Here is a 54,322-nt window from a genome sequence, read left to right on the forward strand (position 1 = left end):
CCGCCGATTCTGTGGAAAAACACCCGTTCGCGATTGCAGAAATTGGAAGCTTTCGTGATGTGCGACTGCCTTTCCTATAAGGCTTTTCGCGGTTGCTGCGGTGCGGGAAGGATCTTTGCCAGCTTCCTGAGGTTCTGGGCGGTTGCGGCGAGGAGAAATTCGTCATTTGCGCCGCACGGGCCACGTAGTCGGAGGCGTCCGAGGCCAAGGATGCGTTTGAGGTGCGCGAAGAGCATCTCGACCTTCTTCCGGAGATTCATCGAGATCTCGTATTGCCTGGTCTTTGCGATGTCCCTGGCGACCTGGCGGGCGTCTTCGTGTTCCTCGCGGGTGATGGACCGGAAGTCCATGTTCGGGCAGCAGCGCTGCTTCGAAGGGCAGGCCTGACAGATGTGCTTCAAGCCGCGGTATTTGGCGACGCCCTTGCCGGTCGGTCCTCTGTTCGGGTCGGAATAGTTCCGGCGGAACTGCTTCAGCGTCTGGCCCTCTGGGCAGATGTATTGATTGTTTTCGGCGTCCCACTCGAAGTCGGCCCGGGTCCAGGTGCCATCGTTACGGCCCGACTTGTCCAAGACGGGGATGTGCGGCGCGATCTTGCGCTCTACCAGCCAACCCAGCATCGGCCCGGTGCCATAGGCGGTATCCGCGATCAGGCGTTCGGGATGCAAATCGAACTTGGCCTTCACCCGGTCCAGCATGGTGCGTGTCGAGCCGACCTCCGCCTGCCGGACCGACCGCGTCGCCTCGACATCCACAATGACGCCGTGATCCGTGTCGATCAGGTAGTTGTCTGAATAGCTAAAGAATGCCGGACCCTTGCGCGCTGCCGTCCACTGGCTGGCCGGGTCGGAATGCGAGGTGAACTTGGGCTGGACCTCGCTGGCGGCACCGAAGGCGGCCTCGTCCAGCGTCTCAAGATACTCGCGAACGGCGCGGGGCGCATCCGTCGGATCGATTTGCGAGGCGTCCCACTCTTCCTTCGGCGTCGAGTTCTGCTTGTTCGCCTCCGCCTCGATCAGGCTGGCATCGACCGCCATGCGCTGCCCGCTCACCAGGCCTTCCTCGATGCAGCGTGCGACCGTCATCTCGAACAGGTGGCGTAGCAGCTCGCTGTCACGAAACCGGCCATGGCGGTTCTTCGAAAAGGTGGAGTGATCCGGCACCCGGTCAGCAAGGTCGAGGCGGCAGAACCAGCGATACGCCAAGTTCAGATGCACCTCTTCGCAGAGGCGCCGCTCGGACCGGATGCCGGAGCAATAGCCGACCAGGAGCATGCGGATCAGCAGTTCGGGGTCGACAGACGGACGGCCCGTGTGGCTGTAGAAATCCGCAAGATGAGCACGGATGCCGCTCAGGTCGACGAACCGGTCGATGGATCGAAGCAGGTGATCTTGCGGAACATGATCCTCCAGCGAAAACTCGTAGAACAGCGCTGGCTGAGCTTCCTGCTTCGGTCCCATCATCGCCAATCCTCCCACCTGATGTCGGAATTGAATCAGCGCCACGCCCAGCAATCAAGCGCGAGTTTTTCAACGGAATACGCCCATCGCCGTCAGAGCGTCGCAGTTGGCCCTTCGCTGTCATTCATGTCCCGCGAGACCGATGTCCGCATTCAATTTTTTCTTTAACGATTGCCAGAAATCGCTTCACCCGAACATCGAATCGGGGATCAGCGTCGCAATCTGCGGGAAGATGATGATCAGCAGAAGTGCCAGGATCATCGCGAAGAGGAAGGGCAGCACGCCTTTGAAGACAGTCGTCATCGGCACGTCCTGCGCGACCCCTTTCACCACGAAGACGTTGAGCCCGACAGGCGGGGTGATCATCCCCATCTCGATCACGATCACCGCAACGACGCCGAACCAGATCGGGTCGAAGCCCAACTCCTGGATCACCGGGAAGACGATCGGGATCGTCACCACCAGCATCGACAGCCCGTCGAGGAACATGCCTAGCACCACATAGGCCGCGATGATCATGACGAGCGTCCCATAGGGCCCGAGGCCGAGCCCCACCATCGCATTGCCCAGCGTTTCCGGAATATGCGTGACCGCGAGGAAGGGGTTCAGCACATTCGCCCCGATCACGATCATATAGAGCATGGCCGAGGTCTTCAGCGTCTCCAGCACGGCGGATTTGAACCCCGTCCAGTCGATCGCACGCATCGCAATCGCCAGCAGCAGCACGAGACCCGCGCCGATGGCCGAGGCTTCGACCGGGGTGAAGACGCCTGCGTAGATACCGCCGATCGAGACCGCGATGATCCCCATCAGCGGGCCTGCGCGCCCCAGCAGACGAAATTTCTCGCCCGCGGATACCGGCTCGCCGCGCGGGCCGGCCTTGGGGTTCAGCGTCGCGATCAGCCAGATCGTCCCCATGAACAGCCCCATCAGCAGGAGCCCCGGCAGAATGCCCGCCATGAACAGCCGCCCGATCGATTCCTCGGTGAGGATCGCGTAGAGGACAAAGCCGGTCGAGGGCGGGATCAGGAAGCCCAAAGTGCCGCCTGCCGCGATCGCGCCGGTGGACAGCGCATCGCCGTAGCCCAGACGCTTCATCTCGGGCAAGGCGACCTTGCCGATGGTGACGGCGGTCGCGACCGACGAGCCCGACACCGCGGAGAACACCGCGCAGCCCAGCACCGAGGAGGAGGCGAGCCCGCCCTTGAACCGTCCGACCCATGCGAAGGCCGCGTCGTAAAGCGCGCGCGAGAACCCCGCGACCGAGGCGATATTGCCCAGCAGGATGAACATCGGCACGACGATCAGGTTGTAATTGGACACCGCCGAATAGCTCTCGGTCAGCATCACGGCGCCTGCCGCGCGGGTCCCTTCCAGAATCCACAGCCCGAAATAGCCCACCAGCAGCATGGCAAAGGCGACGGGCGTGCGCAGGATCATCAGCACGAAGAGCGCGCCGATCCCGGTCAAACCGGCTTCCAGAGGCGTCATGGACGGCCCTTTCCGATAGCGATGATGAGGAATTGCACTGCAAGCACGATCACGCAGAGGGTCATGCCGGCGGCGATGAAGGCGTAGAACGGCCAGAGCGGGATTCCGAGCATGTTGGTGGTGTCGCCGAATTCGCGCGCATCGAGCATCTTGAGCCACGCCCGCTGCACCAGCACGCTCAGCACCCAGGCCGATAGCGCGCGCGACATCAGGTCGCCGAGAAAGCGGCCCCAGCGGCCGATCACCCCGTCGAGCACATCGACCCGGACATGGCCCTCATAGGAGGTGCAATAGGGCAGAGCGAGCATCACCACACCCACCGAGGCCAGCTGCACCACCTCGTTGATCCCGAGGATCGGCATGGCAAGCGCATAGCGCGTGAAGACCCCGACAAAGACCAACCCCAGCACAAGCATCAGGAACATTCCCGACAGCGTGGCCAGCAGGAGGTTGGCCCGGTTGAACCATATCAACCAGGCCGGGAGCTTCGTATATTCGGAAGTGGCGCTCACTTGTCCGCCTTCAGCGTGTCGACGATTTTCTGTGCGTCGCCGCCGGTCTTTTCGACGACGTCGGAGACGATACCGGCCGAGAGCTCGTCAAAGGCTTTTGCCTCATCCGCACTCAGCTCGATAACTACTTTGCCCTCGGTATTCTTGAAGCCCTCGATGCCCTTCTGCGCAACGGCGAGCTGGCTTTGCTGACCGTGCATCGCGGTATCCTTGCCGGCGGCGTCGATCGCGGCCTTGTCTTCGTCGGAGAGCGAGGCGTAGGCGTCACGGTTCATCAGGATGAAGAAGGGCGAGTTCGTCGTCTTCATGCCCATCGTGATGTAATTGGCGACTTCGCCCAGCTTGAAAGCGTTGATGCCGGTGCCGTCGATCATCGCGCCGTCGATCACGCCGGTCTGCATCGCGTTGTAGATTTCCGAGACCGGCATCGAAACCGGCGTGCCACCCCAGGCTTCGACCAGCAGGCCGGTGTTGCGCGAGGGCACGCGGATCTTCATCCCCTTGAGGTCGTCGGGGCTGCGCACGGCCTTGTCGCGGGTGAACAGCAGGTTCTCCGCGCTCGACCACAGCGCCACCAGATGGGTGCGACGATATTCGGAGCTGAAGAGATCAAGATGCTTGTCGAGATCCGCAGTGCCGGTCTGTTCGTCCAGAACGCCCGGAAGCTCTGCCAGCAGCGTGAGCGGGAATTGCGACGCGGTATAGCCCGGCAGGGACACCGCGAATTCCGCGACGCCATCGACGACACGGCTATATTGCTCGACCGGGCCCGCGCCCAGCTCGCCGCCATTGTAGAGCTTCACCGTGACATCGCCATCGGTCTTGGCCGCGACCTCATCCGCGAAGGGCTGGAAGGTCGAGCCTACATAGGGATGCCCCGCCGGCATAAAGTTGGCGAATTTCATTTCCTCGGCCGATGCGCTGCCCGCAACGAGTGCTGCGCCCAGGGCCAAAGCCGCGACTTTGCTGCGAATGGTCATAATTTCCTCCCGGTGGATGGACGTGGCGAGGCTCTCCTCCACCCGTCACGTTTCATGCCTCTTCCATCGCGCGAGCGGGCCGGCATGACCAATAGAAACGATCCGATCAGGCATAAGGGGAGGCTATAGCCGCCTCAGGTCGAGCGGACCGCCATCAGCATCTGCGCCTGCGCGGGCGTAGGTTCCCAGCCGTCGCGAAGGGTCAGCCCGATGGGGCGGCGAGTGCCGCTGAAGTTGTCGGTAAGGACTTCGACGAGCCCGCGTTCGATCTCGCCCTCGGCTTGCGCGCGCGAGACGCAAGCGAGGTGGCGGCCGTCCTGCACCATTTCGCGCATCAAGATCACCGAGCCGGTCTCGATCAGCCCGTGCGGCAGGCTCGCCCCGGCATCGGCAAAGACGGCTTCGAACTGTGCGCGGGTCGGCGTGCCTTCGCGGGTCACGAGCCAGGGCCAATTGGCGAGTTCGTCCGCCGAGGGAAGCGGTTGGCCGAGAAGCGGATGATCGCGCCCCGCCAGGACGACCAGCGTGTCGTCGAAGAGTTTTTCCTGCACGATATCCCCGATCGGGGCCGGATCGCGCAGCGCGCCGATCAGGAAGTCGATCTCGCCGCGGCGCAGACCGCCGAGCAGCTCGTCATAGCTCCCTTCAAGCACCTTCACCGCCATGTTCGGGCGCGTCTTCCGGAAGGCCACGATGGCCTTCGGCAGGACATGACTGCGCGAAAGCGGCATGGCCCCGATCACGATCTGGCCGACCTCGCGTCCACTCAAATCTCCCAGTTCCGCGCGGGCCTGCTCCAGTTCGACAAAGGCCAGCCGCGCGATGCGCGCAAGATTGGCGCAGCCGCGCGTCGGCACGATCCCGAAGGGGCTGCGCTGAAACAGCGCGCGTCCCGCTTCTTTCTCGAGCTGGGTGATCGCGCGATGGACGGTGGGTTGGGAGACGCCCAAGCGTCGCGCGGCGAGCGAGAAGTTCTGCGCCTCCGCCGCCGCGATGAGCGCCTGCAATTGCGCGCGGGTCGCGGTGAGCTTCAGACGCGGCGCGAACTCGGTCAGTTGCGTATCGAGCGCGTCGAGCGCGCGCGAGGTCCGGTGGCGTAGCACCTCGCCCGCCTCGGTTGCGAACAGCCCGTGCGTCGTGCGGGTGAAGAGCGCGGTGCCCGCTTCCGCCTCGAGCTTGGCGATGGCCTGCGTGACGGCGGGCTGCGAGACGTGACAGAGCTCCGCCGCGCGGGTGATCGAGCCGCCTTCCGCAACCGCGAGGAACACCCGAAGGTGGCGAAGGTTGGCGTCGATCATAGTCGCTCCAAGATCTCCCGCGCGCGGGTATCGAGGTCACCGTCGCGCCCTTTCAGCCCCATCTCGCCGATCCGATCATGCCATTCGGATACCGCCGCGGTCAGGTCTGAGGGAAGCCCCAGCCCGTCGAGTGTGCGCACCACTTCGCGCATCTCCGCTGCACGGCGAATGCCATGCTCCATCATCCGCTCGAGGTTATAGGCGGCGCGGCTGTCCCAGCTCATTTCAGGGTTGGATGCCATGAGCGACCCAAGCACTTCGTCCGCGACACCCGCCTTACGTGCAGCGAGAAAGCACTCCGCCGTCAGCGCCTCCAACCCCTTGATCATCACCGAGCGGATCATCTTGATCGAGGAGGCGGATCCGACCTGATCGTCGATCCATCGCGCTTCCATGTCGAGCCTGTCGAGCCAGGAAAGTGCTTCCGTGGCACCCGGGCCAGAGAGCAAAAGCGGTGTGCGATGCAGCTTCGGATGAACAGGCGACATGACCGCGACATCGACATATATGCCGCCGGCCTCGGCAATCACCTCCGCCGCCGCGCGCTTGCTTTCGGGCGCGCAGGAATTGCAGTCGAGCCAAAGCGCCCCGTTCGGCAGGTGGGGGGCGCATTCCCGCGCCGCCGTCACCGCCTGATCCGCCGTGACGAGGCAAAACACCGCTTTCGCATGGGTCAACGCCTCTGCCCGGTTCGCCGCCGGATGCAGGCCGAGCGCCGTGGCGGCCTCCCGGATCGGTGCGGCGGTCTCGGGCGTATCGAGCTTGAGGTCATAGCAGGTTGCACGCGCGCAGGTTTCGCGCCCCCAACCCGTGGCGAAGGCGCGCCCCGCCTCGCCGAAGCCGATCACCGCGATTTCCTGCATCGAATTTTCCTTCATGCGCAAAGCCCTCCCTGCTTGGGGGATATCTCGCGCAAACGGGTCCGAATTCAAAGTCAGTATAGCCTTAGCTTATACCCGGGCAAGGCTTTCCAATTTGCGATTTTCGCGCCGTCGCGCCTTATCTCGGGCCAACGCATTTCTCGAGAGGTTCCCATGTCGGAGAAGAAAACCGCCCTCGTCATTTCCGCCCATGCCGCCGATTTCGTCTGGCGTTGCGGCGGTGCAATCGCGCTGCATGCCGAGATGGGTTACAAGGTGACGGTCGCCTGCCTGTCCTTTGGTGAGCGCGGCGAGAGCGCGCGGCTCTGGAAGGAAGGTAAATCGCTTCAGGAGGTCAAGGACATCCGCCACGCGGAGGCCGATGCCGCGGCCAAGGCGCTTGGCGTGCATGAGCTGCTGACCTTCGATCTGGGCGACTATCCCCTGCATCTGAGCCAAGACGACAAGATGAAGCTGGTGGACGTGATCCGGAAGGTTCAGCCGCGCTTCATGCTGAGCCATTCGCAATACGACCCCTATAACACCGACCACATGTATACGATGCAGATCGCGCTTGAGGCGCGGATGATCGCGCAGGCCTGGGGGCACAATCCGGGCGAGAAGGTGCTCGGCGCGCCGCAGCTTTACCTGTTTGAGCCGCACCAGACCGAGCAGATGGGCTGGAAGCCCGACACCTTCCTCGACATCACCCCCGTCTGGGACAAGAAGCGCGCCGCGATGGAATGCATGAACGGGCAGGTCCACCTGTGGGAGTATTACACCCGGGTCGCCCAGCAGCGCGCGAACCACTTCAAGCGGAATTCCGGCGGCCAGTCGGGCGGGCGCGATTGCAAATATGCCGAAGGGTTCCAGTCGATCTTCCCGCGCCCGGTCGACGAGTTGTGAGGTTTTTGCCCCGGCCCGGGCACACGGGCCGACACGGTATCAATGCCACGCGCTGCCAATGCCTTGCCGGGCGGGCGTGAGAGGAGGAAGACGATGAGCCAACCCCAAGAGCCCTGTTACGACATCGCCCATCTGGGCCATGTCGAGATGCTGACCGACAAGTTCGAAGAGAGCCTCGATTTCTTCACCCGGGTTTACGGGCTGACCGTCTCGGGACAGGACGAGACCTCGGCCTATCTGCGCGCTTGGGACGATTACGAATTCGCCACCCTCAAACTCACCCGCTCCGACACGACCGGCGTCGGCCATATCGGCTATCGCGCCAGTTCGCAGGCCGCGCTGGAACGCCGTGTCGCCGCGATCGAGGGGTCTGATTTCAAGGTGATCGGCTGGAACGACGGCGATCTGAGCCACGGACGCGCTTTCCGCTTCGAAGACCCGTTCGGCCATGTCTTCGAGATCTATTTCGACACGGTGAAATACCAGCATGGCGAAGCAGACAAGCCCGCGCTGAAGAACAACGCTTCGCGCTTCCACCATACCGGCGCGGCCCCTCGCAGACTCGATCACCTGAACCTGCTGTCCGAGGACGTGACCGAATTCCGGCGCTTCATGGAGACCTGTCTCGGCTCGCGCGTGACCGAGATGATCCAACTCGACAACGGGCGACTGGGCGGCTGCTGGTTCACCGTGAACAACAAGGGTTACGACCTCGCCTGCACCGAGGAGCATGGCGGCGGTAAGGGCCGATTCCACCATGTCACCTACGCCGCCGATCAGCGCGAGGACATCCTGCGCGCCGCCGACATCTTCCTCGAGAACGGCGTCCATATCGAGACCGGCCCGCATAAGCACGCGATCCAGAACACGTTCTTCCTCTATGTCTGGGAGCCCGCCGGGAACCGTGTCGAGATCGCAAATGCCGGCGCGCGGCTGATCCTCGATCCTGACTGGGAGCCAATCGTCTGGACCGAAGCCGACCGCAAGAAGGGGCAGGCCTGGGGCCTCAAGACGATCGAGACCTTCCACACCCACGGCACCCCGCCGGTCAAGAAATAAGGAGAGGCGAATGCCCGTTGTTGTTCAGAACATCGCCCGCGCCGATCAGGCGGTCATCGACGCGCTCGGCGAGGCTGGCGTGGCTACCGTTCACGAAGCGCAGGGCCGCATCGGCTGCTTGCACAGCTACATGCGCCCGATCTATCCGGGCGCGCGCATCGCGGGCTCGGCAGTCACCATCTCCGCACCGCCGGGTGACAATTGGATGATCCATGTCGCGATCGAGCAGTTGCAGGCAGGCGATGTGCTGGTGCTGGCACCGACCTCGCCCTGCGATAACGGCTATTTCGGCGATCTTCTGGCCACTTCGGCGCAAGCGCGCGGCTGTCGCGGGCTGATCATCGACGGTGGCGTGCGAGACGTGCGCGATCTCAAGGAAATGGATTTCCCGGTCTGGTCGAAGGCGATCTCCGCGCAAGGCACCGTCAAGGAGACGCTCGGATCGGTCAACGTCCCGATCGTCTGCGCCGGACAAACGATCGAGGCAGGCGATATCGTCGTGGCCGATGATGATGGCGTCTGCGTCGTCAAACGTGTCGATGCCGAGGTCGTCCTTGCCGCAACGCAAAAGCGTCTCGACGCGGAAGAGGCCAAGCGCAAGCGTCTTGCGGCGGGCGAGCTCGGGCTCGACATTTACGACATGCGCCCGCGGCTCGAGGCGAAGGGGCTGAAATACGTCTGAGCGGGGCCGGGGGCGCTGCCCCCTCTTCGCGTTCCGCGAATTCACCCCCGGGATATTTGGACCAAGTCGAAGGGAGACCGATATGAGCGACGAGGGTATTCCCTGCCTGTGGATGCGGGGCGGCACGTCGAAAGGCGCGTATTTCCTCGCCGCCGATCTGCCTTCTGATCCTGCGGCCCGCGACGATCTCTTGCTGCGGATCATGGGCTCTCCCGATCCCAACCAGATCGACGGGATCGGCGGTGCCGATCCGCTGACCTCGAAGGTTGCGGTGCTCTCACCGTCCACGCGCAACGATGCCGATGTCGATTACCTTTTCCTGCAGGTCTTTGTCGATCGTGCGCTGGTGTCGGATGCTCAGGCCTGCGGCAACATCCTCGCCGGGGTCGGGCCGGCGGCGATAGAGCGCGGATTGGTTGCGGCGACAGAGGGCGAGACGCAGGTGCGCATCCACATGGTGAACACCGGAGAAGTGGCGGTCGCGACGATCCAGACGCCGGTCGGTCGCGTGCGCTACGAAGGTGATGCGGCGATCGACGGCGTGCCCGGCACGGCCGCTCCAGTGCCGCTGATGTTCGAAGGGCTCGCGGGCTCGATGTGCGGTGCGCTGTTGCCGACGGGGCGCACATGTGACACGGTGCGGGGCATCGACTGCACGCTGATTGATAACGGAATGCCCGTCGTGGTGATGCGCGCCTCCGATTTCGGTCTGACGGGCGAGGAAAGCCGCGACGAGATCGAGGCTATGGAAGAGGTTAAAGTGCGGATCGAGGCGATCCGCCGAGAAGTTGGCCCGATGATGAACCTTGGTGATGTCACCGAGAAATCCGTGCCGAAGATGACGCTGGTTTCGACTCCCCGAAAAGGAGGCGCGATTTCGACCCGCAGCCTCATCCCGCATCGCGTCCACGCGACGATCGGGGTTTTCGCGGCCGTGTCGGTCGCGACCGCTTGCACGTTGGAGGGCTCGCCAGCCGCGGAGCTCGCAATATTGCCTGCCGGTGGCAGCTTCAGAATCGAACACCCTACAGGCGCGGCAGAGGTTTTGATTGCACAGGATGAGACCGGACGCGTTACCAATGCAGGCACATTGCGCACGGCGCGCAAGTTGATGGACGGTCGGGTCTTTCCGAGGTTTTAGCCGCACAAACTTTTACGCGCATAAGTGCGCCGAAATCTTGCTTTGGTCTGAATGATCTCTGAACAGGGGCCGAGTTTCATGCACCGGCGCCAAAACCCCGGTGCATGTTCTCAGCTTGAGTCTAAGCTCTCTCTGCCGTCGCACGGTTCGCCAACGCGAAGGCCAAAGGGGTGGTGACTTGCGTGAAGATGAAGGCGATTGGCCACGCGATGAGCGCCTGCCGCGGCCAGTTCGCGAGCCATTCCGCAGTCGGCCCAATGGCGATGAGGGACATGGTGCCAGACATCAGGAAAGCCATCATGAAGGTGATCAGTAATTGCGCAAGAATGAGAGTCTTTCGTTTCATTTCCGTCTTTTCCAAGTTGTGGTCGGACGGGGCAGACGCAACTCCCCCGACACCGACCAATGATAGGTCGATGCCGCGGGTTCGCAGACTGGTGCGACTGGATCTCTGTTTGACAGAGGGCCGGAATAACCACACCGGCCTCGAAATCTTCTCGGCTCATGTGAGATACTACTGCAGATCACGCCCCGCAAGCCCAGCGAGAGTTCTTCTCGAAGCGATCAATACTCTTTATGTATCTGATCCAAGACGTTGCTGCGTTCTGGAATACGGCGAAAGACTCTCGTCCAGCGCGCAACGCGTATCGGCTGGCCGCACTTATAGTTTGACTATCAGCTGACAGCCCGAACCGGACGGCAGTGCCAAGCGCAACGAATGTCCGCTTCCCGTCATGGAAACTGATGGGGAGTGTCAGCCTTCACGGTCATCCTCGAGGCTTTCGAAACGCGCGCACTCTAAACCAAAGCGACCCCTGCGAAAAATTCATGCAGATGCAGCAGCGCCATGTAAGCCACGAGGCCCAGCCCAGCCCGGCCGAGATCGGCCAGCGTGAGCCCTGCAAAGGCGGGAGCCGCTTTCGTCCGGCGCAGCGTTTGGGTCCAGACCTCCGGCCCCATCTCCCGGCGGCGCTTGCGGTCGATCAGTCGCATCCCGAGCAGGGCGAAGCCGCCAAGTGCGCCGAACAGCAGCACATGCGCCAGATCGCCGTTCGGCAGAAGGTGCAACCCGGCCCAGCTCGCGAGGCCCAGCAGCATCGGGTGGCGCGTGAGGCGCACGGGGCCGGGGCGCACGGGGTCGAAGCTCTTGCGACGACTGCCGCCGAAGGAGAACGGGTTCGGGTGGCCGAGCGCGACGGCGAACCATATGCAGACCAGCGCCATCCCGGCCCGGGTCGCCTCCATCGCCCAAAGGGTGGGCGGCCAGAGGTAGATCGGGTCCGGCCATGCGGCGGCGCGGATCAGGATCAGCAGCATCGCCGCGGAGAGAGCCGAATAGCCAAGGGTGAAACCGGACGCGCCGAGCGCCGCCACCAGCCGCGCCTTCACCGACGGACGCGTCGGGATCGAATGCGTCGCGAGGAAGGCCGCGAACACCCCGCCATAAGCCAGCCACATCATTGCGCCCTCCGTCTGGGTTGCCACAGCACCGGAGCATAGAGGATAGCGAAGCCGAGGAAAGCCGCGCACCAAGCCACGCCGGAGACCGAATAAAGCGCGCTCAGGCCAAGCCATCCCGCGAGGAGCCGCGCGACCATTCCGACGAAAAGGGCGGCATAGACCGCGACGGTTCCGGGGCTGGCCTCCAACGGGCGGCCGGTATGGCCAAGCGAGGCACGGCTCATCACCGCCAGCGTCATTCCGCCAAGTGCGCCCGCCGTCCACAGATGCAGCGCCGTGGCCGGAGTGAGGGCGGCGGGGAACAGGATCGCAAAGCCAAGCGCCAGCGCACCGAGCGGCAGGCAGATATAGGCCAGATGCAGCACGAACAGGATCGGCGCGCGCAGCGTCAGCCCGCCTTTCCAGCGCCAGAGCCGCGCGAGATGCAGCAGCCCGGTCGCGAGCAGCAGCGCCGCGGTCAGTTGCGCCTCGGGCAGCGCAACCCAAGCCAGCAGTGCCGCGCCCGCAGTGACCATCGCGATTTTGTCGAAGCGTTGCATCGGCGGGGCAGGGCGCGCCGGATGGTTCTCCTTGACCAGCCAGTTGCGCGTGAAGGACGGAATGATCCGCCCCCCGATCAGCGCGACCATCATCAGCACCGCGGCAAGGCCGAGCCGCATCCCGATACCTGCTGCTGCATAGCCGCCCTGCGCGGCTTCTATCAGGAACAGAAGGTCCGCGAGGGTGAAGACGCTCAGCAATCCCAGCACCGGCAGGTTGCGCCAGTTCTTCCCTGCCACGATCTCACGCAGCACGACGCCGCCAAGCGCGAGCGGGAAGGCGAGATCGACGCTCGCGACCAATGCGAAGGGCAGATGCGCCGAGGCGAGCAGCCCCAGCCGCCCGAGCGCCCAGAGCGTGAAGAGGCCAAGGAGCGGCCAGCCCACGACCGGCAGCCGCCCGGTCCAGTTCGGCACCGCCGTCAGCAGAAAGCCCGCAATCGCCGCGCCAAGATAGCCGAAGAGAAAGGCATGGGCGTGCCAGCTGACCGGGTCGAGCCGCGTCGGCAGCGCGATCAGCCCAGTCAGTGCCGGCACCCAGAGCGCCATCGCCAGTGCGGCCCAGACGGCCCCGAAAAAGAAGAACGGGCGAAACCCGCCCGACAGCAGCGCCGGGCCCTGCCAGCGGCGCATCTGCTCTGCGGAAGATAGGGCCATGATCGGCTCCTTTCAGCTTTCGGCGGCGTCCATCAGCCGCCGGATGTGACATGCGAAGGCGTAGGTCGCAGGCACGGCGACCACCGCACCCAGACCCAGCGAGACGACCGGAGTCGCAACCGGCAGCCCGACCCACGATCCGATGAGCGAGGCGAAGAACACGTTGACCGCGAAGGCGCCCCAGCCGAATGGGTAGAGCAGCAGCGCGATCCGGGCGGGGGACCAGCGCGCGCTCATCGCCGGGCGACCACCCGCGCCACCACCGCCAGTGCCGCGACGAGCGCGAGCGCTGCCAGCGCGAACCAGAACTCGGCTGTGGCCGATTGCGCTTGCGGGATCGGGCGCTCGAAGCTTGCGGCTTGTGCAGCGGCCGGGGCGAGGGCGAGAAGAAGGGTCAGTTTGCGCATGTCAGGTCTCCTGTGTGAGCGAGCGGTAAATGTCGGGCAGGGCGCGCAGCAGCCGCTCGGGCCGGGGCAGCAGGGTGAAGCCGCCGCGCCCGAAGATCCGTGCGAACCAGTCCTGCCCGTCCTCGTCGATGATGACGCCGTGCAGGCTCTGGCCCGCGCGGCGGGCTTCGCGCACGGCCATGTGGCTGTCCTCGATGCCGTGCTGGCCTTCGTAGTGGTCCAGATCGTTGGGCTTGCCGTCGGTCAGCACGATCAGCAGCTTGCGGCTCGCGCTCTCCTGCGCGAGCTGCGCCGAGACGTGGCGGATCGCGGTGCCGAGGCGCGTGTAATGGCCCGGGCGCAGCGCCGCGATATTGCTGTGGATCGGCGGCGCCATCGGCGCCTCGAAGCCTTTCACCCGTGTCAGAAAAACCCGGTCGCGCTTCAGTGAAGAGAAACCCCAGATCGCGAAGCGATCGCCTGCCGCATCCAGCCCCTCGGCCAGCGCGGACATCGCCTCGCGTGCGATGTCGATCACGCAGCTTTCGCCGATCGCGGCCTCGGTGGAGCGCGAGGTGTCGATCAGGAAGGCGACGGCGAGGTCGCGCTCGACCTTGCGCAGGCTCTGCCAGATCCGGTCGCTGCCCCGCCCGGTCGCGGCGAGATCGGCGCGACTGGCGATGACTGCGTCGAGATCCAGCTCGGTCCCGTCGATCTGGCGCGGGCGCAGGATGCGGCGCGGTTGCAGCGCCTCGAACTGGCGGCGCACGGCGCGGATATAGCGCGGATCGGCGCGGAAGGTTTGCTTGGCCTCGGGCCGGGCGGGCGCATCGAGCACCCGGCAATGGCCCTCCATATAGGCGCGGCTACGGTGGTTCCATTCGGGGTAGACATGCTCGCCTGCCAGCGCCTCGTGCTCCGCCTCGGCGGGCGAGAGGTCGAGATGCAGCCGCAGCCGCGTCGCGGCTTTGCGGTCGTGGCGGGTCAGGGTGATCTGGTCCTGATCCTCGGCGGCCTTGGCGGCGTTCTCCTCGTCATCGTCGTCGACCGAGCGATTGACGTTGAGCGCTTCGACCCAGGACAGGATCGACTCGAAGCGGTGGATGATGAAGCTGTCGCGGCGGCGCGCCTGATCGAGATCGCGGCGTTCGCCATGCTTGCGCTGCGTGCTGGCCAGCGCGGTCGGGGCGGAGGCCGGGGCATCGGCCTCTTCCGAGGCGGCGCTGCGGCCTGCGGTATTCGGAGCAAATCGCAGCCAGATCGGCACCGGGGCGAGCGGCATGTAACCGCGCGCGCTCTCCGCCGTCTCGGGCAGCGGGGCGCGGGTGCCGTCGGCCGAGAGCTGGTCGCAAAGCGCCGCTTCCAGCGCGGCCTCTGCCGCCGGGCGCGACAATCGGCGTCGACCTGCGAGGGTGAGCGCCGCCATCTCGCGGTAGGGCGCGCGCAGCCCGATGCAGCGGCGATAGGTCAGATCGCAGGCCCGCGCATTGGCGCGGATCTGCGCGCAATCCATCGCCGGGCCGTCGGTCTCTGGAAGCTCGGGCATCGCGTCGCGGCTGAGCGCCGCCAGCGCCGTCAGCCAGAAATAGGCGGCACGGTTGAGATCAGACCGGGGGAAGACATCCATCACCGGCGGCAGGCGCAGCCGCGCGCCGTCGAAGCGCGCGACGCGCTCTGTCTCGCGCCCGGCGCCAAGGCGGCGCCGGGCGGGTTGGCGGTGACGGACCGGCGTGACCGGGGCCTCGACGATCTCGACATCCGCGCCACCACCAAGCGCGCGCAGCAGCAGCGCGAGCGAGGGGCGCAGCGCAGCCAGCTCCACCGCGGCGTCGGGATGGCGATCGTCCTGCCCGATATCCTTGGCCAGATCGTGCCAGATCTCGCCCACGGTTTCCTCGGGCTCCATCAGGTCCATCAGTCTCATGACGTGCTCCTCAGCCGTAGATCGTGGCGATCAGGTCGCGCAGCGCCTGCTGCACATCCGGCTCGTCGCTGAGCGCCTGAACCACGGCGGTCTCCAGCGCCTCTTCGATCGCGATGCCCGCGCCGATCAGCCGCGCGGCATAGACCAGAAGCCGGGTCGAGACGCCTTCCTCCAGATCCATGCCCGAGAGCTTGCGGATATGCCCGGCGAGGCGCACCAGCGGCACCACCTGCGCGACCGGCAGGCCGGTCTCGGCGGTGATCACGCGGGTCTCCGCCTCGGGTTCGGGGAAGTCGAAGGCGATCGAGAGGAACCGCTGTCGGGTCGAGGGTTTGAGCCGTTTGAGCACGCTCTGATAGCCTGGGTTGTAGGAGGCCACGAGCATGAAGCCTTCGGGGGCCACCAGCTCCTCGCCGGTGCGGTCGATGATCAGACGGCGGCGCGAGTCGGTGAGCGGGTGCAGCACCACGGTGACGTCCTTGCGCGCCTCCACCACCTCGTCGAGATAGCAGATCGCCCCTTCGCGCACCGCGCGGGTGAGCGGCCCGTCGACCCATTCGGTCTCGCCGCCCTTGAGCAGGTAACGCCCGATCAGGTCCGCTGCCGAGAGGTCGTCATGGCAGGCGACGGTGTAGACCGGCTTGTTCAGCCGCGCCGCCATATGCTCGACGAAGCGGGTTTTGCCGCAGCCGGTCGGCCCCTTCAGAAGAAGGGGCAAACCGTTGTCATGGGCGCGCTCGAACAGGGCGCATTCGCGACCGGTGGGGTGGTAGTAGGGGATGCGGTCGTTGGTCATGTCGAGGGACATCGTCATTCTCCTGCCACGGGGGTTGCGGGACCGGGTGCGATGACTTCACGCCGACGCACCACGACGAGGGAGTAGATGAACAGAAGCGCCCCGAGCACGACCGCCGCCCCTGCGCCGAAGCGCATCAGGTAGAAGATCGACAGGCTGTCTTGCACATCCATGTAGTAGTCGCCCACAACCCGCTGCATGTGGGTCTGGATCGTGCCTGCGAAGGTCAGCACGAAGGTCATGAAGGCCATGCCCCCGGTCATCAGCCAGAACGCCCCCATGTTGAGCACTTGGTTGTAGGGATCGCGCCCGCGCAGCATCGGCATCGCATAGGTGAAGACCGCGAGGTTGAGCGCGACATAGGCCCCGTAGAAGGCGAGGTGGCCGTGCGCGGCGGTGATCTGCGTGCCGTGGGAGTAGAAGTTCACCCCGTGAAGCGTGTGCAGGAAGCCCCAGACGCCTGCGCCGAAGAAGGCCACGGTCGATGAGCCCAGCGACCACAGGAGTGCTGCCTTGTTGGGGTGGTTCTTGCGGCCCTTCCAGACCATCACGAAGGCGAAGGACATCATCAGGAAGAACGGGATCACCTCGAAGGTCGAGAAGATGGAGCCCACCCATTGCCAGTAGCCCGGCGTGCCGATCCAGTAGAAGTGGTGCCCGGTGCCGAGGATGCCGGAGAACAGCGCGGTGGCGACGATGACATAGAGCCATTTCTCGACCACCTCGCGGTCGACGCCGGTCAGCTTGAGCATCAGGAAGCCGAGGATCGCGGCCATTACCAGCTCCCACGTCGCCTCGACCCAGAGGTGCACGACCATCCACCAGTACATCTTGTCGAGTGATAGGTTGTCGGGATTGATGAAGGCGAAAATCCACAGCAGGCACAGCAGCCAAAGGCCCATCAGCAGCACATTGGTGATCGCGGTCTTGCGTCCCGCCAGCACCGTCAGCGAGATGTTGATCAGGAAGATCACGGCGGCGACGAGGATGCCGAACTTCACCCAGAGGGGCTGTTCGAGGAACTCGCGCCCACCATGGATCCCGACGAGATAGGAGCCGACCGCGCCCAGCGTCCCGATCATCAGGATCGCGAGTTGCAGATAGGCGAGCTTGACCGAGAAGATCTCGCGCTCGCTTTCCTCGGGCACGAGAAAATAGGCCGCACCGAAGAAGCCCAGCAACAGCCAGACGATCAGCGCATTGGTGTGGATCATCCGGATCACGTTGAAGGGCAGGACCTCGGACAGCGTGTTGGGCGAGACGTAGATCCAGCCGGCCAGAAGACCGCCCAGAACCTGCACGCCGAACAGCAGCATCGCGCAGTAGAAATAGGCTTTCGCCACAGATTGGGATTGGTATTTCATCGGTCTCTCTCCTCAGCCCGCATCATTGGGCGGCCAGCCCTGCGTGTCGGTGTGATCGGCCCAGCGGAGGAATTCCGCGAGCGCGCGCATGTCCTCTTCGTTGATGTCGAAATGCGGCATCTGGCGGCGGCCCTCGATGCCGGAGGGCTGCGCCGCGATCCAGGCGTCGAGCGTCTCGTAAGCGCCCTGCGGGTCGTCCGCGACGCCCCAGCGGGTCATCACGTTGCCGACCTCGGGCGCGAAATAGGCGCCTTCGCCATGCAGGGTGTGGCAGTTGATGCAGGAATTGCGTTCCCAGACGCCCTTGCCGCGCGCGACCTGTTCGGTCAGCGGGGCGGAGGCGGTGGAGTGGTTCACGATATAGAAGTGGCTCTGCGCGGTCAGTGCGATGAACACCAGCACGAAGAAAATGGATCCTCCGTAAAAGATGTTTCGCGCCCGCGACTTGGTCAGGATTTCAGCCATTTGGGCCTCCCTTGGGGGTCAATCGATGGCCCGAGGGATAGCGGCGTTCGCAGTTGGGAAGTTTGCGCCAGCACAACGTTTGACTGGATTGCCGGGATTAGCTTGGTCGGCAGAGAGGTCCCGCCATGTCAAAAGCCAGCTGGAAAAACCCCGATGCCACGCTCGACGCGCTGATGCGCGACTGGCCTGCCACGATCGAGGTATTCATGCGTCACAAGATGCTCTGCGTGGGCTGCCTCGTGAACCCGTTCCACACGATCGACGATGCCTGCACCGAGTATCGGCTGGATCTCGACGACTTCATCGCCGAACTGGACGCGGCTATCGCGGCATCTATCGAGACGGCGGAGCCTCGCCCCGGCAAATCAGCACCAGACGGTGTGGATCGGTGACGGTGATCCGCTTGCGGCGGCTGGCGACCACACCCTGCTTTTCCCACGCGCTCATCAGCCGCGAGACCGTGTGCAGCGTGGTCGCGGTCGTTTCCGAGAGATCCTGCCGGGTGATCGGGAAGTCGATCTCGATCCCGGTCTCCACCTTGCGCCCGGTCTGATTGATCAGGCGCAGGAGCGAATTGGCCACCCGCTGCTCGACCTGCTGGGTCGCCATCTCGACGATGCGATTGTTCATCTCGCCGATGCGCTGGCCGACGGTCTTGTAGGTCTCGGAAGCGAAGCCGTCATATTGCGCCACGAACTGATCCCAGAGCCGCATCGGCCAGCCGAGCACGATCGCCTCCGAGGAGGTGACTGAGGTCGCGGGATAGGTCGTGCGCCCAAGCGCCTGCGCGATCCCGAAGAGCTGCCCCGAAGGGATATGCAGCGCGATCACCTGCTCGCCCGTGGGCGTGATCCGCATCACCCGGATATAGCCGTCGAGCAGCATGTAGAACCGCTCTGCCGGAGCGCCTTCCTCGAAGACCGCCACGCCCTCGTCGAAGCGGCGCACGCTGGCGAGGTCGAGAATCTCGCGGATCTGCCGCTTCTCCAGTCGGGAGAAAGGCGGCATCGGCGTCAGCAGGCTCTCATCGAGCCTGGGCATCGTCTTGCGGGGAATAGGCGCGCTCATGCCCTCTCTAAGCATAGGCCTCCCGACGCGTTCAATATCAAACATCACGCGGTCGCGAGCGCGCCGTCAAAAATTCTCGCGACGTTGTGAGAAAGCGCCAAGAAGTTTGCGCCAGAACAAAAAGCCGCGGGCCGAACCTCGTTAGACAGGGTGCAATCCAAGGATCCACGAAAGGACGAAAAGATGATCCGCACCCTGATTTCCGCCCTCGCGATGACCGCCCTTCTGGGCGGGGTGGCGAGCGCCGAGACCCACGAAGTCCACATGCTCAACAAGGGCGAGAAGGGCGTAATGGTCTTCGAACCCGCCCTCGTGAAAGCCGCTCCCGGCGATACGATCCGCTTCATCCCGACCGACAAGGGGCACAACGCCGAAAGCATCGACGGGATGATCCCGGACGGGGCCGAGGGCTTCGCCGGCAAGGTCAACAAAGAGGTCGAAGTGACGCTCGACACCGAGGGGCTCTACGCCGTGCGCTGCAAGCCGCATTACGCGATGGGCATGGTGATGGTGATCGCGGTGGGCGACGCAACCACCCCCGACAATTTCTTCGAAGGCCGCGTGCCGAAGAAAGCCAAGGAACGCTTTGAAGAGGAATTGGGCGCGCTGTGAGCGTCCGCGGCAGGAAACGCGCGACAACTTCCTGCTACGTTTAACCAGTGGAGGCTAAAATGCCGAAATATGTCAATCCAGCTCTCGTGAAAACCAACCGCCGCAACGTGCTGCGCGGCTCTCTTCTGGCAGGCGCCGCGGCGATGACCGCGGGGGCCGGGATGGCCGGAACCGCGTCGAAGCGTATGGCACCCCATGTCGCGCCGCGCCCTGCCGCGCCGAAATTCATCCTCGCCGAAGCCGAGGCGCAGGTGGCCGCGCCCAAGGTGGACCTGTCTGGCTATACCCGCGTCCGGCAGGAGCTTGTCGCACCGCCCTTCGCGCCCAAGCACGAGCAGGTCGCGACCGGTGGCCCGAAGATCGTCGAGATCCGGATGGAGACCCGCGAGGTCCTGCTGACGGTGGACGAGGATACCGGCGCCAGCATCTGGGCGCTGACCTATAACGGCTCGGTCCCCGGCCCGCTGATCATCGTGCATCAGGACGACTATGTCGAACTGACCCTGAGCAACCCCGCCGCCTCGCAGATGGAGCACAATATCGACTTCCACGCCTCCTCGGGCGCTCTTGGCGGCGGCGGTCTGACCCACGTCTATCCCGGCGAGGAAACGGTGCTGCGCTTCAAGGCGACGCGACCGGGCGTGTTCACCTATCACTGCGCGCCGGGTGGGGCGATGATCCCCTACCACGTCACCCACGGCATGAACGGCACGCTGATGGTGCTGCCGCGTGACGGGCTCAAGGATGCCGAGGGCAATCCGCTGCGCTACGACACGATCGCCTATATCGGCGAGCAGGACTTCTACCTGCCGATGGACGAGAACGGCGATTACAAGACCTACGAGGTCGCCGGCGAGGACTTCGCCGACAGCGTCGAGGCGATGCGGACGCTCACGCCGACCCACTCGGTCTTCAACGGTTCGGTCGGCGCGCTGACGGGCGAGAACGCCTTCAAGGCCAAGGTCGGCGACACGGTTCTGATGGTTCACAATCAGGCCAACCGCGACAGCCGTCCGCACCTGATCGGCGGTCATGGCGACCATGTCTGGGAGAACGGCAAATTCGCCAACCCTCCGCAGAAGGATCAGGAGACCTGGTTCATCCGCGGCGGCAGCGCGGGGGCCGCGATGTATACCTTCCTGCAGCCGGGCGTCTACGCCTACGTCAACCACAACCTGATCGAGGCGGCCCTACTGGGTGCCACGGCCCACTTCGTGGTGGACGGCGCATGGGACAACGCCCTGATGGAGCAGGTGACGCCGCCCCATGTGGTGGAAACCTGAGGCAGGGAGACCGGAGATGATCGCCAGACTCGCTTTCCTCGCGCCCCGTCTTTCCCTTCGGAAGGTGCTTGCGGCGGGGGCGGCGATCATCGCCCTCGGGGTCGCGTGGGGTTTCCTGCGCGGCCCCGATTTCAATTACGTGCCGCAGATGGCCGAGCGAGCGGTTAGCTTGCCTGACGGCCACGCAATCTACGTTCAGAAATACGAAGTGACGGTTGCGGAGTGGAATCGTTGCCACGCGGACGGCGCCTGCGAGCTTGCCTTGCGCGCTCCGCCCGGAAGCGAGACGGAGGCCACCCCTGCGACCGGGCTGAGCCATGTCGATGTCGAGCAATATCTCGGCTGGATCAATCGCAAGGCGCGCCACGACTTCCGTCTGCCGACGATTGCCGAATGGCAGTTCATGGCCAAGGACGTGCTGCCCGAGAAGGAGGATCAGATCTTCACCGATCCCGATCTGACTTGGGCTTCGACCTACCTCACGAGCGGTCTCGCGCCGCGCAAGCTCTCGCCGCGGGGCAGCTTCTCGACCAGCGCCGAGGGGATCGTGGATCTCGACGGCTCGGTCTGGGAATGGACGCAGGATTGTTATGGCGGGGAGGGCGGCGGCCCCGTCGATCCGAAGAAATGCGCGGCCTTCTTCGCAGGTGGCGAGCATGTCGCAGCGATCCCGTTCCTCGTCCGCGACCCCGCGCGCGGCGGCTGCGCTGTCGGAAGCCCGCCCGCGCATCTGGGCCTGCGTCTGGTCAGTGAAACCCGGATATGATGAGTGTCGGCGACAGTTCTGCGGAGCCTGGCCGTATGGCCGTTCCCAGTTGGCCAAAGTCGACACTCGCTCTCCAGTCAATCTCGCATGCCTGGACCTTGGGCTCTTGCGCAGCGAACGACCGCTTCCCGCCGATTCTGTGGAAAAACACCCGTTCGCGATTGCAGAAATTGGAAGCTTTCGTGATGTGCGACTGCCTTTCCTATAAGGCTTTTCGCGGTTGCTGCGGTGCGGGAAGGATCTTTGCCAGCTTCCTGAGGTTCTGGGCGGTTGCGGCGAGGAGAAATTCGTCATTTGCGCCGCACGGGCCACGTAGTCGGAGGCGTCCGAGGCCAAGGATGCGTTTGAGGTGCGCGAAGAGCATCTCGACCTTCTTCCGGAGATTCATCGAGATCTCGTATTGCCTGGTCTTTGCGATGTCCCTGGCGACCTGGCGGGCGTCTTCGTGTTCCTCGCGGGTGATGGACCGGAAGTCCATGTTCGGGCAGCAGCGCTGCTTCGAAGGGCAGGCCTGACAGATGTGCTTCAAGCCGCGGTATTTGGCGACGCCCTTGCCGGTCGGTCCTCTGTTCGGGTCGGAATAGTTCCGGCGGAACTGCTTCAGCGTCTGGCCCTCTGGGCAGATGTATTGATTGTTTTCGGCGTCCCACTCGAAGTCGGCCCGGGTCCAGGTGCCATCGTTACGGCCCGACTTGTCCAAGACGGGGATGTGCGGCGCGATCTTGCGCTCTACCAGCCAACCCAGCATCGGCCCGGTGCCATAGGCGGTATCCGCGATCAGGCGTTCGGGATGCAAATCGAACTTGGCCTTCACCCGGTCCAGCATGGTGCGTGTCGAGCCGACCTCCGCCTGCCGGACCGACCGCGTCGCCTCGACATCCACAATGACGCCGTGATCCGTGTCGATCAGGTAGTTGTCTGAATAGCTAAAGAATGCCGGACCCTTGCGCGCTGCCGTCCACTGGCTGGCCGGGTCGGAATGCGAGGTGAACTTGGGCTGGACCTCGCTGGCGGCACCGAAGGCGGCCTCGTCCAGCGTCTCAAGATACTCGCGAACGGCGCGGGGCGCATCCGTCGGATCGATTTGCGAGGCGTCCCACTCTTCCTTCGGCGTCGAGTTCTGCTTGTTCGCCTCCGCCTCGATCAGGCTGGCATCGACCGCCATGCGCTGCCCGCTCACCAGGCCTTCCTCGATGCAGCGTGCGACCGTCATCTCGAACAGGTGGCGTAGCAGCTCGCTGTCACGAAACCGGCCATGGCGGTTCTTCGAAAAGGTGGAGTGATCCGGCACCCGGTCAGCAAGGTCGAGGCGGCAGAACCAGCGATACGCCAAGTTCAGATGCACCTCTTCGCAGAGGCGCCGCTCGGACCGGATGCCGGAGCAATAGCCGACCAGGAGCATGCGGATCAGCAGTTCGGGGTCGACAGACGGACGGCCCGTGTGGCTGTAGAAATCCGCAAGATGAGCACGGATGCCGCTCAGGTCGACGAACCGGTCGATGGATCGAAGCAGGTGATCTTGCGGAACATGATCCTCCAGCGAAAACTCGTAGAACAGCGCTGGCTGAGCTTCCTGCTTCGGTCCCATCATCGCCAATCCTCCCACCTGATGTCGGAATTGAATCAGCGCCACGCCCAGCAATCAAGCGCGAGTTTTTCAACGGAATACGCCCTTTGTCGCGCCGAGATCAATAACTGCCGATCGAATCTCTTACAGAGTAAGCGCCAAACAGAGTGTCCTCCCAGGGTGAAGCCAACCTGTTGCTCAGGAACCGAAACTGGGCCTGAAATCCTTCAAAAGAGACTGATCAGAAGACGAGAATCTCTCGTGCCCGCCTTGTAGGCCGAAATGCCAGAAACGAAGCCTAATGGGCGTTTCGCGAAAACTTATGGGCAGCGCGAAGCATTATGCGCTGCCCTACAGCAGAGCCTCAGAAGTCGAGGTTTTCCACCGTGAGGGCGTTTTGCTGGATGAACTCGCGGCGGGGTTCGACGACGTCGCCCATCAGCTTCGAGAAGATGTCCTCGGCCTCGGCCACGTCTTCGATGCGGACCTGCAGGAGCGTGCGTGCGGACGGGTCGAGCGTGGTTTCCCAAAGCTGCTCGGGGTTCATCTCGCCCAGACCCTTGTAGCGCTGCAGGCTCAGGCCCTTTTCGCCCTCCTTGAGGATCGCGTCGAGCAGTTCGAGCGGGCCGTGGATGAGGATTTCGCGCTCTTTGCGCACCAGTTTCGCCGGGCGGTCATAGACCTCCTTGAGCTGGTCCGTCTGGCTGCCGAGACGACGTGCCTCGCCCGACCGCAGCACCGCGCCGTCGAGCGTGCGGACCTCTTCCACGCCGCGCAGAACGCGGGCGAGGCGGATGCCGTGATCCTGCGTCGGGCGGCCCTGCCAGCCGCGCTCGTATTCCAGCGCGACGAGGTCGAGACGCTCGGCCACCGAGTTCGCGACGCCCTGCGCATCGCCGTCGATCTTGCCCGGCACCATTGCGCCCGCGATCGCCGCCTGCTCGAGGATGTGATGCGGGTAATGGGTCGGGAAAGTCGCGAGGATGCGCTTGATCAGGCGGGCCTCTTCAACGACGCGCTTGAGATCCTGGCCGGAGATTTCCTCGCCGGTGTTGAGACGCAGAATCGCCCCTTCGACACCCATGTCGATCAGGTAATCCTCCAGCGCGGTCTGGTCCTTCAGATAAACCTCGGACTTGCCGCGCGCGACTTTGTAGAGCGGCGGCTGCGCGATGTAGAGATAGCCGTGCTCGATGATCTCGGGCATCTGGCGGAAGAAGAAGGTCAGCAGCAGCGTCCGGATGTGCGCACCGTCGACGTCCGCATCGGTCATGATGACGATCTTGTGGTAGCGCAGTTTGTCGATGTTGAACTCGTCGCGGCCGATCCCGGTGCCGAGCGCGGTGATCAGCGTGCCGATCTGATCCGAGCCGAGCATCCGGTCGAAGCGCGCACGCTCGACGTTGAGGATCTTACCGCGCAGCGGCAGCACCGCCTGGTTCTTACGTTCGCGGCCCTGCTTGGCCGAACCGCCTGCGGAGTCACCCTCGACGAGGAAGACTTCCGACAGCGACGGGTCTTTCTCCTGACAGTCGGCGAGCTTGCCGGGCAGGGAGGCCACATCCATCACCGTCTTGCGGCGCGTGAGTTCGCGCGCCTTGCGGGCAGCCTCACGCGCCAGTGCAGCCTCGATGATCTTGCCGACGATCTGCTTGGCCTCGTTCGGGTTCTCCTCGAACCATTCGGCGAGCTTCTCGTTCACGAGGTTCTCGACCGCCGGGCGGACCTCGGAGGAGACCAGCTTGTCCTTGGTCTGGCTGGAGAATTTCGGATCGGGCACTTTCACCGAGAGCACGCAGGTCAGGCCTTCGCGCGCGTCGTCACCGGTGAAGTCGACCTTCTCGCGCTTGGCGATACCGCTTTCCTGCGCGTATTTGGTGATCGTGCGGGTGAGCGCGCCGCGCAGGCCCGCCATATGGGTGCCGCCGTCGCGCTGCGGGATGTTGTTGGTGAAGGGCAGCACCGTCTCATGGTAGCTGTCGTTCCACCACATCGCGCATTCGACGCCGATGCCGCGGACCTCGCCGACCATGTAGATCGGATCCTCCATCACGGCGTTTTTCGAGCGATCCAGATATTTCACAAATTCCCGAACGCCGCCTTCGTAGTGCAGTTCGGTCTTGATCGGCTCGGCAGGGCGCTCGTCTTCGATGATGATGCGGACGCCGGAGTTCAGGAAGGCCAGTTCGCGAAGACGCTTTTCCAGCGTGGCGAAGACGAACTCACGGTTCGAGAACGTGCCCTCGGGATCGTCTTCCTTGCTCGACGCGAGGAAGCGCACCTCGGTGCCGCTCTCGTTCGGGGCGTCGCCCACGACATGCACATGCTCGACGCATTCGCCATGCTCGAAGCGCGCCTTGTGAATCTTGCCGTCGCGCCAGACCGTCAGTTCCAGCCAGTCCGACAGCGCGTTCACCACCGAGACGCCCACGCCGTGCAGACCGCCCGACACCTTATAGGCGTTGCCGTCGTCGTCGGTGTTGTTGAACTTCCCGCCCGCGTGCAGCTGGGTCATGATGACCTCGGCCGCGGAGACGCCTTCCTCGGCGTGAATATCGACCGGAATCCCGCGCCCGTTGTCGCGCACGGAGACCGAAGAATCCGCGTGAATTTTCACGGCAACGTAGTCCGCGTGACCCGCCAAGGCCTCGTCGATCCCGTTGTCGACGACCTCATAGACCATGTGGTGCAGGCCCGAGCCGTCATCGGTATCGCCGATATACATGCCGGGCCGTTTTCTCACGGCTTCCAAGCCTTTGAGAACTTTGATGGAATCGGCGCCGTATGCGTTCTTCTTCGGGGTGTCGTCGGTCATGCCTGCCCGTCCTTTATCTGTTGCCGGTTTTATATCGGCTGGGCAGAGGAATGTCACGTGTCAGACACAAGATTTAGGGGGTCACGTCACGGCGATAAGAAGGCCTACAAGGATCATCAGCCCGCCCGCGATCCGGTTCAGCTTTGCCAGCTTGCCGCGGCTTTGAACGAAGTTGCGGATGCGGTCGACGAAGGCGGCGAGGATCAGGTTGCCGGTCAGCGGCACGATGGCCGAGATCAGGCTCACGAGGGCGATGTCGATCCAGGTCATCGTGGCGATCGGGAAGAAGCCCGGCAGGATGCCCATGTAGAACAGGATCGCCTTGGGATTGCCGATGATCACGATGAGCCCGGCGACGAAGCCCGCCCACATGCCGGGGCGCGTCAGGCGGCTGTCGGAGCTGATCTGATGGTCGGCATGGCGGATCAGGAGCGCGCCCATCCCGACGAACATCGCGACCGCGACCCAGCGCAGGGCGTCGAGGAACCAACTGAATTCGCCCACCAGCCACGACACGCCGAGGATGGCGAGCGCGGGCCAGATCATATCGCCCACGGTGACCCCGAAGGCGAGCGGCCAGGCGGCGGCAAACCCGCCCGACATGGCGCGGGCGAGAAGGGCGAGCCAGACCGGCCCAGGGGTGAGGAAGAGAACCAGAAGCGCGCCGGAATAGAGCGCAATCTGCGAGAGCGTGAGGGTCATGGCAGGGTGAGGCTTCCGTCGTCGGCCAGCGGCCAGAAAGGATTATGGGCGAGTTCCCAGACGTGGTGGTCGGGATCGGCGTAATAGCCCGCATAGCCACCCCAGAAGGTCTTTTCCGGAGCTTTCAACGCGGATGCGCCCGCTTCGAGCGCGGCGGCGAAGGCGGCGTCCACCGCCTCGGGGCTGTCGAAGTTCTGCGCCAGCGTCATCGCTCCGGTGCCCAGCCGCGCGCGGGTGCGTCCCTGATCGGCGGCGAGCGCGGGCAGAGAGAACAGGCTCAGCGCCATCCCGTGGAGCTGGTAGAAGGCGACGTCGTCCTGCTCGGCATGGGGCTCCCAGCCGAGGGCTGCGTAGAAGGCCTTGGATTGGTCGAGATCGGCCACGCCCAGCGTGATCAGCGTCACGCGTTGCTGCGGATAGCTCATGGCGTCACCTCCCTCACCTCGGAGCCCTGCGGCCCCTCGATCACTTCAAGATATTGACCGCGAGATCCAAGCGCCTCGAACAGTTCCGCGCCGGTCCCGGTCATCATCACCTGCGCGCCCATTGCGCAGATTTCGTCATAAAGCGCCGCGCGCCGGCCGGAGTCCAGATGGGCCGCGACCTCGTCGAGCAAAAGCACCACATCCTCGCCCGCAAGCGCCCGCGCATTCGCGAGGATCAGCGAGATCAGAAGCGCCTTCTGCTCCCCGGTGGAGCATTGCGCGGCGGGGGCGTCCTTTTCGACGTAAGTGGCCAGCAGATCGGCACGGTGCGGTCCCTCCAGCGTGCGGCCCGCCGACATGTCGCGGGGGCGGTTGGCGTCGAGCGCTGCGGCCAAATTCTCGGGGCCTTCATTCTCGAGCACCAGATGCGCAGCGGGAAACGCGGTCGCCGCATCGGCCTGCGCCTGCATGATCCGCGTTAGGGCCTCGGCCCGGTTCGCCCGGATCGCAGCGCCAGCCTCGGCAATCTGCGCCTCCAGCGCGTGATACCAGTTCGGGTCGCGCACCATGTCTTTCAGCAAGCGGTTACGCTCGCGCATCGCCTTTTCATAGGCCAGCGTCACCTCGGCATGGGCGGGGGTGAAGCTCATCACCATCCGGTCGAGAAACCGCCTGCGCCCTTCGGCGCCCTCGATCCAGAGCCGGTCCATCGAGGGCACCAGCCAGAGCACGCGCAGGATCTGCGCCAGCGCCACCTGCGGCGCCGCCTTGCCGTCGATCTCGACGCGGCGGGACTCGCCGGGCAGGGCGGAGGTCTCGATTTCATGGGTGTCGGTGACGGCGCGCAGCTTCCAGCCCACGGCCTCGGCGCGGCGCATCAACTCATCGGCCTGCGCCCGGCGCAACCCGCGCCCGGGCGAGAGCAGGGAGACTGCCTCGAGGATATTCGTTTTGCCCGCGCCGTTCGGCCCGTAGATCGCCACGGGCCGACCATCGAGCGCAATCTCGGCACGGCGATGCGAGCGGAACTGCAATATCTTCAGTTCACGCAGCATCGCGCCTCTTCGTGTTGGTCAAAATATCCCCGCCGGAGGCTCCCGGCAGATGTCACACGCGCATCGGCATGACCACATAGACCGCCGAGGTGTCGCCACCTTCGCGCATCAGGGTCGGATCGCCCGAGGAATTGAACAGGAAGACGGCGTTCTCGCGATCGACCTGGCTCGCGATTTCGAGCAGGTATTTCGCGTTGAAACCGATCTCCAGCGGCTCGTCGGCATAGGCCACGACCAGCTCTTCTTCCGCAGCACCGGCGTCGGGCGCGTTGACCGACAGCACCAGCTTGTCGGCTTCCAGCGCCAGTTTTACTGCGCGCGAACGCTCCGACGAGACGGTCGCCACACGGTCCACCGCTTTCGCGAATTCGGACGCGTCGACTTCCAGCTGGCGGGTGTTTCCGGTCGGGATGACGCGGGTGTAATCGGGGAAGGTGCCGTCGATGACCTTCGAGGTCAGCGTGATCACCGGGGTCGCGAAACGGACCTTGGTTTCCGACACTGAGACCGCGATTTCCTGATCGTCATCTTCCAGCAGCTTGCGAAGCTCGTTCACCGTTTTGCGCGGTACGATCACGCCGGGCATGCCCGAGGCGCCTTCCGGTAGGCCGGAATCGATACGCGCCAAACGGTGACCGTCGGTTGCGACGCAGCGCAGCACCTGACCGTCTTCGCCGGTCGCGATATGCATATAGACGCCGTTGAGATAATAGCGGGTCTCTTCGGTCGAGATCGCGAATTTCGACTTGTCGAACAGGCGCTTGAGCACCCCGGCCTTGGCCGTGAAATTCGCGGTGTATTCCGAGGAGGCCATCACCGGGAAGTCTTCCTTCGGCAGCGTGGCGAGGTTGAAGCTCGACCGGCCGGCCTGCACGTTCAGACGCCCGGCGGTCGGGTCGTCCGAGATCGAGACCAGCGCGCCATCGGGCAGTTTGCGCACGATTTCATGCAGCATGACTGCCGAGACGGTCGTGGCCCCGGCCTGTTCGACCTGCGCGGGCGCCTTGTCGACCACCTCGATATCGAGGTCGGTCGCGCGGAACTGGACGGTGTCGCCTTCGGCTTCGATCAGGACGTTTGCAAGGATCGGGATCGTGTTGCGGCGTTCCACAACGGATTGCGCTTGCGAGACGGCCTTGAGCAGAGCGGCGCGTTCGATGCTGAATTTCATGTCGATCCCTCACGACTTTCCGGGGCTGGCAAGGTAGCACCTCGCGCCACCGGCACAACGGTTTTCGCAGACATTCGGTCGCTTTGCCCGGAGCGTCAAGCCCAGCGGGCCAGATCAGCTTTCAAGGAGGCGGCGGAGCAACTCGATATCTTCGGCGAGCTGCGAATCCGTGCCGCGCAGCTCTTCGATCTTACGGATGCCATGCATGATCGTGGTGTGATCGCGCCCACCGAAGCGGCGCCCGATATCGGGAAGCGAACGGGTGGTCAGCGATTTCGCGAGGAACATCGCCACCTGACGCGGCCGTGCGATGGCGCGCAGGCGTTTGGGGCCCACGAGATCCGAGAGGCGGACGTTGTAATGTTCCGCTACCTTGCGCTGGATTTCCTCGACGGTGACCTTACGCTCGGATTGGCGCAGCTGGTCCTTGAGGCATTCCTGCGCCAGATCCATCGTGATTTCGCGCCCGATCAGCGAGCCATAGGCAAACAGACGGGTCAGCGCACCTTCGAGGATACGCACGTTCGACGTGATCCGGTGCGCCACGAATTCCAGAACGCCGGGGGCGATCTTCAGATCGGGATACTCGCTCTTATAGGCTTCGGTCTTGGTCTGCAGAATGCCAAGGCGCAGTTCGTAATCGGTCGGGTGCAGGTCGACGACGAGGCCGCAGGACAGGCGCGACTTGATGCGCTCTTCGAGGTCCTTGATCTCACCGGGCGCACGATCCGCCGAAATGACGATCTGTTTGCCCTGATCGACCAGCGCGTTGAACGTGTGGAAGAACTCTTCCTGCGTCGAATCCTTGCCCGCGATGAACTGCACGTCATCGACCATGAGAACGTCGATCGAGCGGAACATCTCTTTGAAGTCCATGATCTGCTTTTCGCGCAGCGCCTGCACGAAGCGATACATGAACTGCTCGGCCGAGAGGTAGAGCACGCGCAGATCGGGGCGCTGATGCTGCAGGTCATGCGCGATGGCGTGCATGAGGTGCGTCTTACCAAGGCCGACGCCGCCATAGAGGAACAGCGGGTTGAAGGTGACGGGGCCGCCTTCGGCGACGCGCTTGGCGGCGGCATGGGCCAGCTCGTTCGGCTTGCCGACGACGAAGCTGTCGAAGGTGAAGCGCGAATCCAGCGGCGCGCCGGGAAGCGGTTCGTCGGGGCGCGGGGTCTTGCGCGGCTTGGCGACAGGAGCGGCCGGGGCAGGGGCCGGAACCGTCGGGCGCGTGGCGCCATTCGCCGTGCCGTTCATCGGTCGGCGCGACGGGACCGAGATGTTGACGCGCTCGGCGGAGACGCCCGCCCGGCGCAATTCGCTCAGGATCGGTTCCGCGAAGTTGCGCGAGACCCAGTCGCACATGAATTTCGTCGGTGCTTGAAACGAGGCGATACCGTCCTCGAGGTCGATCAGCTCGAGAGGAGCGATCCAGGTCGTGTAGTTGTTTTGCCCAACAGCTTTTTGAAGCTCATTGCAGACCTGCCCCCAAGTGTCGTCCGTCATTTTTCCGCCCATCGCCAAACACAAATCAGGTGCGTCTTCGTCCCTTGGCTTTGCGGTGAGTCCGGCTGGCAGGCCAAACTCGAATACAAACAGACACGACCTACCTGCCGGGGCTAAAACCCGGTGTCAGGCAGAGTTGCCGAAAGTGAGGGGTTATACCCCCTCGAGAATCGGAATCGCATTTCGCTGGTCGCCGCCAGGCTTTTTCATTTGTCGTGGCAGACTTATTTGCCCTCGACGGCCAGATAAATGCGTCATGTCCCCCAAGGCGACGTGAATCGCAGGTAGAAGCTAGCAAGCTGGTGAGCCCGCAGGCAACCGACCTTTGCGCTTGACGTGAGATTCCCCGAAACGAATCTGAGGGGGCTGCGCAAAACTGCAACAGTTTTGTGTCAAGGCGTTGATTGTCCAAGAAAAAACGCGCCTGCCAGATAGGCAGACGCGTTTTTCTTAAGGAATCCAGCGTATTCCCGAGCCAGTTCGCTCCGGGACGCAGATCAGGCTTTGAGGGCCTTCACGCGCGAAGCGAGGCGCGAGACTTTGCGCGATGCGGTGTTCTTGTGCAGAATGCCTTTGGTGACGCCGCGAGCCAGTTCGGGCTGAGCCGCGCGCAGAGCGTTGGTTGCCGCTTCGTAGTCGCCCGAAGTGATGGCTTCTTCGACTTTGCGGATGAAGGTACGGATGCGCGAACGACGTGCTTTGTTGACGTCTTGGCGGCGCTCGTTCTGACGGGCGCGTTTCTTGGACTGGGGCGTGTTAGCCATGTGTATCTTCCCACTTTCCGGGTCTGTTCAAATCTTTCAATCGCACGACAGACCCCGGGCTCCAGCGAACCTAGATGATTCTAGCCTAAGCGGGCTCCACGCGCATGTGAGGCGGCCTCATAAGCCAAAATGCGTGAAAGGGAAAGGGAATAATGAAAAGCGGGGCCGAAGCCCCGCCATCTGCTCTCGCGTTGGTGGCCCGAAAGGGCTCACTTGTCGCGGAATTGCGGCTCGCGCTTTTCGAGGAAGGCGGCCATGCCCTCCTTCTGGTCGTCGGTCGCAAACAGCCCGTGGAACAGACGACGCTCGAACAGGATGCCCTCGTTCATCGTCGTCTCGTAGGAGCGGTTGACCGCTTCTTTCGCGGCGCGAGTGGCGAGCATCGACTTCTCGGCGATCTTCTGCGCCGCGGCCATCGTCTCCGGGATCAGCTTGGCGTTCGGGACGACCCGGCTGACGAGTCCCGACCGTTCGGCCTCGCCCGCATCCATGAAGCGGCCCGTGAGGTGCATGTCCATCGCCTTGGACTTGCCCACGAAGCGCGTCAGGCGCTGGGTGCCGCCGATCCCGGCAATCACGCCGAGATTGATCTCGGGCTGGCCGAACTTGGCGTTCTCCGCGCAGATGATGAAATCGCACATCATCGCCAGTTCACAGCCGCCGCCGAGCGCGTAGCCCGCCACTGCAGCGATGATCGGTTTGCGGATGCGGTTGATGGCATCCGCTTCCTTGCCGAAGAAGTCGCTCGTGAACATGTCCACGAAGCTCTTTTCCGACATTTCCTTGATGTCTGCGCCAGCCGCGAAGGCCTTTTCCGAACCGGTGATGACGATGCAACGCACCTTGTCATTCTCTTCCGCCGATTTCAGCGCCTCGGCCAGTTCTCCCAGCAATTGGGAGTTCAGGGCGTTCAGTGCGTCGGGGCGGTTGAGCCGGATCAGGGCAACGTAATCCTCGATCTCGACGATCAGGGTCTGGTAGGCCATTCGGTCTTGCCTTTCCTTGTCTCTGAACGGGACTCCTAGCAGAGCATCAAATCAGATCAAGCGTCTTATGAGGCTGGAGCGCTGCGTCATTTCTGGCAAGACGGGCAGAAAAAGGTCGAACGTCCCGATTGAACGATGCGCCGGATCGGGGTGGCGCAGGTGGTGCAGGGCGTGTCTTCGCGGTCGTAGACATGGAAGCTGTGCTGGAAATATCCCAGCTCCCCATCCGCCTGACGATGGTCGCGCAGGGAGGAGCCGCCGGCCGAGATCGCCTCGGTCAGCACCTCGCGGATGATCGGCACGAGCGAGGCGAGCCGCAGGTTCGAAATCCGCTTCGCCTGACGACGCGGATCGATACCTGCCCGATACAGCACTTCACAGACATAGATGTTGCCCAGCCCCGCCACGACATGCTGATCGAGCAGCGCGGATTTGATCGGCGTCGCGCGCCGTTTGAGCGCCTCGACCAGATAGTCTTCGTGGAAGTCGTTGCCGAAGGGTTCGGGGCCCAGCCCCGCCAGCAGCCAATGGGCCTGCTCGCGCTCGGTCAGCACCAGATCCATGGCCCCGAAACGGCGCGCGTCGTTGAAGGTCACGCGTCCGCCGCCGGACATGTGCAAAACAACGTGATCGTGCTTGGCAGGCGCCGGATGATCGAGGTGAAATTCGCCGAGCGTCACGCCCGACACCAGCATTCGCCCGGACATCCCAAGATGGATCAGCAGGCTCTCCCCGCTGTCGAGATCGGCGAGGATGTATTTCGACCGTCGCCGCAGTCGGTCGATGCGGGCACCTTGCAACCGCTCCGCCATCCGCTCGGGCAGGGGCCAGCGCAGGTCGGGCCGATTGACTTCGGCGCGCTCGATCCGATGGCCTTCCATGGCCGGGACCAACCCGCGACGAACCGTCTCGACCTCGGGCAATTCGGGCATTGTTCCTCCTCATCGCATTGTCTTGGGGCAAAGGGCCCCTATAAGAAGGGGGTGAAATGAGGAACGGCAAGGGCCCATGAGCGCAGAGCAATCAAAGACCACGCATTTCGGTTTTCAGACCGTGGACGAAGATGCCAAGGCAGGCATGGTTCACGGCGTGTTTTCGCGAGTGGCATCGAAATACGACATCATGAACGACCTGATGAGCATGGGCATCCACCGCGTCTGGAAAGATGCGATGATGGATTGGCTCGCGCCGCGACCGGGTCAGAAGCTGCTCGATGTGGCCGGCGGCACGGGCGACGTCTCCTTCCGCTTCCTCAAGCGCGCAGGCTCGGGCCACGCGACGGTCTGCGATATGACCGAATCGATGCTGGTCGAAGGCCGCAAGCGCGCCGAGGCCGAAAGCATGGCCGACAGTCTCGACTGGGTCGTGGGCGATGCGATGGCACTGCCCTTCGCGGATAATTCCTTCGACGTCTACACGATCTCTTTCGGCATCCGGAACGTAACGCGCATTCCTGATGCGCTCAAGGAAGCCTACCGGGTGCTCAAGCCCGGCGGGCGGTTGATGGTTCTCGAATTCAGCCAGATCCCGAACGAGATGATGCAGAAGGCCTATGATCTCTATTCCTTCAACGTGATTCCGAAGATGGGCGAGATCGTCGCGAATGACCGCGACAGCTATCAGTATCTGGTGGAATCGATCCGCAAATTCCCGACGCAGGAGACATTCGCGCAGATGATCCGCGAGGCCGGGTTCGAGAATGTCTCCTACCGGAACCTCTCGATGGGGATCGCGGCGCTGCATTCGGGCTGGAAACTTTAACCGATGCGCGGACCCCACAATATCTGGCGCCTGATCCGGACGGGCGCGACCTTCATCCGCACGGGTGCGATGCATCAGGCGCTCGAAGCGATGGAAGCGCCGCCGCGGCTGCGCGCCGTGGCCTATGCGATCAGCGCGCCCTTCGCGTGGCTCGGCTACAAGGGCGATCCGGAACTGCCGCCGGTAACGCGCGCGATCACCGCGCTGGGCCCGGCCTATATCAAGTTCGGTCAGGTCCTCTCAACACGGCCCGATGTGGTCGGCTCGGAGCTGGCCGATCAGCTGCGCGTGCTGCAGGACAAGCTGCCGCCCTTCGAGACTTCCGTGGCCAAACGCATGGTCGAGGAAGAACTGGGCGCGCCCGCCGATCAGCTGTTCATGGAGTTTTCCGAGCCTGTCGCCGCCGCCTCGATCGCGCAGGTCCATTCCGCGCGCCGCGCCGATACGGGCGAGCGCGTCGCGGTGAAAGTGCTGCGTCCGGGGATCGAGCGCGCCTTCCGCCGCGATCTCGACGCCTTCCATTTCGCCGCCGCGATGATCGAGCGGATTTCGCCCGCCTCGCGTCGTTTGCGCCCGAGCGAGGTGATCAAGCATTTCGAATCCGTCGTTATGGGCGAGCTGGACTTGCGTCTGGAAGCGGCCTCGGCCTCGCAATTCGGCGCGAATACCGAAGGCGATGCTGGCTTCCTCGTGCCGCAGCCGGTGTGGAACCTTTCGGCCAAGCGGGTGATGGTGCTCGACTGGGCCGAGGGTCTGCCGATGGGCGACCCTGACGGGCTGCGCGCGGCGGGCCATGACCTCAAGGCCACGGGCGAGCGCGTCTTGCAGCTCTTTCTCAGCCATGCGCTGCGCGACGGTTTTTTCCATGCCGACATGCATCACGGCAATCTCAAAGTGGCCGCGAACGGCGATATTCTCGCCTATGATTTCGGGATCATGGGGCAGATCGACGAATATACCCGCCGGGTCTATGCCGAAATTCTCATGGGCTTCATCCAGCGCGACTATAAGCGCGTGGCGGAGGTGCATTTCGAGGCCGGTTACGTCCCCGCCGATCGCGATGTCGACGAGTTCGCTCTGGCGCTGCGCGCTGTCGGCGAGCCGATCTTCGGGATGGACGCGGCGCATATCTCGATGGCGCGGCTTCTGGCCTATCTCTTCGAGGTGACCGAGCGGTTCGGGATGCAGACCCAGACGCAGCTGATCCTGCTGCAGCGCACGATGGTGGTCGTCGAGGGCGTCGCGCGCTCTCTGCATCCGTCTCTGAATATGTGGGAAGTCGCGAAGCCGGTCGTGGAGAAATATATCCGCGAAAGCCTCGGCCCGCGCGCCATTGCGAATGACCTGCGCAAGACCGTGCAGGTGCTGGGCCGCTTCGGGCCGGAACTCCCCGATCTGGTGAAGGCGGCGATCCGCAAACAGACCGAACCGACGCCGCCCCCCGTGACGGTAACCCGCTGGCGCTACGCGGCGCTGATCTCTGCGGGGACGGCCCTGCTTTTGCTCGGCGTCGTGCTGGGTGAGTTGCTTTAACCCTCTCGCAACGCACTGACCGTCTCCGCGGCGATCGTGGCGCCGCCTTCAAGCGTCAGCAGCGCGCCGTCCGCGCCTGATTGCACCTCGGTCACGCGTGTGTAGGCCGCGACCGGGTCGGTGCCGATCAAGCTTCCTGAGGCGTAGCTTTGCAGTGCGAAACTGTATTGCCCTGCGCCCAGTAGCTGACCTGCGTCGTTTGTGCCGTCCCAGGCATAGCTGTCGAGTGCGGGCGAGATCGGTTTCTGCGCGACCTGACGCCCGGTGGAATCCGTGACCACGAGAGCCGCGGCATCGGCACCCGATCGCGCGGCTGGCGCGAGATCCACGGGCGTCGCGCCGTCGAAGTAGCTCGGCGCCTCGGCACGCGCCTGCATCCCGACCCAACCCGCCAGTTCGCTCAACCCTCCGAGCCCGATCTGACCAGACAGAGCAGTCAGAAGGTCATTGGTCTTCACCTGTTGCTCGACACCCGAAAAGGTCGCGAGCTGCACTGCGAAATCCGCGCTTTCGATCGGGTTGAGCGGGTCCTGGTTCTTCATTTGAACGGTCAGCATCGTCAGAAAGGTCTCGAAATCCGAACTCAGCGCCGAGGGGGCTTTGGTGCCGGTGCCATTCTCCGCGGCGGTAACGGCCGACGTGGCGGTGGCAGGCGAGGTGATGGGGGAAGTGGTGGTCATGGTCGTCTCCTACATCCGCAGATCGAGCCCGCTTTGCGAGGGGGCGAGGCGCGCGGTCGCGCGTGGGGCCGGGGCAATCGGCGTCTCAATTGGGTCTAGGTCCGGGCCTGCGCCCAAGCCGTCGAGCATGTCGGGCCGTTGCTGCGGACGCTCGTCGCGCTGGCTGAACTGAAAATCGAGCGCGCCATAGCCCATCTCGTGCATCTCGCGCGCGAGCGTGTCGATATGGCGGCGCATGAGGTCGAGCGTCTCCGCGCGGTCAGCCTGTATCGCCACCGTCATGCCATGCTGGCTCGCATGGAGGGTCATGCGCACATGGCCCAGTTCCTCCGGTGAAAGCGCAATCTCCACCGGTCGATCGGGCATCCGTGGCAGTGAAATCCCGATCTGATGGGCGATCGACTGCGCGATAGAAGCGGGCGCGGGGGGCACCGCCGCGCTTGTCTGCCCGGACCCACCCGACGCGGTGATCAGAGGGGCGGAGCCCGCGGCCCATGTCTCTGCTGTCTCTCCGACATGGACCCGCGTGGCGGTCAGCTCGGGGGCGTCCATATTGCTCTTGGTCGCGCCCAACTCTGCCGACGTGAGATAGGTTGCCCGTGCGTGATCCATGCGTTTGAGGGCGGGCGCGGGTGAGGCATAGGGTATGGCACCCGAAGGGAGGGGTGCGGCCTCCAGCCGGGTCGACCTCTCGGGCGCCCCGGCCTTTTCATTCTGCGGCGCATCGCTTTGCACGACGCTCAGTATCGGTGACGTGTTCTGCTGAGGTTGAGGGCGCGCAACCGCTCCAGAGGCGCCGACAGTTGAAGGGGGGGCGGAGGCCTCGGTCGCCAGCTCGTGGTGTGGGGCATTTGCGTTCGCGATCTGCTGAAGTCTCGAAGAGACAACGCTTGCCTCGGCGGGCTGCGGTGCTTCCTTAGCGCTCAATTTGACGTCTGAAGCCCTTGATCCTCGCGTCTTCGCACCGGGCGGCTCGGCGAGCGTGGAAGGCAGTGGAGAGAAGGCCGGCGCTGCCTGGTCTCCTGCGCGTCTCTTCATCCCGGTCAGCGTCGGATCAGTTTCTGGAGCAACGGTGCGCGCAGCCCCAGCTGACGCTTCGGTCGGTTGGGTTTGGGCACTGTTTTGGCCAAAGACGGGCGCGCTTTCAGGTTGTTTGCCTGCCAGAGGGTTATGTGTTGCAGCAGGTGAATGGAAAGAAGGCGCGGCATTCAGGCCCCGCACAAGCGCCATTTCTGAACGACCGTCGGGACGAAGAGGGCCCGAGCTAGTTGCGTTCTCCTGCGGTGTGCTTTTGGTTTCAACGTTCCCTGCCTTTGTCCCCTCTGCATCGGATGCTGTGAGCGTTGGAATTTTCAATGCGGGCTCGGCACTTTGAGCGCTATCAATCCCGGGGACAAACACCTCGGGTTTTGACGACACAACTACCGCCGAATTTCCGCCAGTTTCAGCAGACCTTTGTACCCGACCGCTCGCATCGTGAGGCGCAACGGTCGCCGCATCATTTCTAACGAGTATTGAGAGCGTTCCATCTTTCACGAAGCCAGCGTTTTGCGTGTCGATCTGTGGCTGAACGGTCATCACGTTCGAGAGTTGCACAGAACGCATTGAGCTTTCCGAAGCCGTGTCAGGGATATTCGCTTCGATTTTGTCCGTCTCCGTGTGAGCGAGCGAAACCCTCTCCCGGTCTCCTTTTTCGTTCAGTCGAGACGTCGCGCCGCCATCATGCGAGACAATGCGCTCCACAGGCTTCTTTTGACCATCGAGCTTTGTGGGATGGTCCGGGGCGACTGTGAGAGCCGATCGCGTCGGGCCGAACGGGCCCTGCGGACCGGGCAGCACAATGTCAGAATCGCTGCCAGCCAATTCTCGAGCACCGGATCCGCTCGTCGGCGCCAGCTGAGCATCTTCAGCCTCACACTGCGGGCCCTTGTCGGCCAACGGGTCCGCGCCACCCTCCGGCTTCTCAACCGAGTTAACGCCACGAGGGGTTGCGACGGTTTTTGGCGCGGCCTCTTCTTCAAGCGTAAAGGTCCCGCCCGGCGACTCCGCCGTATCGGTAGGTCTCGCTGCTGCCTTGAGATGGCCGCTCGGGCCTTTCGGCGTTTCTGGAATCGGAAAGGGAAACATGGTCCTCACGACTTCTGTCTGTGTCGAGGCCACTATCGCCGCAGGAACTTACCGATTCTTTACGCCCGACTGGCAGAGTGCAGAAAATTATCTGCAACTGGAGAGTTCGATGCACAGTCCGACCGTATCACCGCTGCCGCACGCGGCTGGTCTCTCTTCGCATGATGCCAAGCTGCTTGCGCAAGCGAAGGCGCTAGAGGCCGGGTTCCTTTCGGAAATGCTCAAAGAGGTGGGCATGACAGCCGCAAGCGGTGCTTTCGGCGGTGGAATTGGCGAAGAGCAATTCACGTCCTTCCTGAGAGCCGAACAGTCCAAGGCCATGGTCGAGGCCGGGGGAATTGGCCTTGCGGAAATCATCTTCGAATCGCTCAAGAACGGAGGGCAGGATGTCTGATACGAATGCTGCGGAAGAGCTGATCTCGCTGCTGCGGCTCGAACGGGAAGCGATCCGTTCGGCGGATTTTTCCGACCTTGTCGGGCTGAGCGCTCGAAAGGAGCGCGCGATGGCTGCGCTGACGAAACCTGATGGCGACACGGTCGAGAAAATCCGTGCGCTTGCACGCGATAATCAGACGCTATTGGCCTCGGCACTTGCGGGTGTTCGCGCGGCGCAGGCTCGTTTGAAAACGATTGTGACGGCGGCGAAAGGCTTCGAGTCCTATGACAAGGAAGGGCGACCGCGGCCCATCCGCCGCGGCAGCGGAGATTTCGAGCGTCGTGCATAAGCTGTTAATCATGAAAGGAATTTGTTGAGAGATCGGGGGCGGGATTTAGCAGATTGTTAGCCTTTGGAGGGCCATGGTGACGACGCATCCAAGCGATGGCGCGCCTCACGGCTCAGGAGGCGCATTGGTCAGAAAGCCTTGAGTGCCGCGTCGAACACGCGGCTTTGCAATCGAGTGACGCAAAGCGTCGACACTAAAAGGATAAATCATGTCCAGCATTCTGACGAATACCGGCGCGATGGTCGCGCTGCAGACCCTCAAAGGGATCAATTCCGGCCTCGCCACCACGCAGTCCGAAATCTCGACCGGCAAAGCCGTCGGCTCGGCGAAAGACAACGCGGCTGTCTGGGCGATTTCGAAGGTCATGGAATCCGATGTTAAGAGCTTCTCTGGCATTTCGGACAGCCTCGCACTGGGCGAGTCGACCGTTGCCGTCGCTCGTAAGGCGGCCGAAACCGTCACCGACCTTCTGACGGATATGAAAACCAAGATCGTCGCAGCGCAGGAAGCGAATGTGGATCGCGACAAGATCCAGACCGATATCGACGCCTTGCAGGAACAGTTGACCTCGGTGGTCGGGGCGGCTCAGTTCAACGGGCTGAACTTGGTCGATGGCTCTTCGGCCGCGACGGTCAAGGTTCTGTCTTCGCTCGATCGCGCGTCGGACGGCACCGTCTCTGCAAGTCATATCGACGTCGACGCGCAGAACCTGTCGGTCGGTGGGTATTCCGCCAAAGCTGTCTTCACGGCGTCCGACGGGGTGTCCACCGATAAGGACGTTGCCGCAACGACTCTCGCCAAGGCCGATGGGACCGGGGAAGACCTCGTACTTGATGATACGGTGACCTGGGCTGCGGGTGATAGCGTCAGGGTCACCTTGGGTGATCAAACCGTCAGCTACACGCTCTCGGCTGCAGACGCGGCGCAGACTGGAACTGCGCGCACCGACCTGATCGCAGCAGGCCTCAAATCGGCAATCGACGCGCTGGGTATCGCCAACCTTCAAGTCGACTTCACGGCCGGTATCAGCACCACCAGCGATTCGACTCTCACCTTCAAAAATGACGGTATCGCCGATCTGGCGGGAGACCTTACGATCGTGTCTCAATTCGTCAATGCGGGGGCAGGCGGCCTCGGCGCGGTCGCATCGATCGACGTGACCAGCGATGCGGGGGCAACCGCGGCGCTCTCCAATATCGAAACGCTGATCCAGACCGCAACCGACGCGGCATCGTCCTTCGGTTCCGTGGAGGGACGGATCGGCACGCAAGCCGATTTCATCTCCAGCCTCAGCGACTCGCTCAAAGCGGGTATCGGTTCGATGATTGACGCGGATATGGAAGAGGCTTCGGCCCGTCTTCAGGCGCTGCAGACGCAGCAGCAGCTGGGCATTCAGGCACTCTCGATCGCCAACCAGCAGCCGCAGAACATCCTTTCTCTGTTCCGCTAAGGCTCGGGTAGGGGCACCTGATGCGGTGCCCCAACTTCTCTCATGTGTCCCGCGCATGATCAGTTTCAGTCACCGGAAGGATTTCCCGTGTACGCGACGACTTTGGCCAAAACGGCCTATTCCAATCCAAGCCAGCCGATGCGCACGCCGCGAGGCCTCGAATTCGAACTCTTCGCCCGCATCACGCGCCGCCTAAAACAGGTCTCTTCGCAGGACGCCCCCTTTGCCGCGTTGGCCGAAGCGATCTTCGAAAACCGCCGTCTCTGGACCGCGCTTGCGGCGGATGTCGCCGATCCGGAGAATGGCTTGCCGCAAGATCTTCGCGCCCGCATCTTTTTCCTGCACGAGTTCACGCAGGCGCATAGCCGCCTCGTACTTTCGCAAGACAGGTCGGTCGATGCGTTGATCGATGTAAACACCGCCATCATGCGTGGCTTGCGACAAGACGGGGCAAATCAATGAGCGGGCTCGTGCTGAAACTTGCGCCGAAGGAGAGGGTTCTGATCAACGGTGCCGTCATCGAAAACGGGGATCGCCGATCGCGACTCGCGATCATGACGCCGAACGCAAACATTCTTCGGCTGCGCGACGCGATCCATCCCGGAGAGGTCAACACCCCGGTCCGTCGGGTTTGCTATATCGCGCAGCTTGTGCTCTCCGGCGACACCGATCCGCAAGAGGCGAAGATGCAGTTGCTTCGGGGGATCGAGCAACTCAGCCAGGTTCTCAAGGATCACGATAGTCGCGCGCAGCTGAACGCGGCGACGCTCGCCGTGATCGAGAACCAGCATTATCAGGCGCTGAAAGCGCTGCGGACGCTTCTTCCACGGGAGGAACGCCTCCTCGCTGCAGGCGCGCCATGACGTATCAGCCGGTCGTCCCTTTCTCCGGGTTTGCGGGGTGGCGATTTCTCTCGCGCACGATGGAGACGCAGCAGGCCGCTTTCGCGGCGTCGACGGAAAACCAACGCCTCGATAGCTATTTCCGGGAGACGATCGGACAGATCGATACGGCGAAGGCTTTGGTAGATGATCGGCGTCTGCTCGGTGTGGCGCTCGGCGCATTCGGTCTCGATGCGGATATCGACAATAAATACTTCATCCGAAAAGTGCTCGAGGAAGGCTCTTTGGACAGAACGGCGCTGGCCAACAAGCTGTCGGACAAAAGCTACCTCGCGCTGACTACGGCCTTCGGTTTCGGAGATTTCTCCGTCCCGCGAACGAAGCTTTCGACTTTCGCGGATGAGATTTTGACGAAATTTCAAACCCGAGAGTTCGAGGTCGCGGTTGGCGAAGTCGATAATGACCTGCGCATGGCGATGTCGTTGCAACGCGATCTACCTGAGCTCGCGGCGAAGGATATGTCCGAGGCTGCGAAGTGGTACACGATTATCGGATCGCCATCCCTGAGCCGGGTGTTCCAGACAGCGCTCAACCTGCCACACAGCGTTGGCGCGCTTGATGTCGATCAGCAGCGCGAGATCTATATGTCCAAGGCGCAACGCGTCTATGGCACCTCCGACCCCGCGGAGCTTTCCAGGCCCGAGAAACTGGAGGTCCTGACGCGGGATTATTTGCTTCGTGCGCAGCTCTCGAGCATGACCAGTGTCTCGTCGCAGAATGTAGCGCTCAGCCTTTTGCAAAACGCGGGGGCGCAGCGCCTTTCGCTTCGGCTCTAGGCTTTAAGGAAACTGAGCGGCACGGCGCAGCTCGCCCGTTTTCAGACCGCGCCAATTGGTGATCGGGCCGGTCAATCTGCGATGCACCACGGGCGCGTCGGCATCGAGCGCACCGAGGCGGATCAGCAGCGCGATCATCGCCGCTTCCGAGGCCCTGGTCGCGCCATCAGTGATCTTCAGGGCGACGCCGCGTTTCTGATCCGGAAGCATGGCGACATAGACGCCTTCCGCACCGGTTTTGACGGCGACGCGCCCGTTCGCCTCTCGCATGATCTCGGTGCAGGCGCGGCCTTCGCCTGCGACGAGCTCCGGATGCTCCATCATCGCATCGACCAGACGGGTCGCAGCGCGCGCCCGCAGATCGCCGTCCGAGGTCGCCGCCGCGAAAAATTGCATGGCGCGGCCGAGACCGGCGAGGCTGGTCGCGAAATTCGGGGCCGAGCATCCGTCGATCCCGTAGCGCGGCGAGGTCTCTTCGGTCACTTCTTCAAAGGCGGATTTCACCGCCCGCTGCACGGGGTGATCGATCTCCACATAGTCAGGGCCGCCGCCTAGATGCTTGTTCAGTGTCAGGAATCCGGCATGTTTTCCCGAGCAATTGTTATGCGCTTGGCAAGGCGCGTGATCCGAGCAGATCAGATGCTTCTTCTCGGCCTTGTCGCGCGGCAGATGCGCCCCGCAGCGCAGGTCGTCATCGCCCAGCCCAAGCGCCGCGAGCCAGTTTTCTACCGCCGCGCGGTGCATATGCGCGCCGGAATGGCTCGCGCAGGAGAGGGCCAGCTGGCGCGTCGTCAGCCCGGCGGCCTCCGCCGCGCCGCTTTCCAGCAGCGGCAGGGCCTGGATCATCTTCACGGAAGAGCGCGGAAAAATAATGGCTTCGGGATCGCCCCAAGAGGCTTCGATCCCCTCCGGGCCGAAGATCACCGCATGGCCGTGATGGACGGATTCACACATCCCCCCGCGCCACAGCTCGATCATTGCCTTCGGTGCCGTCATCGCCTGCCTCCTATGCGCGAAATCTCGCCATCGCGGGGTTTTACCCCTAGGCTTTTTTAGGTTAAATGAGTGTTATCGAGAGGAAAACGCATTCGCCACCGAAAACAGGGTGACCGGCCCGGGCGATGCAGAGGCAACCTGACAGCTGGAGGCTGTAAGCATGATGATGAAGGGTCTGCGGATCGCGGCGGTCGCCGCGCTCATGATCGGGGCGGGGCATGGCGCAATGGCGCAGGAAAGCACCAACCGCGTCGCGGCGAATACCGATTGGAGCGTCTTCGTCGATAACGATCCGAAAGAGTGCTGGGGCGTGTCGAAACCGAAGAAGACGGTCAACACCAAAGGCGGCAAGGTCGTGCAGGTGAACCGCGGGGATATCCTGCTGTTCGTGACCTACCGTCCGGGCAAGAAGCCCGAGATTTCGTTCATGGGCGGCTATCCTTTCGCGGATGGCTCGACGGTCGATCTCGAAGTCGGCGGTCAGAAATACACGCTCTTCACCGATGGCGGCGGCGCTTGGGCCGGATCGCCTGAAGAGGACGCGAAGATCATCGGCGCGCTCAAGGCCGGGTCTGACGTGAAGCTGACGGGGCGTTCGAGCCGTGGCACCCAGACCGAGGACACGTTCTCGCTGATGGGCTTCACCGCCGCGACCACCGAAGCCGAGCAGCGCTGCCAGTAAGCGACCCTCGCGCCTGACATTGGAGCCCCGGCCATGCGCCGGGGTTTTCGCGTTCGAGCCAAAAGCGCGACGCCCCCTGTTAATGCAGGGGCGAATCCCCTATATGAGGCGCCTCATTTCAAGGAAACATGCGATGACCCAGTCTCAGGCTCCGATCACGCAAGACGTGCACACGATCCCGCGCAAGCTGCCCGAAGGCGGCAAGGTGAACCTCATCGGTCTCACCCGTGACCAGCTCCGCGCGGCGCTGATCGAGGCGGGCACGCCCGAGAAGCAGGCGAAGATGCGCGTCGGCCAGATCTGGCAGTGGCTCTATTACTGGGGCGTGCGCGATTTCGCGGCGATGACCAACCTCGCCAAGGATTACCGGGCGATGCTGGCCGAGACGTTCGAGATTACCCTGCCCGAGATTGTCTCGAAGCAGGTGTCCGAGGACGGCACGCGGAAATACCTTCTGAAGATCGCCGGCGGCCACGAGGTCGAAGCGGTCTACATCCCCGAGGAAAGCCGCGGCACGCTGTGCATCTCGAGCCAGGTGGGCTGCACGCTGACCTGTTCGTTCTGCCACACCGGTACGCAGAAACTCGTGCGCAACCTGACGCCCGGCGAGATCGTCGGGCAGGTCATGCTCGCACGCGACGATCTTGGCGAATGGCCCGAGAAGAACAGCCCGAAGAACGAGACCCGTCTGGTGTCGAACGTCGTTCTGATGGGCATGGGTGAGCCGCTTTATAACTTCGAGAATGTCCGAGACGCGATGCAGGTCGTGATGGATGGTGAAGGCATCAGCCTCAGCCGCCGCCGGATCACGCTGTCGACCTCGGGCGTCGTGCCGGAGATCGCGAAGACCGCCGAGGAGATCGGCTGTCTTCTGGCAGTGTCCTTCCACGCCACGACCGACGAGGTGCGCGACAAGCTGGTGCCGATCAACAAGCGCTGGAATATCGAGACGCTGCTGAACGCGCTGCGGGAATATCCGCGCCTGTCGAACTCCGAGCGGATCACGTTCGAATACGTCATGCTCAAGGGTGTGAACGATAGCGACGAGGACGCGCGCCGACTGGTGAAGCTGATCCGCGGCATCCCCGCGAAGATCAACCTGATCCCGTTCAACGAATGGCCCGGCGCGCCCTATGAGCGCAGCGATTGGGAGCGGATCGAGAGCTTCGCCGACATCATCTACAAGGCGGGCTATGCCTCGCCGATCCGCACGCCGCGCGGCGAAGACATCATGGCCGCCTGCGGTCAGCTGAAATCGGCGACCGAGCGGGCGCGCAAGTCGCGGGCGCAGATTCAGGCTGAGGCGGGGCTTTAAGGGAACCCGCTTCGCCGCTTCTGCATTGACGCTGCGTGTGGGAAGTAACCGGAGACGTCATGACGCGAGAGGCCATCGCCCCGCTGCCAAAGCCCTGTAATGCCGAGGGAAAGCCGCGCCGCACTGGCGTGGAGATCGAGTTTGCCGGGCTCACCGAGGCGCGCATCGCGCAGATCGCCGCGCAGGCTCTGGGGGGCGAGGCGCGGCGCAGCGACGGTCAGGACTGGGAAGTCACCGGTACGAAGCTCGGCGATCTGCAGGTCTATCTCGACATTTCGGTGCGCAAGCAAGCCGACGGTGCGCTCAAGGAGCTTGGTCTGCGCATCGGGCGCGAGGTCATTCCGGTCGAGATCGTGACCGAGCCGCTGGACCGCGAAGGCCTTCTGCAACTCTCTGATTTCATTGAATTGCTGCGCAGCGAAGGCGCGCAGGGAACGGGGCGGTCTCTGCTCTATGGGTTTGGCCTTCACCTCAACCCCGAGATCGCATCGCGCAAGGCCGAGGATATCGTCCGCCCGCTTCTGGCCTTCGCGCTGATCGAGGAGTGGATGCGCGAGACATGGCCGATCGAGAGGACGCGCGAAGTGCTGCCTTTCACAGCGCCTTATCCGAAGAAGCTGATCGAGGATCTGGCGCGGCTCGGCCCGGATGCTGCGCTCGACGAGGTGATCGTCACCTATCGTAAGCACACGCTGTCGCGGAACCACGGGCTCGATATGCTGCCGATTTTCTGCGAGCTGCGCCCCGATCTGATCGCGCCGGAGGAAGGGAAGGGCGGCACCGTTTCACCGCGTCCCGCCTTCCATTTCCGTCTGCCCGATTGCCGCATCGACGATGAGACCTGGTCGCTCGACAGCGAATGGCGGCGCTGGTGGTTCGTGGAGACGCTCGCGGCGGATCCCGAGCTGTTGGGCCTGATGTGTCGCGAATGGTTGACGGCGAAGACCGAATTCCATCTGCTGGGCGGGAAATGGGTCGAGACCTGCGAGAAAATTCTGAGGCTTGCCGGGCATAGATGAAGCCCCTGATCGGCATATCGACATCACGTCGCACCGGGTGGCGGGTCTACCCGTTCATCGCCTTCGGCGTCTGGCTGGCGGGCGGGCGCTCGGTCCGCTGGGTCGCGGGCAAACGCGCCGAGGTGCAGCATGTCGACGGTGTGATCGTGGGCGGCGGCGATGACATTTCGCCCGAACTCTATGGCGGCGATCTGATCGCGAGCGCTGTGCTCGACCCGGCGCGGGACGAGCTGGAGAAATGCCTCGTCGAGGAGGCGATGGTGCAGGGCAAGCCGGTGCTGGGAATTTGCCGTGGTGCGCAGATGATCAATGTCGCGCTGGGCGGCGATCTGCATCAGGACGCTTACGATCATTACAACGCGCATAAACATACGACGCTTCTGCCGAAGAAGGATGTGCGCGTCGAACCCGGCTCGCGGCTCGGTGCGCTGGCGGGGCTCGCGCCGATGCGGGTCAACGCGCTGCACAGTCAGGCCGTGGATCGCTTGGGCGACGGGCTACGGGTCGCGGCGCGCGATGGGTCGGGAATGGTACAGGCAGTCGAGCGCGTCGAGGAGCCTTTTGCGCTGGGCGTTCAGTGGCACCCGGAATACCTCACCTATGCCCACCGGCAGCGCGCGCTATTCCGGGCGCTGGTGGCGGCAGCGCGCGCAAGCCATGAGCACCGCGCGCAGCTGCCCGAGGTCAGCGCCGAGGCGAAGGCCTGAGCGCCGCGCCTCAGCAGTTCTCGTATTTCCAATTGTCGATGATCGCGACCGCGTCCTTGGCGCTCTCGACGAAGCTCACCAGATCGAGATCCTCGGGCGAAATCGTTCCGGCCTCGGCCAGCCGATCCCAGTTGATGATCTCTTCCCAGAACTGGCGCCCGAACAGGATGAAGGGGATTCTCGACATCCGGCCCGTCTGGATCAGGGTCAGCGCCTCGAACATCTCGTCGAGCGTGCCGAAGCCGCCGGGGAAGACGCACACGGCGCGGGCGCGCATCAGGAAATGCATCTTCCGGATCGCGAAATAGTGGAAGTTGAAGGTCAGATCGGGCGTGACGTATTCGTTCGGCGCCTGCTCATGCGGCAGCACGATATTGAGGCCGATGGACTGACCGCCTGCCTCATGCGCGCCGCGATTGCCCGCCTCCATCACGCCGGGGCCGCCGCCGGTGCAGATCACGTTCTCCCGGCCGTATTCCTGCATCGAGCGTTCGGTCATTTCGCGCGCGAAGATGCGCGCCTCTTCGTAGTAACCCGACAGCTCCGCGAGATATTCGGTCTTCGCGTTGGCCTTGTTCTCGGGCGCGGGGATGCGCGCGCCGCCGAACATGACGATGGTCGACTCGATGCCGCGCTCGTCCATGATCAGCTGCGGCTTGAGCAATTCGAGCTGCAGCCGCACCGGGCGCAGCTCGTCGCGCAGCATGAAATCCACATCCGTATAGGCCAGCCGATAGGCGGGCGCGCGGGTCTGTGGCGTGTCGGGAATGTTCTTTGCGGTCTGCGCGTCGTCCCGCGAGTGGCGGAACGAATGCGTCGTGTCGTCCTTCATGGGGCACCTGCTCATTGCGCGTTTCGCTTTGACCAACTATAGCGTGAACGCTGTAAAGGCCACCTGAAAGAGGATTTGCCCATGTCGAACGCCGCGCTCGAAACTGCAATCGAAGCCGCTTGGGAAGCCCGCGACACCATCACGCCCTCGACCGGCGGTGAGACCCGCGAGGCCATCGAAGATACACTCAACGCGCTGGATCGCGGCGAGCTGCGTGTTGCGGAGAAACGCGAGAACGGCGACTGGCATGTGAACCAATGGGCCAAGAAGGCGGTTCTGCTCGGCTTCCGTCTGAAGGACATGGAGCAGCAGGATGGCGGCCCGCAGGGCGGCCACTGGTGGGACAAGGTCGACAGCAAGTTCAAAGGCTGGGGCGACAAAGAGTGGAAAGCCGGCGGTTTCCGCGCCGTGCCGAACTGCATCGTGCGCAAGTCGGCCTATATCGCGCCGGGCGTTGTGCTGATGCCCTCCTTCGTGAACCTCGGCGCCTATGTCGACGAGGGCACGATGGTCGACACCTGGGCTACCGTCGGCAGCTGCGCGCAGATCGGCAAGGGCGTCCACCTCTCGGGCGGCGTCGGTATCGGCGGCGTGCTGGAGCCGATGCAGGCCGGCCCGACCATCATCGAAGACAACTGCTTCATCGGCGCGCGCTCGGAAGTCGTCGAAGGCTGCATCGTCCGCGAAGGCTCGGTCCTGGGCATGGGCGTCTATATCGGCAAGTCGACCAAGATCGTCGACCGCGAGACCGGCGACGTGATGTATGGCGAAGTGCCGCCCTATTCGGTCGTCGTCTCGGGCTCGATGCCTTCGAAGAACGGCATCAACCTGTATTGCGCGGTGATCGTGAAGCGCGTCGATGCGCAAACCCGGTCGAAGACCGGCATCAACGAGCTGCTGCGTGACTGAGAAGCCGGAAAAGCCGAAGAAGAAACCCTCGCGCCAGCAGGTCTTTACCCTGCTGGTCGAGGTTGGTCGTTCGCCCAATGACGGTCTGCCGAAAGGCGCGTCCGGGGCGGGGCTGTTGTGCTATGCCTCGGGCGTGGACGAGGCAGAGGCCGTGCGCGAGACCGTGGCGATCCTCAAGCAGGCCGAGATGGCGCCGCTTGACGTCACGGGTTACGGGACGCTCGCGGAACGCGAGAAACAGGGCCATGAGATCGACGATGCGGAACGTGAATTGATGCAGCGTGCGCTCGACGAGAACTCCGTGATCATCGCCCAGATGGAGCCGTTTTTCGGCAACGACAAGAAGCCGCTCCAGTAAGCCTTAGAGTGTCATGTGACGCCCGTTGAAACCTCACGAACCGTTGATACACTGGTTCAAAGAGCAAAACAGCGAGCAGGCACCATGGCAATTCCCGGCAAGATCATCCCACTGACATTTATGGCATTTTCTGCGCTTTCGGCCTGTGCGGGGCCCCCCGAATCCTCGCCCCGGCCGCTGGCGCGGGGCAGCGCGCCGGTGGCGGACCCGATCCCGCCGACGGACGCCGCGACGGAAGCGCGTTTCGAGTCCTTCCTCGCGGGCTTCAAATCCCGTGCGCTGGCCAACGGCATCACCGAATACACCTGGAACCGCGCGATGGCCGATGTGCGCTACAATCCCAAGGTGATCGAGCGCGACCGCTACCAATCGGAGTTCACCAAGTCGATCTGGGATTACCTCGATAGCGCGGTTTCGGATGAGCGCGTCGCAACCGGCAAGCAGATGCTGCGGCAATACGACCGGCAGCTGAACGCGATCGAGCGCAAATACGGCGTCGACAAAGAGGTCGTCGTCGCGATCTGGGGTATGGAGAGCCGCTACGGCGCTTATCGTGGCAAGACGGCGATCATCCCCGCGCTTGCGACGCTTGCCTATGACGGGCGGCGCGGCGAGTTCTTCGCCAAGCAGCTGATCGCGGCGCTCAAGATCATTCAGTCGGGCGATGTGGACGAGCGGCACATGACCGGCTCTTGGGCCGGGGCGATGGGCCACACGCAGTTCATCCCGACCTCCTACCTGTCCTACGCGGTCGATTTCACCGGCGATGGTCGGCGCGATATCTGGTCGGAAGACCCGACTGATGCGCTGGCCTCGACGGCGGCCTATCTGGCGCGTTCGGGCTGGTCGAAGGGGCAGCCCTGGGGCGTCGAGGTCATCCTGCCCTCAGGCTTCAACTACGGCCTCACCGGCAAGGGTACGAAGAAGAGCCCTGCCGACTGGGCGGCGCTTGGCGTGCGCTCGGCCACGGGCGGCACGGTGCCGAATTACGGTTCGGCGTCGATCCTCGTGCCAGCGGGCGCGAAGGGGCCCGCCTTCATGATCTTCGGCAACTTCCGCGCGATCTCGCGCTACAACTCCGCCGACAGCTACGTGATCGGCGTGGGGCATCTGTCGGATCGTCTGAAAGGGAAGGGGCCCTTCGTGCAGGATTGGCCCCGCACCGGCAAGCCGCTCAGTTCCAAGCAGAAGGTCGAGCTGCAGGAGCGGCTGACCGCGGCGGGCTTCGATACGGACGGCACGGACGGCAAGATCGGTGCGAATACGTCGAAGGCGATCGTGGCCTTCCAGAAATCGCGCGGTCTGCCGCCCGATGGCTACGCCACGCTGGAGCTGCTGCAGGTGCTGCGCGGCTCGTGAATTGCTAGGCGTAAAGTTCAGGGGCGCGGGGGGTTACCGCCGCGCCTCTTGCTTTGAGATCTGCACCGCGAGAATGCCGCCTGCGATCACCAGAACGCCAAGCGCGTCGTGCCAGTCGACATGCTCGCCCAGCACCGCCCAGGCGATCGCGACGCCGAAGACGGGCGTCAGGAAGTGGAAGGTCGCCGCGCGCACCGCGCCGATGCGGCCCACCAACCGGAACCAGACCCAGGTCGCCATCAACCCCGGTACGATCACCGTGTAGGTGAAGGCGAATGCCAGTGTCGGCGTTACCTCGACAGAGAGATGCTCGGTGAAGGCGGAGACGACGGCGAGGCTCACCGCGCCCACCAGCATCTGCAGGCCGACGATCATCAGCACGCCGCCACCGCCGCCGCTCGCGCCGCGTACGGTGAGCGTCGCCACCGCCAGCGCCAGTGCGCCCGCGACGCAGAGGCCCAGGCCGAACGGGTCGATCCCGCCCTGCAGTCGCGCACCCATGATGATGCCGACGCCCGCGAAGCCTGCCACCAGCCCGGCGATGCCGAGAGGGGGAATCCGGTCGCGGAAGACGATCCAGCCGAGTGCGCCGACGATCAGCGGCATGGTCGAGGCGATGATCGCCGCGACCGAGGCTTCGACCGTGGTCATCGCGACCCAGTTAAACCCTAGGTAGAGCGCGTTTTGGCAAATTCCGAAGATGATCGTGGCGCGCCATTGCGCCCGGCTCAGCCGCCAGCTTTGGCCGAAGGCCAGCGCCAGCGCGATGCCTATCCCCCCGGACAGCGCGAAGCGCAGGGCAAGGGCTGCAAGGGGTGGAGCCTCTGCCACGATGATATGCGTGGATGTGAAAGCCGAAGACCACATCAGGGCAAAGGCGAGCCCCATTCCGATCGCGCGCAGATCCATCTTTCCTCCGGGCCTGAAAAAGGGCGCCCCGATTGCTCGCGAGCGCCCTAAAAAATTGGCTGTCCCTCGATTGAGAGAGTCCTGCGATCAGGAGTTCACGCTGTCCTTGAGCGCTTTCGCCACGGTCACTTTGACCTGCTTGTCAGCCGGCTTCTGCATCTGCTCGCCGGTGGCCGGGTTGCGGACCATGCGCTCGGGGCGCTCGCGGCAGTAGACTTTGCCAATGCCCGGCAGGGTAACGGCGCCGCCGTTCGACACTTCTTTGGTGACGACGTCGGTGATCGCGTCGAGTGCGGCCGAAGCCGTCTTCTTGTCGGCGTCCATCGCCTCGGCGAGGGCTGCCACCAGCTGGGTCTTGGTCATCGGTTTCGACATATTCGTTCCTCTCTCCGCCCCGGTAATCCAGGGTCAATTTCGTCCGCGTTGCACGGTTGGTGGGCCATGTTCCACACGTTTTTATTGAGCATGGCAAGCCCTTTTCCCAGAATGGGCGGGTTTTTCCCACGTCACAGAAAAGCTGTTTCCTCGAAGCTACGCAATTTCCTGCTGTGAATCCGATCCAGAGGCATCTCGCGAAGTTTCTCCATCGCGAGGATGCCGATCAGCAAATGGCTCGCCACCTGCGTGCGGTAGAATTCGGTCGCCATGCCCGGCAGCTTCAGCTCGCCATGCAGCGGTTTGTCCGAGACGCAGAGAAGCGTGCCGTAGGGCACCCGGAAGCGGAAGCCATTCGCCGCGATCGTGGCGCTTTCCATATCGAGCGCAACCGCGCGTGACTGGCTCAGGCGATGAACCGGGCCGGATTGGTCTCTCAACTCCCAGTTGCGGTTGTCGATGGTGGCGACAGTGCCGGTCCGCATGATCCGCTTCAGCTCGTAGCCTTCCAGCTTCGTCACTTCGGCCACCGCTTCCTGCAGCGCGATCTGGATCTCGGCCAGCGCCGGGATCGGCACCCAGACGGGCAGATCGTCGTCGAGCACATGGTCTTCGCGCAGATAGGCGTGGGCGAGGACGAAGTCCCCAAGCTGCTGCGAATTGCGCAGGCCCGCGCAGTGCCCGACCATCAGCCAGGCATGCGGGCGCAGCACGGCGATGTGGTCCGTCGCGGTCTTCGCGTTGGAGGGGCCAACGCCGATATTGACCAGCGTGATCCCGCCACCGTCGGCGCGTTTGAGGTGATAGGCGGGCATCTGCGGCAGTTTCGCGAGGCCCGGAATCTCGTCCTGCGGGTCGGTGATCTCCTGATTGCCCGGCGCGACGAAGCTGGTGTAGCCCGAGTCCTTTTCGCCCAGCAGGCGCCGCGCGACGGCCTCGAACTCATCCACGTAGAACTGGTAGTTCGTGAACAGGACGTGGTTCTGGAAATGCTCGGCCTTGGTGGCGGTGTAATGCGACAGGCGCGCCAGCGAGTAATCCACCCGCTGCGCGGTGAAGGGCGCAAGGTGGCCCGAGCCATCCGGGTTCGGCCCCGCCATGCCGTTGACGATATCGTCGTTCATCCCCGCAAGGTCGGGCACGTCGAACACGTCCCGCAGCGAGAAGTCGAGCACGCCTTCCTGCGGTACGGTCACTTCCGGATGCGCGGCCACGGCGAAATGCACCGGGATCGGGGTGTCCGAAGGGCCGATCGTTACCGGGATATTGTGGTTCTTGATCAGCAGGCCCAGCTGCTGCGTCAGGTAATTGCGGAACAGGTCGGGCCGCGTGATCGTCGCGGTGTAGGTGCCCGGCAGCGCCACATGACCGAAGCTCAAGCGGCTATCGGCCTTGATATGCGAGGAGACGGAGATGCGCACTTCCGGGTAGAAGGCGCGAAAGCGGTTCCGCGCGGTCTTGCTCTCGAGCGTCTCGTTGAATTTCTCGAGCAGGAAGGCGGTCGCCTCGTCGTAGAGCGCCTCGAGCCGGGCAACCGCCTCGGCGGCATCGGTGAAGCTCTCCGCAGCTGCGGTTTCCGGAGTGATGAGTTCAAGTGTTTCGTTCATTCAAAAAGATCCGTCAGTTCAAAACGCGTCACGTCGACGAGGCCCAGATCCGAAATACGGATCTCGGGAATGACGACGAGCGCGAGCAGCGAATGCTGCATGTAAGCGTTGTTCAAAGTGCAGCCGCAGGCGCCCATCGCCTCGACCATCTTGGCGGCGCGCGCGGCCACCGTTTGGGCCGGATCGTCCGACATCAGCCCTGCGATCGGCAGCGGCACGGCGGCGATCTCTTCGCCGTCCTTCCAGACGGAGACCCCGCCGCCCATCTCGCCAAGCGCGTTGGCGCAGGCGGCCATCATCTCGCGGTCGGTGCCGACCACGATCATGTGGTGGCTGTCATGGGCCACGGTCGAGCCCATCGCCATGCGGCCTTTGTAGCCGAAGCCCGAGACGAAGCCGTTGGTGACGCCGCCGGTGCCTTGATGGCGTTCCACCAGCGCAATCTGTGCGATGTCCTTGGCGGTGTCGGGCTGGGCGAGCCCGTCGGTCACGTCCAGCTCTGCCGTCAGCGCCTTGGTCGGGGCCTGGTTCTCGACGACGCCGATCACGCGGGCGGTGACCGTGTTCGCACCTTCCGGCGCGGCGATCTCGAAATCCGC

57 protein-coding genes (1 of these 57 cut by a window edge) are annotated in these 54,322 nt (G+C 63.6%); 23 read left to right on the forward strand and 34 right to left on the reverse strand.

What is annotated here, in order from left to right; genetic code table 11:
- Nucleotides 1-74 precede the first annotated feature (74 nt).
- The 6 genes from ACZ7GB_RS15405 to ACZ7GB_RS15430 all read right to left on the reverse strand — a co-directional run bounded on the left by ACZ7GB_RS15405 (nt 75) and on the right by ACZ7GB_RS15430 (nt 6,619).
- Nucleotides 75-1,463, reverse strand: coding sequence for an IS1182 family transposase (locus tag ACZ7GB_RS15405; RefSeq protein ID WP_472159379.1), 1,389 nt, complete (start codon nt 1,461-1,463; stop codon nt 75-77).
- A gap of 183 nt (nt 1,464-1,646) precedes the next feature.
- Nucleotides 1,647-2,951, reverse strand: a complete 1,305-nt coding sequence (locus ACZ7GB_RS15410; protein WP_472159380.1) for a TRAP transporter large permease — start codon at nt 2,949-2,951, stop codon at nt 1,647-1,649.
- Nucleotides 2,948-3,463, reverse strand: a complete 516-nt coding sequence (locus ACZ7GB_RS15415) for a TRAP transporter small permease (protein WP_472159382.1) — start codon at nt 3,461-3,463, stop codon at nt 2,948-2,950. The genes ACZ7GB_RS15410 and ACZ7GB_RS15415 overlap by 4 nt, the downstream gene beginning before the upstream one ends.
- Complete coding sequence (locus ACZ7GB_RS15420; RefSeq protein ID WP_472159383.1) at nt 3,460-4,443, reverse strand: TRAP transporter substrate-binding protein; 984 nt, start codon at nt 4,441-4,443, stop codon at nt 3,460-3,462. The genes ACZ7GB_RS15415 and ACZ7GB_RS15420 overlap by 4 nt, the downstream gene beginning before the upstream one ends.
- Before the next feature lie 134 nt (nt 4,444-4,577).
- Entirely contained in the window at nt 4,578-5,741 is a 1,164-nt protein-coding gene (locus ACZ7GB_RS15425; protein ID WP_472159385.1) for a LysR family transcriptional regulator, read from the reverse strand.
- Nucleotides 5,738-6,619, reverse strand: a complete 882-nt coding sequence (locus tag ACZ7GB_RS15430) for an NAD(P)-dependent oxidoreductase (protein ID WP_472159387.1) — start codon at nt 6,617-6,619, stop codon at nt 5,738-5,740. Before ACZ7GB_RS15430 ends, ACZ7GB_RS15425 begins: the two co-directional genes overlap by 4 nt.
- A gap of 156 nt (nt 6,620-6,775) precedes the next feature.
- Here ACZ7GB_RS15430 and ACZ7GB_RS15435 point away from each other — a divergent pair, with 156 nt between their 5' ends.
- The 4 genes from ACZ7GB_RS15435 to ACZ7GB_RS15450 all read left to right on the forward strand — a co-directional run bounded on the left by ACZ7GB_RS15435 (nt 6,776) and on the right by ACZ7GB_RS15450 (nt 10,389).
- The gene (locus tag ACZ7GB_RS15435) at nt 6,776-7,507 is read left to right on the forward strand and encodes a PIG-L deacetylase family protein (protein WP_472159388.1); all 732 of its coding nucleotides are present in this window, start codon (nt 6,776-6,778) and stop codon (nt 7,505-7,507) included.
- Nucleotides 7,508-7,600: 93 nt separating this feature from the next.
- Nucleotides 7,601-8,566, forward strand: coding sequence for a VOC family protein (locus tag ACZ7GB_RS15440; protein WP_472159390.1), 966 nt, complete (start codon nt 7,601-7,603; stop codon nt 8,564-8,566).
- Between the two features lie 10 nt (nt 8,567-8,576).
- Nucleotides 8,577-9,248: a 4-carboxy-4-hydroxy-2-oxoadipate aldolase/oxaloacetate decarboxylase gene (locus tag ACZ7GB_RS15445; protein WP_472159391.1), complete on the forward strand. Its 672-nt coding sequence runs from the start codon at nt 8,577-8,579 to the stop codon at nt 9,246-9,248.
- An 82-nt stretch (nt 9,249-9,330) separates the two neighbouring features.
- Nucleotides 9,331-10,389: a 4-oxalomesaconate tautomerase gene (locus tag ACZ7GB_RS15450; RefSeq protein WP_472159392.1), complete on the forward strand. Its 1,059-nt coding sequence runs from the start codon at nt 9,331-9,333 to the stop codon at nt 10,387-10,389.
- 121 nt (nt 10,390-10,510) lie between these two features.
- On the opposite strand, the gene ACZ7GB_RS15455 is transcribed toward ACZ7GB_RS15450, so the two are convergent.
- The 9 genes from ACZ7GB_RS15455 to ACZ7GB_RS15495 form a co-directional block, all read right to left on the reverse strand.
- Entirely contained in the window at nt 10,511-10,735 is a 225-nt protein-coding gene (locus ACZ7GB_RS15455) for a DUF2798 domain-containing protein (RefSeq protein ID WP_078549597.1), read from the reverse strand.
- A 452-nt stretch (nt 10,736-11,187) separates the two neighbouring features.
- Nucleotides 11,188-11,850: an NnrU family protein gene (locus ACZ7GB_RS15460; protein WP_472159394.1), complete on the reverse strand. Its 663-nt coding sequence runs from the start codon at nt 11,848-11,850 to the stop codon at nt 11,188-11,190.
- On the reverse strand, nt 11,847-13,046 hold the full coding sequence (locus ACZ7GB_RS15465; protein WP_347430003.1) for an NnrS family protein: 1,200 nt from the start codon (nt 13,044-13,046) through the stop codon (nt 11,847-11,849). Before ACZ7GB_RS15465 ends, ACZ7GB_RS15460 begins: the two co-directional genes overlap by 4 nt.
- Nucleotides 13,047-13,058: 12 nt before the next feature.
- The gene (locus ACZ7GB_RS15470; protein ID WP_078521634.1) at nt 13,059-13,283 is read right to left on the reverse strand and encodes an NnrT protein; all 225 of its coding nucleotides are present in this window, start codon (nt 13,281-13,283) and stop codon (nt 13,059-13,061) included.
- Entirely contained in the window at nt 13,280-13,453 is a 174-nt protein-coding gene (locus tag ACZ7GB_RS15475) for a protein NnrT (RefSeq protein WP_078542441.1), read from the reverse strand. The genes ACZ7GB_RS15470 and ACZ7GB_RS15475 overlap by 4 nt, the downstream gene beginning before the upstream one ends.
- 1 nt (nt 13,454) lies before the next feature.
- Nucleotides 13,455-15,356 carry a nitric oxide reductase activation protein NorD gene (locus ACZ7GB_RS15480; RefSeq protein WP_472159397.1) on the reverse strand — a complete coding sequence of 634 codons (1,902 nt, stop codon included), beginning with the start codon at nt 15,354-15,356 and terminating at the stop codon, nt 13,455-13,457.
- 10 nt (nt 15,357-15,366) lie between these two features.
- Entirely contained in the window at nt 15,367-16,170 is an 804-nt protein-coding gene (locus ACZ7GB_RS15485; RefSeq protein ID WP_371326881.1) for a CbbQ/NirQ/NorQ/GpvN family protein, read from the reverse strand.
- A complete protein-coding gene (locus tag ACZ7GB_RS15490; protein WP_347432093.1) occupies nt 16,167-17,516 on the reverse strand; it encodes a cbb3-type cytochrome c oxidase subunit I in 1,350 nt (449 codons plus the stop codon). The genes ACZ7GB_RS15485 and ACZ7GB_RS15490 overlap by 4 nt, the downstream gene beginning before the upstream one ends.
- Before the next feature lie 12 nt (nt 17,517-17,528).
- Nucleotides 17,529-17,981, reverse strand: a complete 453-nt coding sequence (locus tag ACZ7GB_RS15495; protein ID WP_472159399.1) for a c-type cytochrome — start codon at nt 17,979-17,981, stop codon at nt 17,529-17,531.
- Nucleotides 17,982-18,106: 125 nt separating this feature from the next.
- Here ACZ7GB_RS15495 and ACZ7GB_RS15500 point away from each other — a divergent pair, with 125 nt between their 5' ends.
- Complete coding sequence (locus ACZ7GB_RS15500; RefSeq protein WP_472159401.1) at nt 18,107-18,373, forward strand: DUF1858 domain-containing protein; 267 nt, start codon at nt 18,107-18,109, stop codon at nt 18,371-18,373.
- Here the strand turns inward: ACZ7GB_RS15500 and ACZ7GB_RS15505 are convergent.
- Nucleotides 18,315-19,022 carry a Crp/Fnr family transcriptional regulator gene (locus tag ACZ7GB_RS15505; RefSeq protein ID WP_472159567.1) on the reverse strand — a complete coding sequence of 236 codons (708 nt, stop codon included), beginning with the start codon at nt 19,020-19,022 and terminating at the stop codon, nt 18,315-18,317. The genes ACZ7GB_RS15500 and ACZ7GB_RS15505 overlap by 59 nt on opposite strands.
- A gap of 210 nt (nt 19,023-19,232) precedes the next feature.
- Between ACZ7GB_RS15505 and ACZ7GB_RS15510 the strand changes: the two genes are divergently transcribed.
- The 3 genes from ACZ7GB_RS15510 to ACZ7GB_RS15520 are packed head-to-tail and all read left to right on the forward strand — an operon-like array spanning nt 19,233 to nt 21,710.
- A complete protein-coding gene (locus ACZ7GB_RS15510) occupies nt 19,233-19,661 on the forward strand; it encodes a pseudoazurin (RefSeq protein ID WP_472159402.1) in 429 nt (142 codons plus the stop codon).
- A gap of 59 nt (nt 19,662-19,720) precedes the next feature.
- Entirely contained in the window at nt 19,721-20,944 is a 1,224-nt protein-coding gene (gene nirK / locus ACZ7GB_RS15515) for a copper-containing nitrite reductase (RefSeq protein ID WP_078549572.1), read from the forward strand.
- Nucleotides 20,945-20,960: 16 nt separating this feature from the next.
- Nucleotides 20,961-21,710: a formylglycine-generating enzyme family protein gene (locus ACZ7GB_RS15520; protein ID WP_472159403.1), complete on the forward strand. Its 750-nt coding sequence runs from the start codon at nt 20,961-20,963 to the stop codon at nt 21,708-21,710.
- A 202-nt stretch (nt 21,711-21,912) separates the two neighbouring features.
- Here the strand turns inward: ACZ7GB_RS15520 and ACZ7GB_RS15525 are convergent, their stop codons facing one another.
- From ACZ7GB_RS15525 to mutM, 10 genes are all read right to left on the reverse strand, one after another.
- A complete protein-coding gene (locus ACZ7GB_RS15525) occupies nt 21,913-23,301 on the reverse strand; it encodes an IS1182 family transposase (protein ID WP_472159379.1) in 1,389 nt (462 codons plus the stop codon).
- A 340-nt stretch (nt 23,302-23,641) separates the two neighbouring features.
- A complete protein-coding gene (gene gyrB, locus ACZ7GB_RS15530) occupies nt 23,642-26,092 on the reverse strand; it encodes a DNA topoisomerase (ATP-hydrolyzing) subunit B (protein ID WP_078549568.1) in 2,451 nt (816 codons plus the stop codon).
- Between the two features lie 81 nt (nt 26,093-26,173).
- Entirely contained in the window at nt 26,174-26,794 is a 621-nt protein-coding gene (locus ACZ7GB_RS15535; protein WP_274962005.1) for a LysE family translocator, read from the reverse strand.
- Nucleotides 26,791-27,219 carry a VOC family protein gene (locus ACZ7GB_RS15540; RefSeq protein WP_472159405.1) on the reverse strand — a complete coding sequence of 143 codons (429 nt, stop codon included), beginning with the start codon at nt 27,217-27,219 and terminating at the stop codon, nt 26,791-26,793. Before ACZ7GB_RS15540 ends, ACZ7GB_RS15535 begins: the two co-directional genes overlap by 4 nt.
- Nucleotides 27,216-28,274: a DNA replication/repair protein RecF gene (gene recF, locus ACZ7GB_RS15545; RefSeq protein WP_472159406.1), complete on the reverse strand. Its 1,059-nt coding sequence runs from the start codon at nt 28,272-28,274 to the stop codon at nt 27,216-27,218. Before recF ends, ACZ7GB_RS15540 begins: the two co-directional genes overlap by 4 nt.
- A gap of 52 nt (nt 28,275-28,326) precedes the next feature.
- On the reverse strand, nt 28,327-29,445 hold the full coding sequence (gene dnaN, locus ACZ7GB_RS15550; RefSeq protein WP_078605046.1) for a DNA polymerase III subunit beta: 1,119 nt from the start codon (nt 29,443-29,445) through the stop codon (nt 28,327-28,329).
- 114 nt (nt 29,446-29,559) lie between these two features.
- Complete coding sequence (gene dnaA, locus ACZ7GB_RS15555) at nt 29,560-30,951, reverse strand: chromosomal replication initiator protein DnaA (RefSeq protein ID WP_078605126.1); 1,392 nt, start codon at nt 30,949-30,951, stop codon at nt 29,560-29,562.
- Between the two features lie 497 nt (nt 30,952-31,448).
- On the reverse strand, nt 31,449-31,715 hold the full coding sequence (gene rpsT, locus ACZ7GB_RS15560; protein WP_472159408.1) for a 30S ribosomal protein S20: 267 nt from the start codon (nt 31,713-31,715) through the stop codon (nt 31,449-31,451).
- A gap of 209 nt (nt 31,716-31,924) precedes the next feature.
- Complete coding sequence (locus ACZ7GB_RS15565; RefSeq protein WP_075776776.1) at nt 31,925-32,701, reverse strand: enoyl-CoA hydratase; 777 nt, start codon at nt 32,699-32,701, stop codon at nt 31,925-31,927.
- Between the two features lie 86 nt (nt 32,702-32,787).
- The gene (gene mutM, locus ACZ7GB_RS15570; protein WP_472159410.1) at nt 32,788-33,633 is read right to left on the reverse strand and encodes a bifunctional DNA-formamidopyrimidine glycosylase/DNA-(apurinic or apyrimidinic site) lyase; all 846 of its coding nucleotides are present in this window, start codon (nt 33,631-33,633) and stop codon (nt 32,788-32,790) included.
- 76 nt (nt 33,634-33,709) lie between these two features.
- Here mutM and ubiE point away from each other — a divergent pair, with 76 nt between their 5' ends.
- Nucleotides 33,710-34,462: a bifunctional demethylmenaquinone methyltransferase/2-methoxy-6-polyprenyl-1,4-benzoquinol methylase UbiE gene (ubiE, locus tag ACZ7GB_RS15575; RefSeq protein WP_152845469.1), complete on the forward strand. Its 753-nt coding sequence runs from the start codon at nt 33,710-33,712 to the stop codon at nt 34,460-34,462.
- A 3-nt stretch (nt 34,463-34,465) separates the two neighbouring features.
- A complete protein-coding gene (gene ubiB / locus ACZ7GB_RS15580) occupies nt 34,466-35,995 on the forward strand; it encodes a 2-polyprenylphenol 6-hydroxylase (RefSeq protein ID WP_472159412.1) in 1,530 nt (509 codons plus the stop codon).
- Here the strand turns inward: ubiB and ACZ7GB_RS15585 are convergent.
- Both ACZ7GB_RS15585 and fliK read right to left on the reverse strand, forming a co-directional pair.
- Nucleotides 35,992-36,675 carry a flagellar hook capping FlgD N-terminal domain-containing protein gene (locus ACZ7GB_RS15585; RefSeq protein ID WP_078571139.1) on the reverse strand — a complete coding sequence of 228 codons (684 nt, stop codon included), beginning with the start codon at nt 36,673-36,675 and terminating at the stop codon, nt 35,992-35,994. The two genes, ubiB and ACZ7GB_RS15585, sit on opposite strands and share 4 nt — an antisense overlap.
- Nucleotides 36,676-36,684: 9 nt before the next feature.
- Nucleotides 36,685-37,227, reverse strand: coding sequence for a flagellar hook-length control protein FliK (fliK, locus tag ACZ7GB_RS15590; protein WP_472159414.1), 543 nt, complete (start codon nt 37,225-37,227; stop codon nt 36,685-36,687).
- Nucleotides 37,228-38,800: 1,573 nt separating this feature from the next.
- Here fliK and ACZ7GB_RS15595 point away from each other — a divergent pair.
- From ACZ7GB_RS15595 to ACZ7GB_RS15620, 6 genes are all read left to right on the forward strand, one after another.
- A complete protein-coding gene (locus ACZ7GB_RS15595; protein ID WP_472159415.1) occupies nt 38,801-39,196 on the forward strand; it encodes a rod-binding protein in 396 nt (131 codons plus the stop codon).
- Nucleotides 39,189-39,527, forward strand: coding sequence for a hypothetical protein (locus tag ACZ7GB_RS15600; RefSeq protein WP_078605041.1), 339 nt, complete (start codon nt 39,189-39,191; stop codon nt 39,525-39,527). The genes ACZ7GB_RS15595 and ACZ7GB_RS15600 overlap by 8 nt, the downstream gene beginning before the upstream one ends.
- Before the next feature lie 208 nt (nt 39,528-39,735).
- The gene (locus ACZ7GB_RS15605; RefSeq protein ID WP_472159417.1) at nt 39,736-40,977 is read left to right on the forward strand and encodes a flagellin N-terminal helical domain-containing protein; all 1,242 of its coding nucleotides are present in this window, start codon (nt 39,736-39,738) and stop codon (nt 40,975-40,977) included.
- Between the two features lie 87 nt (nt 40,978-41,064).
- Nucleotides 41,065-41,439: a flagellar biosynthesis regulator FlaF gene (flaF, locus tag ACZ7GB_RS15610; protein WP_078549542.1), complete on the forward strand. Its 375-nt coding sequence runs from the start codon at nt 41,065-41,067 to the stop codon at nt 41,437-41,439.
- Nucleotides 41,436-41,840, forward strand: coding sequence for a flagellar biosynthesis repressor FlbT (gene flbT, locus ACZ7GB_RS15615; protein ID WP_078549540.1), 405 nt, complete (start codon nt 41,436-41,438; stop codon nt 41,838-41,840). The genes flaF and flbT overlap by 4 nt, the downstream gene beginning before the upstream one ends.
- Complete coding sequence (locus ACZ7GB_RS15620) at nt 41,837-42,655, forward strand: DUF1217 domain-containing protein (RefSeq protein WP_472159418.1); 819 nt, start codon at nt 41,837-41,839, stop codon at nt 42,653-42,655. Before flbT ends, ACZ7GB_RS15620 begins: the two co-directional genes overlap by 4 nt.
- A gap of 3 nt (nt 42,656-42,658) precedes the next feature.
- Here the strand turns inward: ACZ7GB_RS15620 and ACZ7GB_RS15625 are convergent, their stop codons facing one another.
- Nucleotides 42,659-43,651 (reverse strand): asparaginase, encoded by a 993-nt coding sequence (locus ACZ7GB_RS15625; protein ID WP_472159420.1) that lies wholly within the window; start codon nt 43,649-43,651, stop codon nt 42,659-42,661.
- A 166-nt stretch (nt 43,652-43,817) separates the two neighbouring features.
- On the opposite strand from ACZ7GB_RS15625, the gene ACZ7GB_RS15630 reads away from it, so the two are divergent.
- The 4 genes from ACZ7GB_RS15630 (at nt 43,818) to ACZ7GB_RS15645 (ending at nt 47,374) form a co-directional block, all read left to right on the forward strand.
- Nucleotides 43,818-44,333, forward strand: a complete 516-nt coding sequence (locus ACZ7GB_RS15630; protein WP_078521682.1) for an invasion associated locus B family protein — start codon at nt 43,818-43,820, stop codon at nt 44,331-44,333.
- A 133-nt stretch (nt 44,334-44,466) separates the two neighbouring features.
- Nucleotides 44,467-45,648: a dual-specificity RNA methyltransferase RlmN gene (gene rlmN / locus ACZ7GB_RS15635; RefSeq protein ID WP_078600955.1), complete on the forward strand. Its 1,182-nt coding sequence runs from the start codon at nt 44,467-44,469 to the stop codon at nt 45,646-45,648.
- A gap of 59 nt (nt 45,649-45,707) precedes the next feature.
- Nucleotides 45,708-46,667 carry an amidoligase family protein gene (locus tag ACZ7GB_RS15640; protein ID WP_472159421.1) on the forward strand — a complete coding sequence of 320 codons (960 nt, stop codon included), beginning with the start codon at nt 45,708-45,710 and terminating at the stop codon, nt 46,665-46,667.
- The gene (locus ACZ7GB_RS15645) at nt 46,664-47,374 is read left to right on the forward strand and encodes a gamma-glutamyl-gamma-aminobutyrate hydrolase family protein (RefSeq protein ID WP_472159423.1); all 711 of its coding nucleotides are present in this window, start codon (nt 46,664-46,666) and stop codon (nt 47,372-47,374) included. The genes ACZ7GB_RS15640 and ACZ7GB_RS15645 overlap by 4 nt, the downstream gene beginning before the upstream one ends.
- A 10-nt stretch (nt 47,375-47,384) precedes the next feature.
- Here the strand turns inward: ACZ7GB_RS15645 and ACZ7GB_RS15650 are convergent, their stop codons facing one another.
- The gene (locus tag ACZ7GB_RS15650; protein ID WP_078571149.1) at nt 47,385-48,206 is read right to left on the reverse strand and encodes an LOG family protein; all 822 of its coding nucleotides are present in this window, start codon (nt 48,204-48,206) and stop codon (nt 47,385-47,387) included.
- A gap of 81 nt (nt 48,207-48,287) precedes the next feature.
- Here ACZ7GB_RS15650 and dapD point away from each other — a divergent pair, with 81 nt between their 5' ends.
- The 3 genes from dapD (at nt 48,288) to ACZ7GB_RS15665 (ending at nt 50,832) form a co-directional block, all read left to right on the forward strand.
- Complete coding sequence (gene dapD, locus ACZ7GB_RS15655) at nt 48,288-49,115, forward strand: 2,3,4,5-tetrahydropyridine-2,6-dicarboxylate N-succinyltransferase (RefSeq protein ID WP_078521584.1); 828 nt, start codon at nt 48,288-48,290, stop codon at nt 49,113-49,115.
- Nucleotides 49,108-49,473, forward strand: a complete 366-nt coding sequence (locus ACZ7GB_RS15660) for a hypothetical protein (RefSeq protein ID WP_078521582.1) — start codon at nt 49,108-49,110, stop codon at nt 49,471-49,473. Before dapD ends, ACZ7GB_RS15660 begins: the two co-directional genes overlap by 8 nt.
- A 120-nt stretch (nt 49,474-49,593) precedes the next feature.
- Nucleotides 49,594-50,832: a lytic murein transglycosylase gene (locus tag ACZ7GB_RS15665; RefSeq protein WP_246832524.1), complete on the forward strand. Its 1,239-nt coding sequence runs from the start codon at nt 49,594-49,596 to the stop codon at nt 50,830-50,832.
- A 33-nt stretch (nt 50,833-50,865) separates the two neighbouring features.
- Here ACZ7GB_RS15665 and ACZ7GB_RS15670 read toward each other — a convergent pair whose 3' ends face one another.
- The 4 genes from ACZ7GB_RS15670 to ade all read right to left on the reverse strand — a co-directional run.
- Entirely contained in the window at nt 50,866-51,741 is an 876-nt protein-coding gene (locus ACZ7GB_RS15670) for a DMT family transporter (RefSeq protein WP_078542491.1), read from the reverse strand.
- Between the two features lie 87 nt (nt 51,742-51,828).
- The gene (locus tag ACZ7GB_RS15675) at nt 51,829-52,116 is read right to left on the reverse strand and encodes an HU family DNA-binding protein (protein WP_075776797.1); all 288 of its coding nucleotides are present in this window, start codon (nt 52,114-52,116) and stop codon (nt 51,829-51,831) included.
- Between the two features lie 131 nt (nt 52,117-52,247).
- Nucleotides 52,248-53,723 (reverse strand): AMP nucleosidase, encoded by a 1,476-nt coding sequence (locus ACZ7GB_RS15680; protein ID WP_472159425.1) that lies wholly within the window; start codon nt 53,721-53,723, stop codon nt 52,248-52,250.
- Nucleotides 53,720-54,322, reverse strand: the end of a protein-coding gene (ade, locus tag ACZ7GB_RS15685; RefSeq protein WP_472159427.1) for an adenine deaminase. It continues 1,200 nt past the right edge of the window; only the last 603 of its 1,803 coding nucleotides appear in the window; its start codon lies beyond the right edge, outside the window; it ends in the stop codon at nt 53,720-53,722. The genes ACZ7GB_RS15680 and ade overlap by 4 nt, the downstream gene beginning before the upstream one ends.

This window comes from Thioclava sp. PTB-PU3-1, assembly GCF_055666785.1.

What these genes read in the sequence shown, in the direction of transcription:
- ACZ7GB_RS15405 (WP_472159379.1), bottom strand. Translation starts at nt 1,463, where the DNA reads ATGATGGGACCGAAGCAGGAAGCTCAGCCAGCGCTGTTCTACGAGTTT.
- ACZ7GB_RS15410 (WP_472159380.1), bottom strand. Translation starts at nt 2,951, where the DNA reads ATGACGCCTCTGGAAGCCGGTTTGACCGGGATCGGCGCGCTCTTCGTG.
- ACZ7GB_RS15420 (WP_472159383.1), bottom strand. Translation starts at nt 4,443, where the DNA reads ATGACCATTCGCAGCAAAGTCGCGGCTTTGGCCCTGGGCGCAGCACTC.
- ACZ7GB_RS15425 (WP_472159385.1), bottom strand. Translation starts at nt 5,741, where the DNA reads ATGATCGACGCCAACCTTCGCCACCTTCGGGTGTTCCTCGCGGTTGCG.
- ACZ7GB_RS15430 (WP_472159387.1), bottom strand. Translation starts at nt 6,619, where the DNA reads ATGAAGGAAAATTCGATGCAGGAAATCGCGGTGATCGGCTTCGGCGAG.
- ACZ7GB_RS15435 (WP_472159388.1), top strand. Translation starts at nt 6,776, where the DNA reads ATGTCGGAGAAGAAAACCGCCCTCGTCATTTCCGCCCATGCCGCCGAT.
- ACZ7GB_RS15440 (WP_472159390.1), top strand. Translation starts at nt 7,601, where the DNA reads ATGAGCCAACCCCAAGAGCCCTGTTACGACATCGCCCATCTGGGCCAT.
- ACZ7GB_RS15445 (WP_472159391.1), top strand. Translation starts at nt 8,577, where the DNA reads ATGCCCGTTGTTGTTCAGAACATCGCCCGCGCCGATCAGGCGGTCATC.
- ACZ7GB_RS15450 (WP_472159392.1), top strand. Translation starts at nt 9,331, where the DNA reads ATGAGCGACGAGGGTATTCCCTGCCTGTGGATGCGGGGCGGCACGTCG.
- ACZ7GB_RS15455 (WP_078549597.1), bottom strand. Translation starts at nt 10,735, where the DNA reads ATGAAACGAAAGACTCTCATTCTTGCGCAATTACTGATCACCTTCATG.
- ACZ7GB_RS15460 (WP_472159394.1), bottom strand. Translation starts at nt 11,850, where the DNA reads ATGATGTGGCTGGCTTATGGCGGGGTGTTCGCGGCCTTCCTCGCGACG.
- ACZ7GB_RS15465 (WP_347430003.1), bottom strand. Translation starts at nt 13,046, where the DNA reads ATGGCCCTATCTTCCGCAGAGCAGATGCGCCGCTGGCAGGGCCCGGCG.
- ACZ7GB_RS15470 (WP_078521634.1), bottom strand. Translation starts at nt 13,283, where the DNA reads ATGAGCGCGCGCTGGTCCCCCGCCCGGATCGCGCTGCTGCTCTACCCA.
- ACZ7GB_RS15475 (WP_078542441.1), bottom strand. Translation starts at nt 13,453, where the DNA reads ATGCGCAAACTGACCCTTCTTCTCGCCCTCGCCCCGGCCGCTGCACAA.
- ACZ7GB_RS15480 (WP_472159397.1), bottom strand. Translation starts at nt 15,356, where the DNA reads ATGAGACTGATGGACCTGATGGAGCCCGAGGAAACCGTGGGCGAGATC.
- ACZ7GB_RS15485 (WP_371326881.1), bottom strand. Translation starts at nt 16,170, where the DNA reads ATGACGATGTCCCTCGACATGACCAACGACCGCATCCCCTACTACCAC.
- ACZ7GB_RS15490 (WP_347432093.1), bottom strand. Translation starts at nt 17,516, where the DNA reads ATGAAATACCAATCCCAATCTGTGGCGAAAGCCTATTTCTACTGCGCG.
- ACZ7GB_RS15495 (WP_472159399.1), bottom strand. Translation starts at nt 17,981, where the DNA reads ATGGCTGAAATCCTGACCAAGTCGCGGGCGCGAAACATCTTTTACGGA.
- ACZ7GB_RS15500 (WP_472159401.1), top strand. Translation starts at nt 18,107, where the DNA reads ATGTCAAAAGCCAGCTGGAAAAACCCCGATGCCACGCTCGACGCGCTG.
- ACZ7GB_RS15505 (WP_472159567.1), bottom strand. Translation starts at nt 19,022, where the DNA reads ATGCCCAGGCTCGATGAGAGCCTGCTGACGCCGATGCCGCCTTTCTCC.
- ACZ7GB_RS15510 (WP_472159402.1), top strand. Translation starts at nt 19,233, where the DNA reads ATGATCCGCACCCTGATTTCCGCCCTCGCGATGACCGCCCTTCTGGGC.
- nirK (WP_078549572.1), top strand. Translation starts at nt 19,721, where the DNA reads ATGCCGAAATATGTCAATCCAGCTCTCGTGAAAACCAACCGCCGCAAC.
- ACZ7GB_RS15520 (WP_472159403.1), top strand. Translation starts at nt 20,961, where the DNA reads ATGATCGCCAGACTCGCTTTCCTCGCGCCCCGTCTTTCCCTTCGGAAG.
- ACZ7GB_RS15525 (WP_472159379.1), bottom strand. Translation starts at nt 23,301, where the DNA reads ATGATGGGACCGAAGCAGGAAGCTCAGCCAGCGCTGTTCTACGAGTTT.
- gyrB (WP_078549568.1), bottom strand. Translation starts at nt 26,092, where the DNA reads ATGACCGACGACACCCCGAAGAAGAACGCATACGGCGCCGATTCCATC.
- ACZ7GB_RS15535 (WP_274962005.1), bottom strand. Translation starts at nt 26,794, where the DNA reads ATGACCCTCACGCTCTCGCAGATTGCGCTCTATTCCGGCGCGCTTCTG.
- ACZ7GB_RS15540 (WP_472159405.1), bottom strand. Translation starts at nt 27,219, where the DNA reads ATGAGCTATCCGCAGCAACGCGTGACGCTGATCACGCTGGGCGTGGCC.
- recF (WP_472159406.1), bottom strand. Translation starts at nt 28,274, where the DNA reads ATGCTGCGTGAACTGAAGATATTGCAGTTCCGCTCGCATCGCCGTGCC.
- dnaN (WP_078605046.1), bottom strand. Translation starts at nt 29,445, where the DNA reads ATGAAATTCAGCATCGAACGCGCCGCTCTGCTCAAGGCCGTCTCGCAA.
- dnaA (WP_078605126.1), bottom strand. Translation starts at nt 30,951, where the DNA reads ATGACGGACGACACTTGGGGGCAGGTCTGCAATGAGCTTCAAAAAGCT.
- rpsT (WP_472159408.1), bottom strand. Translation starts at nt 31,715, where the DNA reads ATGGCTAACACGCCCCAGTCCAAGAAACGCGCCCGTCAGAACGAGCGC.
- ACZ7GB_RS15565 (WP_075776776.1), bottom strand. Translation starts at nt 32,701, where the DNA reads ATGGCCTACCAGACCCTGATCGTCGAGATCGAGGATTACGTTGCCCTG.
- mutM (WP_472159410.1), bottom strand. Translation starts at nt 33,633, where the DNA reads ATGCCCGAATTGCCCGAGGTCGAGACGGTTCGTCGCGGGTTGGTCCCG.
- ubiE (WP_152845469.1), top strand. Translation starts at nt 33,710, where the DNA reads ATGAGCGCAGAGCAATCAAAGACCACGCATTTCGGTTTTCAGACCGTG.
- ubiB (WP_472159412.1), top strand. Translation starts at nt 34,466, where the DNA reads ATGCGCGGACCCCACAATATCTGGCGCCTGATCCGGACGGGCGCGACC.
- ACZ7GB_RS15585 (WP_078571139.1), bottom strand. Translation starts at nt 36,675, where the DNA reads ATGACCACCACTTCCCCCATCACCTCGCCTGCCACCGCCACGTCGGCC.
- fliK (WP_472159414.1), bottom strand. Translation starts at nt 37,227, where the DNA reads ATGGACGCCCCCGAGCTGACCGCCACGCGGGTCCATGTCGGAGAGACA.
- ACZ7GB_RS15595 (WP_472159415.1), top strand. Translation starts at nt 38,801, where the DNA reads ATGGTCCTCACGACTTCTGTCTGTGTCGAGGCCACTATCGCCGCAGGA.
- ACZ7GB_RS15600 (WP_078605041.1), top strand. Translation starts at nt 39,189, where the DNA reads ATGTCTGATACGAATGCTGCGGAAGAGCTGATCTCGCTGCTGCGGCTC.
- ACZ7GB_RS15605 (WP_472159417.1), top strand. Translation starts at nt 39,736, where the DNA reads ATGTCCAGCATTCTGACGAATACCGGCGCGATGGTCGCGCTGCAGACC.
- flbT (WP_078549540.1), top strand. Translation starts at nt 41,436, where the DNA reads ATGAGCGGGCTCGTGCTGAAACTTGCGCCGAAGGAGAGGGTTCTGATC.
- ACZ7GB_RS15620 (WP_472159418.1), top strand. Translation starts at nt 41,837, where the DNA reads ATGACGTATCAGCCGGTCGTCCCTTTCTCCGGGTTTGCGGGGTGGCGA.
- ACZ7GB_RS15625 (WP_472159420.1), bottom strand. Translation starts at nt 43,651, where the DNA reads ATGACGGCACCGAAGGCAATGATCGAGCTGTGGCGCGGGGGGATGTGT.
- ACZ7GB_RS15630 (WP_078521682.1), top strand. Translation starts at nt 43,818, where the DNA reads ATGAAGGGTCTGCGGATCGCGGCGGTCGCCGCGCTCATGATCGGGGCG.
- rlmN (WP_078600955.1), top strand. Translation starts at nt 44,467, where the DNA reads ATGACCCAGTCTCAGGCTCCGATCACGCAAGACGTGCACACGATCCCG.
- ACZ7GB_RS15640 (WP_472159421.1), top strand. Translation starts at nt 45,708, where the DNA reads ATGACGCGAGAGGCCATCGCCCCGCTGCCAAAGCCCTGTAATGCCGAG.
- ACZ7GB_RS15645 (WP_472159423.1), top strand. Translation starts at nt 46,664, where the DNA reads ATGAAGCCCCTGATCGGCATATCGACATCACGTCGCACCGGGTGGCGG.
- ACZ7GB_RS15650 (WP_078571149.1), bottom strand. Translation starts at nt 48,206, where the DNA reads ATGAAGGACGACACGACGCATTCGTTCCGCCACTCGCGGGACGACGCG.
- dapD (WP_078521584.1), top strand. Translation starts at nt 48,288, where the DNA reads ATGTCGAACGCCGCGCTCGAAACTGCAATCGAAGCCGCTTGGGAAGCC.
- ACZ7GB_RS15665 (WP_246832524.1), top strand. Translation starts at nt 49,594, where the DNA reads ATGGCATTTTCTGCGCTTTCGGCCTGTGCGGGGCCCCCCGAATCCTCG.
- ACZ7GB_RS15670 (WP_078542491.1), bottom strand. Translation starts at nt 51,741, where the DNA reads ATGGATCTGCGCGCGATCGGAATGGGGCTCGCCTTTGCCCTGATGTGG.
- ACZ7GB_RS15675 (WP_075776797.1), bottom strand. Translation starts at nt 52,116, where the DNA reads ATGTCGAAACCGATGACCAAGACCCAGCTGGTGGCAGCCCTCGCCGAG.
- ACZ7GB_RS15680 (WP_472159425.1), bottom strand. Translation starts at nt 53,723, where the DNA reads ATGAACGAAACACTTGAACTCATCACTCCGGAAACCGCAGCTGCGGAG.